The sequence below is a fragment of the Bacillus sp. MRMR6 genome, assembly GCF_001940785.1.
GTDB lineage: Bacteria > Bacillota > Bacilli > Bacillales > Cytobacillaceae > Neobacillus.
This window is the reverse complement of record NZ_MSLS01000040.1, coordinates 1-41119: the sequence shown is the minus strand read 5'-3', so window position 1 is coordinate 41119 and position 41119 is coordinate 1. Positions and strand designations below refer to the sequence as shown.

32 protein-coding genes are annotated in these 41119 nt (G+C 39.1%); 25 read left to right on the top strand and 7 right to left on the bottom strand.

What is annotated here, in order from left to right; genetic code table 11:
- Positions 1-296: 296 nt before the first annotated feature.
- Positions 297-611, bottom strand: a complete 315-nt coding sequence (gene ppnP / locus BTR25_RS23975) for a pyrimidine/purine nucleoside phosphorylase (RefSeq protein WP_075690507.1) — start codon at positions 609-611, stop codon at positions 297-299.
- Between the two features lie 269 nt (positions 612-880).
- Between ppnP and BTR25_RS23970 the strand changes: the two genes are divergently transcribed.
- Positions 881-2230 (top strand): aromatic ring-hydroxylating oxygenase subunit alpha, encoded by a 1350-nt coding sequence (locus tag BTR25_RS23970; RefSeq protein ID WP_075690511.1) that lies wholly within the window; start codon positions 881-883, stop codon positions 2228-2230.
- Positions 2227-2751, top strand: coding sequence for a 3-phenylpropionate/cinnamic acid dioxygenase subunit beta (locus tag BTR25_RS23965; RefSeq protein WP_075690506.1), 525 nt, complete (start codon positions 2227-2229; stop codon positions 2749-2751). The genes BTR25_RS23970 and BTR25_RS23965 overlap by 4 nt, the downstream gene beginning before the upstream one ends.
- Positions 2752-2836: 85 nt before the next feature.
- Here BTR25_RS23965 and BTR25_RS23960 read toward each other — a convergent pair whose 3' ends face one another.
- Both BTR25_RS23960 and BTR25_RS23955 read right to left on the bottom strand, forming a co-directional pair.
- Positions 2837-4300, bottom strand: a complete 1464-nt coding sequence (locus tag BTR25_RS23960) for an aldehyde dehydrogenase family protein (RefSeq protein WP_075690505.1) — start codon at positions 4298-4300, stop codon at positions 2837-2839.
- A gap of 173 nt (positions 4301-4473) precedes the next feature.
- The gene (locus tag BTR25_RS23955) at positions 4474-5400 is read right to left on the bottom strand and encodes a LysR family transcriptional regulator (protein ID WP_075690504.1); all 927 of its coding nucleotides are present in this window, start codon (positions 5398-5400) and stop codon (positions 4474-4476) included.
- A 292-nt stretch (positions 5401-5692) separates the two neighbouring features.
- Here BTR25_RS23955 and BTR25_RS23950 point away from each other — a divergent pair, with 292 nt between their 5' ends.
- From BTR25_RS23950 to purT, 8 genes are all read left to right on the top strand, one after another.
- Positions 5693-6808 carry a TRAP transporter substrate-binding protein gene (locus BTR25_RS23950; RefSeq protein WP_075690503.1) on the top strand — a complete coding sequence of 372 codons (1116 nt, stop codon included), beginning with the start codon at positions 5693-5695 and terminating at the stop codon, positions 6806-6808.
- A 69-nt stretch (positions 6809-6877) separates the two neighbouring features.
- Complete coding sequence (locus BTR25_RS23945) at positions 6878-7435, top strand: TRAP transporter small permease (protein WP_075690502.1); 558 nt, start codon at positions 6878-6880, stop codon at positions 7433-7435.
- 37 nt (positions 7436-7472) lie between these two features.
- On the top strand, positions 7473-8777 hold the full coding sequence (locus BTR25_RS23940; protein ID WP_075690501.1) for a TRAP transporter large permease: 1305 nt from the start codon (positions 7473-7475) through the stop codon (positions 8775-8777).
- 37 nt (positions 8778-8814) lie between these two features.
- Positions 8815-10533 carry a thiamine pyrophosphate-binding protein gene (locus BTR25_RS23935; RefSeq protein ID WP_075690500.1) on the top strand — a complete coding sequence of 573 codons (1719 nt, stop codon included), beginning with the start codon at positions 8815-8817 and terminating at the stop codon, positions 10531-10533.
- A gap of 84 nt (positions 10534-10617) precedes the next feature.
- Positions 10618-11295 (top strand): MBL fold metallo-hydrolase, encoded by a 678-nt coding sequence (locus tag BTR25_RS23930; protein WP_075690499.1) that lies wholly within the window; start codon positions 10618-10620, stop codon positions 11293-11295.
- Positions 11296-11590: 295 nt separating this feature from the next.
- A complete protein-coding gene (locus BTR25_RS23925) occupies positions 11591-15331 on the top strand; it encodes an alpha-L-arabinofuranosidase C-terminal domain-containing protein (protein ID WP_075690498.1) in 3741 nt (1246 codons plus the stop codon).
- A 238-nt stretch (positions 15332-15569) separates the two neighbouring features.
- Positions 15570-17171 carry a xylulokinase gene (locus BTR25_RS23920; protein ID WP_075690497.1) on the top strand — a complete coding sequence of 534 codons (1602 nt, stop codon included), beginning with the start codon at positions 15570-15572 and terminating at the stop codon, positions 17169-17171.
- Between the two features lie 372 nt (positions 17172-17543).
- The gene (gene purT, locus BTR25_RS23915) at positions 17544-18716 is read left to right on the top strand and encodes a phosphoribosylglycinamide formyltransferase 2 (protein ID WP_075690496.1); all 1173 of its coding nucleotides are present in this window, start codon (positions 17544-17546) and stop codon (positions 18714-18716) included.
- Positions 18717-18889: 173 nt separating this feature from the next.
- On the opposite strand, the gene BTR25_RS23910 is transcribed toward purT, so the two are convergent.
- Positions 18890-19399: a YhcN/YlaJ family sporulation lipoprotein gene (locus BTR25_RS23910; protein ID WP_075690495.1), complete on the bottom strand. Its 510-nt coding sequence runs from the start codon at positions 19397-19399 to the stop codon at positions 18890-18892.
- A gap of 201 nt (positions 19400-19600) precedes the next feature.
- Between BTR25_RS23910 and BTR25_RS23905 the strand changes: the two genes are divergently transcribed.
- From BTR25_RS23905 to BTR25_RS23875, 6 genes are all read left to right on the top strand, one after another.
- On the top strand, positions 19601-20299 hold the full coding sequence (locus tag BTR25_RS23905) for an LbetaH domain-containing protein (RefSeq protein WP_075690494.1): 699 nt from the start codon (positions 19601-19603) through the stop codon (positions 20297-20299).
- Positions 20299-21018 (top strand): DUF421 domain-containing protein, encoded by a 720-nt coding sequence (locus tag BTR25_RS23900; protein ID WP_075690493.1) that lies wholly within the window; start codon positions 20299-20301, stop codon positions 21016-21018. The genes BTR25_RS23905 and BTR25_RS23900 overlap by 1 nt, the downstream gene beginning before the upstream one ends.
- 499 nt (positions 21019-21517) lie before the next feature.
- Positions 21518-21706, top strand: a complete 189-nt coding sequence (locus BTR25_RS23890) for a hypothetical protein (protein ID WP_075690491.1) — start codon at positions 21518-21520, stop codon at positions 21704-21706.
- Between the two features lie 45 nt (positions 21707-21751).
- Positions 21752-22459 carry a gamma-glutamyl-gamma-aminobutyrate hydrolase family protein gene (locus tag BTR25_RS23885; protein WP_075690490.1) on the top strand — a complete coding sequence of 236 codons (708 nt, stop codon included), beginning with the start codon at positions 21752-21754 and terminating at the stop codon, positions 22457-22459.
- Positions 22460-22672: 213 nt separating this feature from the next.
- Positions 22673-23476: a hypothetical protein gene (locus BTR25_RS23880; protein WP_075690489.1), complete on the top strand. Its 804-nt coding sequence runs from the start codon at positions 22673-22675 to the stop codon at positions 23474-23476.
- A gap of 10 nt (positions 23477-23486) precedes the next feature.
- Entirely contained in the window at positions 23487-23948 is a 462-nt protein-coding gene (locus BTR25_RS23875; RefSeq protein WP_075690488.1) for a hypothetical protein, read from the top strand.
- A 71-nt stretch (positions 23949-24019) separates the two neighbouring features.
- On the opposite strand, the gene BTR25_RS23870 is transcribed toward BTR25_RS23875, so the two are convergent.
- Both BTR25_RS23870 and BTR25_RS23865 read right to left on the bottom strand, forming a co-directional pair.
- Positions 24020-24964, bottom strand: coding sequence for a DMT family transporter (locus BTR25_RS23870; protein ID WP_075690487.1), 945 nt, complete (start codon positions 24962-24964; stop codon positions 24020-24022).
- Between the two features lie 652 nt (positions 24965-25616).
- Positions 25617-26585 carry an NAD(P)-dependent alcohol dehydrogenase gene (locus tag BTR25_RS23865; protein ID WP_075690486.1) on the bottom strand — a complete coding sequence of 323 codons (969 nt, stop codon included), beginning with the start codon at positions 26583-26585 and terminating at the stop codon, positions 25617-25619.
- A gap of 162 nt (positions 26586-26747) precedes the next feature.
- Between BTR25_RS23865 and BTR25_RS23860 the strand changes: the two genes are divergently transcribed.
- The 3 genes from BTR25_RS23860 to BTR25_RS23850 all read left to right on the top strand — a co-directional run bounded on the left by BTR25_RS23860 (position 26748) and on the right by BTR25_RS23850 (position 28868).
- Positions 26748-27785: an FUSC family protein gene (locus tag BTR25_RS23860; RefSeq protein WP_254842788.1), complete on the top strand. Its 1038-nt coding sequence runs from the start codon at positions 26748-26750 to the stop codon at positions 27783-27785.
- A gap of 177 nt (positions 27786-27962) precedes the next feature.
- A complete protein-coding gene (spxA, locus tag BTR25_RS23855; RefSeq protein WP_075690485.1) occupies positions 27963-28364 on the top strand; it encodes a transcriptional regulator SpxA in 402 nt (133 codons plus the stop codon).
- 93 nt (positions 28365-28457) lie between these two features.
- On the top strand, positions 28458-28868 hold the full coding sequence (locus BTR25_RS23850) for an RrF2 family transcriptional regulator (RefSeq protein WP_075690484.1): 411 nt from the start codon (positions 28458-28460) through the stop codon (positions 28866-28868).
- 85 nt (positions 28869-28953) lie between these two features.
- Here BTR25_RS23850 and BTR25_RS23845 read toward each other — a convergent pair whose 3' ends face one another.
- Positions 28954-29943, bottom strand: coding sequence for a LacI family DNA-binding transcriptional regulator (locus BTR25_RS23845; RefSeq protein WP_075690483.1), 990 nt, complete (start codon positions 29941-29943; stop codon positions 28954-28956).
- Between the two features lie 326 nt (positions 29944-30269).
- Here BTR25_RS23845 and uxaC point away from each other — a divergent pair, with 326 nt between their 5' ends.
- The 6 genes from uxaC to BTR25_RS23795 all read left to right on the top strand — a co-directional run.
- Positions 30270-31718 (top strand): glucuronate isomerase, encoded by a 1449-nt coding sequence (gene uxaC / locus BTR25_RS23840; protein ID WP_075690482.1) that lies wholly within the window; start codon positions 30270-30272, stop codon positions 31716-31718.
- A 26-nt stretch (positions 31719-31744) separates the two neighbouring features.
- Positions 31745-33214 (top strand): tagaturonate reductase, encoded by a 1470-nt coding sequence (locus BTR25_RS23835; protein ID WP_217696986.1) that lies wholly within the window; start codon positions 31745-31747, stop codon positions 33212-33214.
- Positions 33215-33227: 13 nt separating this feature from the next.
- Positions 33228-34718: a UxaA family hydrolase gene (locus BTR25_RS23830; RefSeq protein ID WP_075690481.1), complete on the top strand. Its 1491-nt coding sequence runs from the start codon at positions 33228-33230 to the stop codon at positions 34716-34718.
- Between the two features lie 113 nt (positions 34719-34831).
- Positions 34832-35584 carry an NAD-dependent epimerase/dehydratase family protein gene (locus BTR25_RS23825; RefSeq protein WP_075690480.1) on the top strand — a complete coding sequence of 251 codons (753 nt, stop codon included), beginning with the start codon at positions 34832-34834 and terminating at the stop codon, positions 35582-35584.
- Between the two features lie 635 nt (positions 35585-36219).
- The gene (pelA, locus tag BTR25_RS26950) at positions 36220-40608 is read left to right on the top strand and encodes a pectate lyase (protein WP_083652540.1); all 4389 of its coding nucleotides are present in this window, start codon (positions 36220-36222) and stop codon (positions 40606-40608) included.
- A gap of 320 nt (positions 40609-40928) precedes the next feature.
- A partial coding sequence (locus tag BTR25_RS23795) for a transposase (RefSeq protein WP_483295285.1) occupies positions 40929-41119 on the top strand: 191 nt, incomplete at its 3' end.

The window sequence follows — 41119 nt, the reverse complement described above, 5'->3', positions numbered from 1 at the left end:
ATAATAGTTGCGAACACTTGTATAAAAATGTATGAAAAATAGGTATCGGATTGAATTCCCAATACGACGTAAATTGAAAAAATCCTTCAACGAATAAAAATTTATTTTTGGTGGGGTTACCATATTTTAGTTCATTAGCGAGGGCCGCGACTTCATTCTTCTCTGGCAATCAAAAATTTTGCGCTATGATCTTCTGCATAAAAATCATCAAAGGCACAACTAGCTCATTAACGCTAGTTGTGCCTTTTTACGCGCAAAACTTCCGATTGTCCGCTTTAAGAACCGTCCCCGTGTACTTATTCTGAAATATAAGAACAGCAGTAATCTACAACAGAGTGGATTTTTAATTGAAACTTTTCCTTGGCAGGAACATAGAAAATACCGGAACCGTCTATTGCTTTCCAATCTTCTCCCGCTAGTTTGTATTCTAAATGCCCTGCTAATATGTCCATTTCTTCTTTTACATCTGTAGAGAATTCATATTCACCTGGCAGCATAATTCCAAGTGTCTTCTTCGTTCCATCTTCAAATAAAACCGTCCGACTCGTTACTTTCCCGTTAAAATATGTATTAGCTTTCTTGATAATTGATACATGATTAAATTGTTCCATATGTCTACAAATCTTCCTCTCTTTTGATATGAAATCAATTTAACATAAAAATACTTTCTTATAAATAGAAAATAAAAAATAGTGAAAAAATTAAATGTAGTAAACGCAGGGACGGTTCTACTGCTTCCTTCGGTTAACGAAGGAAGCAGTAGAACCGTCCCTATGTATTTTTTGTGTTTGTTGCGTATAGAGAAACGTGGATGTGGAAGATGAAATGAATGTTTATTATGATGGAAGGTAAAGTAGGTTATAAAGAAAGTGGTGGTGGAATGATTAGGCGGACGATTGATGAAAAGGCTTTTGTTTTATTAAAGGAAAAAATGGATCAAGGGTTGTTTCCTCAGTGGGTTTTGACGGATCCGGATGTTTATGATTTGGAGATTGAAAATATTTTTGGCTATAATTGGCAATTCTTAGGTCATGAAACGGAATTGAAAGAAGCTGGTAGTTATGTAACTCGATGGATGGTGGATGATCCTGTTCTTTTAGTGAAAAATAGAAATGGAGAAATTAATGCTTTTCTAAATTCATGTACACACCGCGGTACAATGCTTTGTACAGCTGATCGCGGAAACAAGAAAACGTTTACATGCCCGTACCATGGCTGGAGTTTTAACACGGATGGTGAACTAGTAGGTATTGTGGCTGGGAATAAAGTATACGGTGAAGAGATGTGTAAAGCAGAATGGAATCTTCGTGAAATTCCTAGGGTTGAAAGCTACCAGGGAATGATTTTTGGAAACCTAGATCCAAACGCGGAACCGTTGGTAGACTATTTAGGCGACATGAAATGGTATTTTGATATTTTGCTAGGTAGAAGCGGGGGAATGGAAGTAATCGGGTTGCCACAACGATGGGTAGCGAAAGCCAACTGGAAGGCAACGGCTGAAAATTTTGCGGCAGATCCCTATCATGTACAGACCACTCATCGTTCTACAGTAGAATTGGGTATTAGTCCTTCTGACCCGCTTTATGCTGGCTATGGGCATCAGGTGGTTCTCGAAAATGGCCATGGGATCAATGTGATTACAAGCAAAACAGGTGAGGCAAGAGTACCTTTTCAAGGAATGCCCGAGTCGATGTGGCCTTTATTTAAAGAACATTTAACTCCAGAACAATTTGACATTCAATCCAAGGTAACAGTATTTGTTGGGGGAGTCTATCCAAATCTATCATTTGTTAGTCCAATTCATGGGACAGAAGGTCATCTGCATAACTATTTAAACTTCCGGCTTTGGAGACCTATCGGCCCAGAAAAGGTAGAGGTCTGGTGTTGGTTCATGATTGATAAAGCAGCCCCTAAAGATTATAAGGAAGCTGCATATAAAGGATACTTAGGATCATTCGGACCGACAGGAACGCTAGAACAAGATGATACTGAAAACTGGGCAAGAATAGTCGAAGTAAGCAAAGGTCTGATGATGAGGAATAAGGATCTAAACTATAATAACGTTAATAACTACTTAATGGGCCTTGATCGCGTATTGCCTGACGAGAATTTCCCTGGTCCAGGAACAGCTTATCCAACAACCTATCTTGATGCCATTGCCAGAAGCATGCATGAGCAATGGTTTAAACATATTGCGAAAGACATGTTTGTAAAGGAGGAAAAGCTATGACTTCCGAGTTAAAAAACAAATTAACTCCAGAAATCCTAATGGAAATTACCAATCTCCTAAACCTTGAAGCTTACTATTTGGACAATCGTAAATATAAGGAATGGCTGGAGTTACTAACCGAGGATCTAGTTTATAGAATGCCTTTGCGAGAAACGGTAGAAGGAGTCGGTGTGGACGATCTTGCGACGGATTCCTCTTTCTTCGATGAAACAAAAAAGTCATTAACGACAAGGGCAAATCGCTTATATACAAAATCGGCATGGGTTGAAAACCCAGCAACCCGCCAGCGTCATTTTATTTCCAATATAATGGTAGAAATGACATCGAATCCAGATGAATACAAAGTAAGAAGCTATTTTCTATTTCAACGGAGTAGAGGGTCGACACACGATATTGAACAATTGTTTGGTGAAAGAAATGATACGATTCGAAAGATAGGGGACGAGTATAGAATCTCAACCCGCACCATCTATCCGGATCAATCCGTCATTACGACGATGAATATGAGTATGTTCTTATAAGTGCGCAGGGACGGTTCTCATGCTTCCTTCGTTTAGCTAAACGAAGGAAGCAGTAGAACCGTCCCTATGAATTTCTATGAATTTTCTAAAACGGGTATTTTCGGTTGGTTGTTTGGACGGATACCCATTTGGTTGTGGTGAATTCTTCGACTACCCAGGGGTTGCCGAATCGGCCTAGGCCGCTTGCTTTGTTTCCTCCGAATGGGATGTTGGGTGCATCGTTTACGGTTTGGTCGTTTACATGGGTCATTCCAGCGTCAACCTGAAGTGCTAGTTCTTCGCCTCGGGCTAAGTCGCTGGTAAAGATGGATGAACTTAATCCGTAGGCGGTGTCATTGGCGATTTCTATCGCTCCATTATCAGTTTGCGCTTTTATAATCGAAGCAATTGGAGCAAATAATTCGGTTTGGGCGAGTTTACTAGAATTATCAACGTTTGTGAATACTACGGGCGTGAGAACATTCCCAACTCTTGTACCCTCTAATGCAACCGTTGCCCCTTCACACTTTGCATCCTCAATATATTGAAGGGCCTTTTCTAACTGACGTTCGTTAACGAGAGGACCGATCACGGTTTTAGGGTCACTCGGATCTCCGTATGGAAGTGCACTTGCCCGCGCAACAAATTTTTCAACAAATTCATCATATCGGTCTTGATGGACGATAATCCGATTTACGATCATACATATTTGACCTTGGTGGATAAACTTGCCAAAGATCGCTGCATTCACAGCCTGATCCACATCAGCATCCGAAAGAACAACCAATGGACTGTTCCCACCTAACTCAAGTGCAACTCGCTTAAGATTTTGTCCGGCAATTCCGCCAATATGTCTTCCCACAGCAGAAGAGCCTGTAAAACTGATCAAATCTAAGTTAGGATTCGTTAGCATCCCGTCGCCAATTTCTTCGATATCGGTCAAAACCACATTCAGAACACCCTTCGGCAGGCCGGCATATTCAAATGCTTTCGCAATGATGGAACCACCAGAAAGACCCACTTGAATATCTGGTTTATGAACGACACTATTACCTAACGCAATCGCGGGGGCTATCGTTCTCATTGATAAATTTAATGGAAAGTTAAATGGAGTGATAGATGAGATCACACCTAGTGGCAGTTTGTAAATATGATTAAACTTTTCAGCCGACCCAGGGACCTCTTTTACCTTATAGATTTCATCGGCATATTTAATAGATTCTTCTAAAAATTCCAGTGCAAGGTGATGTTCAACATTCGCCTTTAAAAGAGTTCCTCCAGTTTCGGACACAATGGTATTTACAATTTCTTCCTTGTGGACAGTTAAATATTCAGCAGCCTTATGGAGGACGGCTCGGCGTTCTTCAACTGTGGATTTGGCCCATTCCTTTTGCGCAGCCCTTGCGATATTAAAGGTCTCGTCCAGCTGCTCTTTTGTGGCCAACCGGACGGATGCGACAACAGAACGGTCATAGGGATTTAGAATATCATAGCTGCGGCTGCTTTTTCCTTCCTTCCATTCACCATTAATAAAGTTTTTGTTTAGTACCAGAATAGATTGCACACTCATTCCTCCTTCTATTGTTAACGCTTTCAATATTGTAAAAACAAAGCAGGTAACAGTTGAAATTATAGGAGGATGTTAAAATTATGCAAATAGTATTTTTGCTCTATATGCAACAATCTGAAAGAAGTTTACTATTTTTGTGAAAAATCAGAAGCTAAACAGCAAGAAATTTTTTCTCAAAGCTTCATGGTGAGTGGGGCGTTATTTCTAGTTGAATCCGCTACAAAATTCTCTATTTCCTTTAAAAAGAAAGAAATAGACGGATTGGGATTTGATTTTTTCCAGGCCGCCACCATATCAAACTGACTAACACTACCGTCTATCTCCAGAAAACGAAGTCCTGGGTTGGCAATGGTTTTCACGCTTTTGGGCATCACAGCAATTCCCATCCCGGCTTCCACTAATAGTAAAACGGTATCTAAAAAGGAAGTTTGATTCACGATGCTAGGGGAGAATCCACTATCATTACACATCTTAAGAAATCGATCATAGGCTTGAGGCGAAACCTGCCTCTTGAGTGTAATGAAAGATTCCTCCGTTAATTCTGTCATGTTAATTTTCGTACGTGTGGCAAGTGGATGGTCCTGATGCACAACCACGCAGGATCTATCACGATAAACCTTTAATAAATCTAAGTTAGGAATATTTTGAAGTCCGAAAGAACTAGTAAAAGCAATATCTAATTCCTCGTTTTTAAGAGATTCATTCAACCTTCCGTGGCTATATCGGTCAAGCTTTAAGGTAATGAATGGGTAATCCTCGCGGAAATTCTTAACCAATTTAGGCAGGAACTGATTAACAGAATGACCTAAAAAACCAATGTTTAAAGTACCGAGAATCCCAGAATCCGCTTGGCGTGTCCTCTCCGTCGCTTCAGCATATTTTTGCAGAATATCTGTTGCTTCTTGTAAGAATACAGTACCCGCTGAGGTTAACTGGACTGACCGTTTGTTTCGTTTAAATAGTTTTACTCCTAGTGATCTTTCTAATTCTGCAATCCGCTGGCTTAACGAGGATTGAGCGATAAATAATTGATTGGCAGCCTCTGTAAAGTTCAAATTCTCCGCTACGGCTATGAAATAGCGTAATTGGCGAATATCCATATTGGACCTCCTTTTTAAACAGTTCAAAAGTGAATTTTGAATTCAATAATAGATTAATAGGAAATTGCGATTACAGATATCGTATCTAAATATTTAGAAAATTGCAATTTATGGGGTATGATTTTAAATAAATTAAGCGCTTTCTAAATGAGACATAGTAGAAATTTCACAAAACGTAGCAAGCTGCTAATGAGTAATAGTGAACGAAAGGGAGAGGTGTTTTTAAATGATATAAGAGAAACCGGCCGCTAGTAAGTAAGACTTCCTAAAATATCAAAAAGGGGGATCATTCATGAAAAATGTAGTTAAATTGGCGTTTTTACTAGCTTGTATTCTTGGGTTAATAGCATGTTCGAATAATCAAACAAATTCAAATTCTAGCAGCTCTAATAATAATCAAAGTCCTTCAGGTGAAGAAGAAATAGAGAAAGAGCCTGTCATGGATCCAGTTGTATTAAAAGCTAGTACGCATTCACCTCCAGGAGCTTTGACAGATGCATTTGATAAATTTTTAGACGAAATTGAGAATAGAACAGAAGGATTAATAAAGTTTGAACGCTTCTACGGAGGAACATTAGCAGGTCCGCAAGATGTGGTGGATGCAATCTCAAGTGGAGTGGTTGATGTTGCGGTTATTAATCCATCACAGCAATCTGGAAGGTTGCCACTAAGTTCTGTAGCATCGAATCCTGCACTATTTTCAGACTCTTGGGTTGCTATTAAGACACTGAATGAATTACAAGAGACCATTCCTGAGTTTCAAGCGGAATGGGATAAAGTGGGAGTAGTAAGTATCGGAACGTATGCCACACCTCCGATGAACATTATGTCCACTAAATCAATTTCTAGCTTCGATGATTTAAAAGGGCTGCGAATTTTAACCTCATCTCGTCCAATTGCGTCAGTTATTGCTGATTTAGGAGCAACACCGGTTGGCATGTCTTTTAACGAAGCCTATGAGGCTGTTTCTAAAGGGACCGTTGATGGGGCAGTCATGAGTGTGCAGGCAGGATTAGCTTTTGGGGTTCATGAAGTGGTGGAATCAGTGTGGACTCTGCCGATCAGCGGCGGACCTGGATTTTATGGGATCAGTAAAAGCGTATGGGGTGAGTTGCCAAAGGAAATTCAAGAAATCATTCTCGAAGTAAAAAATGAATTCCAACCTGAATCTTTCTATGAAATCTATCAAGTGGAAGATGAAGCGAAAGCAATGAAAGCATTTTCGGATGAAAAAGTAACGATCAATGAACCAACTGAAGCCGACATTAAGTTCTTAATGGATGGTGCTGCTGCAAAAGTTTGGAAGGACTGGGTAAAAGAAATGGGCGAATTAGGCCTGCCTGGTCAAGATGTCTTGGATGCTTTTATCAAGGTGGCCGAAAAGTACGATAGTGAAAAACCTCATTAAACTGATCATGAATGACCAATCATCAAGGGTATGCCCCGACCTACCCTTGATGATAGATTGGAGGCTGAGATGAATCTTTTATTGAAAAAAATAGAAGAGAAATTTAGCAAACTAGAATTTTTTTTATTAATGGTATCAGGTGTGACGGTTATTTTTTCGATGCTTTTAATAACCGTAGACGTAATTATGAGGAATGTTTTTAACAAGCCAATTGCTGGAGTAATTGAAATCATGAATATCGCGTTAATCATCATTGTTGCATTAGGATTTTCATACGTCCAAGGAAAAAAAGAGAATATCATGATCGAGATTGCTACTAGTAAGCTCCCGGCATTATATAAAAATTTGTTAGATTTAACAGGATATCTAATCGGTTTTCTTGTGATGTTCGTTATTGCTTGGAAAAGCGGCGTCAATGCTGTCACATCTTTTTCAGCTCAAGAGCACACAATGGGGCTGATTAAAATTCCTTTATGGCCTTCCAAAGTATTGCTAACCATCGGAATAGGTGTTTTAAGTATTAGATTATTATTAGATTCAATATTAATGCTGACTAACATAAAGAAAGTAGAAAACAAACCTGAATTTATAGAAGAAAGTAAAATCGAAAATAAATCAATTTCATAAATCTTGTTCTAGGAATAAAGGGTAAAGGGGTGAGGAGATGGATGTAAGTCCACAGATGATTGGAACGATAGGAATTTTACTATTATTCTTTTTAATGTTTATGAGAATTCCGGTGGCATTTACCATGGTTTTTATTGGTTTTATTGGTTTCTGGTTTGTGAGTGGGTTAAAACCTAGTTTAAATATAATGGGATCTACATACTATCATGAACTTGGTAAATCCAGTTTTACGGCGGTTCCTTTATTTGTGTTTATGGGTTACTTAACCTATTATACAGGAATTGTAACGAAGCTGTTTGAGACTTCAAGTAAATGGATTGGCCATGTTCCTGGCGGTTTAGTTCAAGCGACCATACTAGGTGGAGCTGGCTTCGGAGCCATCTCAGGATCAGGAACGGCATCAACGGCTACCCTGGCTAGGATCGCTATTCCAGAAATGATCAAATCTGGTGTCGATAAAAGATTAGCTTATGGAACGGTAGCCTCTGTCGGCCCTTTAGCTTCGTTAATTCCTCCGAGCGTATTAATGATTGTAGTGGCGATTGCAACCGAACAGTCAATTGGAAAAATGTTAATCGGTGGTTTATTACCGGGAATCTTAGCTGCTGTCGTATATATGGGGCTGGTATTTATTTTAGTGAAACGAAACCCTGCTATATCAACACCTATTGCTAAATCAACATGGAAAGATAGAATTTCTTCCTTAAAACAGATCGGCGGTTTTGCTTTTTTAGTATTTTTTATTGTAGCAGGTTTATATACGGGAAAATTCACGCCAACTGAGTCTGGGGCCATCGGTGCATTTGTAGTATTTATCATGTTTTTAATCAAACACAAGTTAAATATAAAAATGCTCCAAGATGCATTAACCCAAACTATCAAAACAACAAGTGTTATTTTTCTAATCATTGCGAGTTCATTTATTTTCAGTTATTTCTTAACCGTTACAAGAATCCCAGCGATATTATCTGACTTCCTAGTTAATCTTCCAGTCGCACCTATTTTTATTTTAATCGCTATTGTTTTTATGTACTTAATCGTTGGTATGTTTATGGACATGATTGCAGCCATGTTTATCACCTTGCCGATCATTTTTCCAGCTATCGTCTCCTTAGGCTTTGATCCGATCTGGTTTGCGGTGATGGTGGTATTTCTTGCAGAGGTTGCACTTGTTACACCTCCTTTTGGATTAAGTTTGTTTATCATTAAAGGCACAGTGCCTGGCAGTGATTTAAGGGATGTTTATAAAGGCAGTTATCCTTTTATACTCGCTGACTTGGTCATTATTATACTATTAATCTTGTTTCCTCAGATTGTTACGTTGCTGCCATCCTTCATGTAATGGCAGGGTGATATTTAAATAGATAGGAGATTTTTTAATGAAAATGACTGGTGGAGAAATATTACTTCGGTGCTTAAAAATAGAAAAAGTCCCCTTCGTTTTTGGGATTGTTGGCGGAAGGTTTATGTCCTTTCTAAGACAAGTATCCCTAGAACCCACTATGGAGTATGTGGGGACACGCCATGAAGCATCAGCCGCACATATGGCTGCTGCTGTATTCCATTCAACTGGAAAAACGGGTGTTTGTCTCGGAGAAATGGGACCTGGTTCTGTTAATTTAGTTCCTGGGGTTCAAAGTGCTTACAATAATAATATTCCGATGATTGTTATGACTTCAAACAATCCAAATAGAAGTTCTTATCCTTTCCATGGAATGTTTATGGATTTTGATGCCGAAAATCTTTTTAAGCCGATTACAAAATGGAACGCTGTTGTAAGAGATGGGAAAAGAATACCAGAATTGGTTCAATGGGCATTTCGAGAAGCGCTCTCAGGGAAGCCTGGACCTGTTCATTTAGATTTTTCCGCAGATGCACTAGCACATACCGTAGAAATAGACGAAACCGTTTTTGATGTTGAGCCTCCACAATATCGTGTGATTGGCAGACCGCGTGCTAGCGCTAATGACATTAAAGTTGCTACTGAGATTTTAATGGCATCAGAAAGACCGTTATTATTAGCAGGCGGTGGTGTGATAGCCTCCGGTGCAACAGATGAATTTCGTCAGCTGGCGAAAACGTTAAAAGCACCGGCAACAGCAACGCAAATGGGAACAGGAGTTGTATCGAGCACTGACCCTGACTATATAGGACAGGGTGGAATTATGGGAGGTCATTCCATTCCTCGGGCACTGCAAGAGGCAGATGTGGTTCTCGCAGTAGGCTGCCGATTTTCTTCCTGGCTTTGGGGTAAAAATGGACCGCTTACACCAGGTGGACCAACACAAAAAATAATCCACATTGATATCGATCCGTCTGTAATCGGGAAATTGACCCGGGTAGAAGTTGGGTTACAGGGTGATGCTAAATCAGTAATGAAGGATATTATCGATATATTACGCCTGAAAAATTTTGATGCTGCTGAGCGTGAGTGGACCCGGTCATTAGTGGAAACCTACCGTGCTTACCGCGAGGAACTTACGGGAATAATGTTCGACGAAAAGCCTGTTTTGCATCCGGCCCTATTAGCGAATGAAATCGGGGAATTATTACCGGATGAATCACTAGTCGTTTTTGATGGGGGGCACACGACGTTTTGGAGCAATGACTTTACACCCATTCGTGAACCACGAACAAGATTTCATGAACCAGGAAATTCTCAGCTGGGTTATGGCACACCGTACGCGCATGCGATTAAATTACTTCATCCAGACCGACCAGTATTTAGTATTACAGGAGATGGCTCATTTGGCTTTACTTTGCAGGAACTAGACACCGCCCGACGGTACGGGATACAGGTTATTCATATTATTCATAATAATTCTGCTTGGGGAATTCAACAAAGCAGCCAACGAAATATGTATAATTATTCCTATGGAGTCGAGCTATCAGAAACCAATTATGCAGACATCGCAAGAGGATTTGGCTGTTATGGAGAGAGAATTTCGAGTATTGACGAAGTAAAACCAGCACTAAAAAGGGCATTGGCATCGGGATTACCCGCTGTTATTGATGTAGAAGTTCGGTTTGAGCCTCATCCAGCTAAGAAGTATATAGGGGCAATGAGTTCTGCAGGATTAAAAACAACGATTAAATAAATGATATGAAGGTGCAATAATAGTTATAATGATAGAAAAGTTGAAGTAAGTTACGTATTAAATTGAAATGAAAGGAGCTGGACGATGAAAAGTAATATTGCAGTCCTAAATTTAATCATGAATTCAAATGGAGAACCAAAGGTTATTAATCCAACCTTAATTTGGGATGAAGAAGAAGTTGTTTTGGTGGATGCGGGAGTTCCAGGGCAACTGGATGTCATACGTAATGAGATGAATAAGCTCGGTGTCTCTTTTAATAGACTGACGAAAGTAATTATCACACACCATGATCTTGACCATATTGGCAGTTTGCCAGAAATCATTGGCGCTGCTGAACAAAAAATAGACGTTTTAGCGCATCGTTTGGCTAAGCCTTATATCGAGGGTGAAAAAAGATTATTGAAACTAAAAGACCCAAAGGTGGTGCCTCCTAAGGCACATGTAGATCAAACAGTGGAGGATGATGACGTTTTACCTGAATGTGGCGGGATTAAGGTGATTTTCACTCCAGGGCATACACCAGATCATATTAGTTTGTATCATATTGAAAGTAAGACCTTAATAGCAGGAGATGCAACAATTGCAGTGAATGGTGAATTACGTGGACCTAATCCACAATACACCCTGAATATGAAAGAAGCCTATCAAAGCATTGGCAAACTGCTGTCCAATGAAACAAACCAAATAATCTGTTATCATGGTGGAATATGTCAAGGATCTGAAAAACAAAGACTAGAAGAACTTTATCACGCAAATGCATAGGGACGGTTCTCGTGCTTCCTTCGTTTAATGAAACGAAGGAAGCACAAGAACCGTCCCTATGCACCTTTTGTACATGTTCGTACAAGAGGGATTATCTTCGTTTCAATTTTGTGAAAATTGTGAGGAAGCAGGAGAACTGTCCCCATGAATTCCCCATGAATTCCAAGAATTTGTTGGTAATTTGGGTAGATTGGTATTATAATAGTTGTAAGTACATGTTGTGCGTTTCATATTCTTATTATACGTACAAGTGAAAATGTAAACACTTCCATTATTCTGGTAAAGGAGCACATCCATGATTTCATTTAAGGACCATATCATCACCCATTATAAATTTAATGAACCCGACCATGTCGGAAAAGATAGCTCAGAAAGTGGCCATCATGCAACACCTGAGGGAACAACAAAACCTATAGTGGAAACAATAGGTGGCACAACAGCGGTTACGCTTGCCGGTGGTAAAAACGGAACTTCCTATATAAAGCTTCCAACGGGTCTTTTCAAAGAAATCAACGATCATAGCGGGATTACCGTAAGTACATGGGTTTACTTGAAAAAAGGTACGAACGTATGGGAAAGAATTTTTGATTTTGGTAAAGGTCCAACAGGTCCATACCTATTCTTGACACGAAATATACGAGGCACTTGTTTTTCAGGAGCAGATCTTGTTGCTGATGCTGGAAGAACCTTCTCTTCAGGAGAGTGGTTCCATGTCGCCATGTCGGTTAGAGGAACAAAAGGCGGCACGTTAAGCAGTGCTGGGCCTGTTGTTTACGTTAACGGTGAAGCAGTAGCAGATGGTTCTATCAGTCAGACTTCTAGTGGTACATATGCAAAACTTCGTCAGTGGTTTGAAACGTTTGCAGAACCAGACAACTACAATAATAATTATATTGGTAGATCACAGCATGAGGCAGATGAGGATTTTAACGGTTCTCTGTCTGACTTTCGCGTATATAAAGCAGGCTTAACGCAGGATGAAGTCATCGAGGTAATGTGCGAATCGCTTACTGACCGTGAGATCGTTCAACTAGCCAAAGATAAATATTTATCCTTTCCTATTAAAATCGTAATAAAGGATCTCAACCTGCCTTCTTCTCTCATGGGCGGTAAAGTAGAAGTTTCCTGGAAATCGAGCGATACAGTCGTATTATCGAATGACGGAAAAGTAGGGGAAATCCACGCGCCAAAAGGAGTTACCTTAACTGCCTTCTTAACCAAAGGGAATGAAGCAACCGAAAAAGAATTTACCGTGACGGTCCTTCCTAAAGGGATTCCTTCCCATCATATAATGATTGACGGAAGCCAAGAAGTTTTAGACATCAGTAAGACATTGTACGGACTATTTTACGAAGACATTAACAATGCAGCGGACGGCGGCATTTATGCTGAGCTTGTACAAAACCGTTCCTTTGAATCGTTTGTTTTTGATACTTATTCACATGCTTCCGGCGAGTGCGGATGCTCTACAGGCAGAAACCATCAGCCGCTGTATGCGTGGTTTGGAGATACTAATAAAGTAACCGTACAAAATACGGGAGGATTAAACGACCATTTTGGAATTTCTGATCAAGACGTCAACTCTCATTATATTACCGTTCCAGCGGGCAGCACGATTATCAATAAAGGTTTTACCGATTCTAATCATCATTGTGCGATGTCGATTAAACAAGGTGAAGGCTATGACTTTACGATTTGGGCTAAAGCAGAATCCGCGGGAAGCATCACATTAGAGCTTCAAAATCCCGACGGTGCAACAATTAGTGACACCGTAACGATAGAGGTAGAAGGCGGAAACGTTTGGAAAAAGTACGGCATCGATTCAGAGATTGTCTTGACCGGCTCCAAAACTACGCTGGGACAGCTTGCTTTAACCTTTAACGGCGGTGACATTAGCATCGATATGGTTTCGTTGATGCCGCAGGATGTTTGGGGTGCCGGTGAGGAAAAGAGTTCACAAACAGCTCACTTCAACTATAAAGGCAATCCAAACTATCGTTTGCGAAAAGATTTGGTGAATGCACTGGTTGACTTAAAACCGACATTCTTCCGTTTTCCTGGTGGATGTATTTCGGAAGGCTCCTATATTTGGGAGAACGTATACGAATGGAAAGATTCTGTAGGTGCTATTGAGCTGCGGAAAGAAAACTTTAATGTATGGGGCTACATGATGACAATGGGATTAGGCTATATGGAATATTTCCAATTAGCCGAAGACTTGAATGCCACTCCACTTCCAGTAATGGCTTGCGGTGTGCTTTGCCAGGCACGCTCGAATTACGTCCATCCGGCAGGCGGGGACCTAAGAGATTATTATGTTAAGAGCTTTACCGATTTAATTGATTTTGCGATCAGCACTGATTTTGAAGAGAACGAGTGGTCTGCTTTACGTAAAAAGATGGGACACGCTGCACCGTTCGACCTGCACTACTTAGGGATTGGCAATGAAAACTGGGGTACAGAGTTTTTTGCGAACTTTGAATATTTTAAAGCAAAGATTGATGAATATATGGAAAAGCAGTATCCGGGTTATGAATTGAATATTATTTCGACTGTCGGAGCGCAAGCAGATGATGATGCATATCAGGAAGGCTGGAAGTTCCTAAGCGGGAATTTAAATGGATCAGCCACCGTCAACTTTACCGATGGCAGGAATGCTATCGAAGAAACGGTGACTTGGTATGAAAAACAACCGAACTATATGGATACCATTGCCGATGAGCATTACTACCGCTCCAACGAGTATTTGTTAAACAATGCAGACAGGTACAACTATTATTACAGAGCCTATCAGCCGGACGGCAGTTTGAATGAAACGGAGACCTCAAAGGTATTTGTTGGCGAGTTTGCTTCGACAGATAAAAATACCTTGGCCGGTGCGATTGCCGAAGCAGCCTTGATGACTGGTTTTGAAAAAAATTCCGATGTAGTAAGATTAGCTGCTTATGCACCGTTATTTAACAAGGTCTTGACCGACGGAACATACCGTTGGACGCCAGATTTAATTTGGTTTGACGACGAAACGATATGGTTTACGCCGAATTACTACGTACAGCAGCTGTTTGCGAAATACCTTGGCAATAAATTACTGGGGACATCGTTCTCCTCTTATCGAAATGGACAGTTGTCAGAGCTCACACCAAGAGGCGGCATTGAAATTGCGGCGGGCAATGCGGAAGTCTATGTGAAGAGCGTGAAAGTAACTGAAAATGTCAGTGGTAAGGTTCTGTTGGACCAAGACTTCACGAAAGAATTAAATCCTGCATGGGAGATGATTCCAGGTTCGGCCGGATACACACTTGATCTTGAAAAGGGTTTGATTTTACAGGCACAAAACGGCGGATTAAATGGGTTATATATCCTAAACGACAGCTGGACCAATTATCAAGTTGAGGTGGAAGCGACAAAGGTGTCAGGCACCGACGGTTTTTATGTTGGTGTGGGCGTGACCGATATTTCACCAGAGAAAAAGGATTGCTTAGAATACGCCGTAGGATATAACGGAAATGCGACTGGTGTGAAAGTATACAAACAGGGAGTTCAAGGGTATATGTTAGGTGACTATTCATCTAGTACAGCAGCCGGCAACCTGCGGGCCAGCTGCTACGAAGAGTTGGCAGATCATACACTGTACACCATTTCAGTAAATTATGGCGGAGGTACAGGAGATCGTCTGATCTGCTCTTACAATGACGGTATGTTTACCAGCAAAGTGTTGGACTATAAATTAGAAGCTTATAATGGAGATATTTTCAACTCTGTTACAAAAGACGATCAACATGTTTATGTTAAGCTAGTCAACGCTGATCCATTTGAAAAAACAACGAAAGTCATGTTAAAAGAGCTTAGCCTGACTGCTGCAGGTAAAATGATCACCGTAACAGGGGACGAATCTCTTGTTCATACACCGAACGTTAATAAAAAGAACGCCGAAATGGTCGTTCCTTCAGAAACAGAAATCCAGATGGACGACAACTGTACTGTCGTCACATTAGCTGCACATTCAGTGAATGTCATTGTATTAGATTTACAGTGACCATTTACGGTGACAGGTTTATGGAGGTGACAGTCACCATTTGTTACACAGGTTCCAGTGGCAGATAGAAGTATGATTTTGGAAGATAGGAAGTGGGTTTTGGCAGATAGACCTATCTAAAAGGCAGATACGAAGTGAAATCGCCCACTTTAAAGCATAAAACGGAATCATGAATCCTGAAGTAACTAGAATTCAATATAAATTCAATTAAATACTAATCTTGTTGGAGGAAAATGACATGAATCTTGATGTAAAAAACGCCATTCTTAGTGGAAAAACAGTCCTTGGTATCGAGCTTGGTTCTACCAGAATTAAAGCCGTTTTAATTGGAGAAGACAATACACCAATCGCATCTGGTGCTCATGATTGGGAAAACAGCTATGTGAATAATATCTGGACATATAGTGTAGAGGATATTTGGAAGGGTGTTCAAGACAGCTATCAAAAGATGGCGGCTGATGTGAAGCAGCAATACGGAGTTACACTGCAAACGGTTGGTGCGATTGGCTTTAGTGCGATGATGCACGGCTATATGGCTTTTGATAAAGATGGAGAGCTTCTGGTTCCATTCCGTACCTGGAGAAACAATATGCAGGAACAGGCTTCAACAGCCCTGACAGAATTATTTAACTATCCAATTCCGCAAAGATGGAGTATTGCTCATCTTTATCAAGCGATCTTGAATGGGGAAGAGCATATTACCAACATTAGCTTCCAAACAACGTTAGCTGGTTATATCCATTGGAAACTAACAGGAGAGAGGGTTTTGGGTGTTGGCGAAGCATCTGGTGTCTTTCCTATTGACTTAGGTACAAAGGGTTATAATCAAAAGATGCTCAATCAATTCAATGACTTGATTGCATCTAAAAACCTGCCATGGAAGCTTGAAGACATTATTCCTAGTGTTTTAGTAGCTGGTGAAAATGCGGGCTTGCTATCGGAAGAAGGAGCAAAGCTTCTAGATGTTAGCGGAGAACTTCAGGCAGGCATTCCACTATGTCCACCAGAAGGTGATGCGGGAACGGGTATGGTTGCAACAAACAGTGTTGCCAAGCGCACAGGAAACGTATCTGCTGGAACTTCTGTATTTGCGATGGTTGTCTTAGAAAAAGAATTATCTAAAGTTTATCCTGAACTTGATCTTGTGACGACACCAACGGGCAACTTGGTAGCAATGGCTCATTCGAACAACTGTTCTTCTGATTTGAATGCGTGGGTAGGATTGTTTGACGAGTTTGCTAAAGCAATGGGTATGGATGTTGACATGAATAAGTTATATGGAACATTATACAATTTAGCTCTTCAAGGTGATGCGGATGCTGGAGGCTTGCTTGCTTATGGCTATCTATCTGGTGAACATATTACCCACTTTGAAGAAGGTCGTCCATTGTTCGTTCGTTCATCAGACAGCAACTTCACTCTGGCTAACTTCATGCGTGTCCATTTATTTACAGCACTAGGTGCGATGAAGCTCGGAATGGATATTCTTCTTAAACAAGAAGGTGTGAAGCTTGACCAAATCTTAGGTCATGGCGGCCTATTTAAGACAAAAGGTGTAGGGCAGTCCATCATGGCTGGTGCTCTTAATGTTCCTGTTTCTGTTATGGAAACGGCAGGAGAAGGCGGGGCATGGGGGATCGCTCTGCTTGCCTCTTATATGGTAAACAAAGCAGATAACGAAACTTTGGATGAGTTTTTAAATGAGAAAGTATTTGCAGGTCAAACAGGTGAGACGATTGCTCCAGACCCTAAGGATGTTGAAGGCTATGAGCAATTTATGAAACGTTACACTAAGGGACTAGCAATCGAAAGAGCTGCGATCGAAAATCTTAATAACTAGTAAGAGGTAAATACGATAGGGGTTCAAATTCCTCTATCGTATTTTTATATTCCAAAAATCCAATAGCTTCTACATAATTCTTTAACTAACAATATTATGGGTCTTTCTTTAAGGTCCCATTTCCGATTTTGATTTGATTCCATTTCCCGATAATTACCCTTCGCATCGAGACCACCTGAAATAATAGAATAAGCGGAGTCAGCAACCACAAAAAAAGACTAGTGGTTACTAGCTCTTTTTTCGGCCTAACAATATACGAACATTATCGATAAAATAATTATTATAATTCGTATATTATACGAATATACAACTTGAACATAGTGGGGATATAAGATATTATATTCAAAAGACAAACAATGAGGGGGATATACAGTGTTTGGTAAGAAAACGAAAAAAGTTATGCTGCTTGGTTCAGGTGAATTAGGAAAAGAAACGATTATTGAGGCTCAGCGTTTAGGGCTTGAGACGATTGCGGTCGACCGGTATGAAAATGCGCCAGCGATGCAGGTGGCTCACCGTTCTTATGTGGTGGACATGCTGGATGGGAAAGAACTTCGGAGAGTGATAGAAGAAGAGAAACCAAATTTGATCGTTCCTGAAATCGAGGCGATTGCCACAGAAACATTAATTGAACTTGAAAACGAAGGCTTCCGTATTGTTCCGACTGCTAAAGCGGTGAACCTGACGATGGACAGAGAAGGAATCCGCCGTTTGGCTAGTGAAGAATTAGGACTCCCAACAGCAAAATATGCCTTTGCAGACACACTTGACAAGTTAAGAAATGCTGTACAGGAAATCGGACTACCCTGCGTCATTAAACCGATCATGAGTTCTTCTGGTAAAGGACAAACCGTATGCCGTTCGATCGAGGATGTGGTATCGTCTTGGGAGGAGGCGATTGCAGGTGGAAGAGGGAAAAAAGCCCGTGTGATTGTTGAGGAATTTATCCATTTTGAATCTGAAATTACACTATTAACCGTCCGATCCGTTTCCGGAACCACCTTTTGTGCACCGATTGGGCATGTGCAAAAAGATGGTGACTACATTGAATCCTGGCAGCCACATAACATGTCAGAGGAACAAATTCTTGAGGCGAAGGACATTGCCAAGAAAATAACCGATGCTCTAGGTGGTTATGGACTTTTCGGAGTGGAACTATTTCTTGCTGCACAGGGGGTCTATTTTAGTGAAGTATCTCCTCGGCCGCATGACACAGGAATGGTGACGATGGTAACCCAAGATCTATCCGAATTTTCCTTACATGTAAGGGCGATCATGGGCTATCCGATTCCAGAAGTTCAGTTACTCAAACCTGGTGCCAGCCATACGATTAAGGCAAGCAAAGAAAGCCATACCTATCAAATTAATGGAATAGCCGAAAGCCTATCTATTCCCCATACACAGGTTCGAGTATTCGGAAAGCCGGAAACAAAAGTAGGCCGTAGGATGGCGGTTGTTTTAAGCAGCGGAGAATCTGTCGAAGAGGCCAGACAATATGCAGAAACAGCGGCATCAATTTTGACGCTCACCTATGATGCTGATTAAGGCAGCATTAACGAGAAAATAAACGATGAAAGTAGCAAGGGAGCTTGCAAACGAAAAAATCGTTGGCTCATTGCTCTATCTGCAGTTGGACTTTTTAATCATTTTTTGTTCAGCAATAAGGGGAATCCTTTTTAAGGTTCCCCTTTTTTAACGTATTGATTGATAGAGAAAAATTATCTGGCATTTGGAAAAATTCTTTGGACCATTTCATTAAATTCTTCAAATAAACCACGAATTGGCTTCCCACTTTGTATTTTATCTCCATAATCCCCCATGCGATCCACAAAATCTGGATTGCTAGAAACAAATACATTTTGAATATTATTGTCGGTAGACTTCACCTGATCAGAAATTTTATTTTCAAGATCTTTTCTTACCTCACCTTTGGAATCATCATCTAAAACTACTGCCACATATGCATTTCGATTAGTAACAATAACATTCGCATGTCTTACTTCAGATAAATTTTCAATTTTATCCTGTGCCTTATCAGCAACCTGAACTCGTGTGTCATCGTTGTCATTGTTGTTCCGATTAGCTACATTTTGAATATTTCCATTCTGGGCATTATTTTTAGCAGTACGATCGTCTTCTCTTGCTCCATTATTCATAGCACAACCAGAAATGATTCCAATGATTATTAACACGATAGAGATACGTCTGATACGATTAAATAACTGCATGAAGTTTCCTCCTCATCGAATTTGATAATAGATTTTCCAATTCTCCATTTTTTATGTAATAAAAGAAATTTTAAATACTGTCCGACCAAATCTTAAGGTAAATCCGCTATAAAAGTGTATCGATTTACCATGATAAAAAAACAACCATAAAATAAATAATAAAGATACTAACATTAATGATAAAGAATGGCGGTTGTGAAAATGAAAACCAAAAACAAGTTGATGATTGGACTAATTGCGTCTTCGATTGCTGGTAGAGCTATAGAAGTTTTAAAAAAGAAAGATAACGTAAGTCCTAATACGGAAACATCCTTTAATCTTAATCAAGATACACCGGTTATTGATAAAACTTCATATATCCATCATTTTGCTTCGGTGATTGGCAGTGTGAGTATAAATAAGGAATGTTTTATAGGACCGTTTGCATCCATCAGAGGTGACGAGGGGTTAAAAATATATATCGGGGATTACTCCAATATTCAGGATGGAGTGGTGATCCATGGAATGAAAAATTTTGAATTTGGAAGTAATGTGGTGATGAACTCTGTTTTTAAAAATAATGCACCTTTTTCTGTTTATATTAGTGATCGTTGTACTTTAGCTCCACAATCTCAAATTAATGGACCAGCCCGCATTGATTCAAATGTATTTATTGGAACTCAATGTCTTATTTTAGATGCCTATGTTAAAGAAAATGTTGTAATAGAACCGGGAGCAAAAGTAATGGGAGTGACGATACCACAAAATAGGTATGTCCAAGCGGGAAGAGTGATTACGAAACAAGAGGATGCAGATCAACTTCCAAGCATTAGTGAAGGATACCGCTATTTTAATGTGAACAAAAGAATTGTTAGCGCAAACAGGGAACTAGCCCTAGGATACAAGGGGGATCATAAATAATGGAAACTCTTTTAGATATTTTAAAGGTTTATGGGAGGATTGTAACGATCCTTCCTTGGCTTTTAATTGTGACACTGTTTATGGGAAAACGGTCAATAGGTGAAGTGCCAGTATTTGATTTTTTGATCATAATTGTATTGGGTGCCGTGGCAGGGGCAGATATAGCTGACCCAGATATTCCCCATTTGTATACTTTTTTGGCTTTATCAGGTATTGGAGGCTTACAAATCTTAGTTTCGAAATTAAAATTAAAAAGTCGATTTTTGGGCCGACTTATCACATTTGAACCAACAATTGTTGTTCGGAACGGAACTTTTATTGTGGAGAACCTAAAAAAAATTCGATATTCATTAGACAATGTATTACAAATGTTAAGAGAAAAAGATATATTCGATATAAAAGATGTAGAGCTAGCACTAATTGAACCAAATGGAAGACTAACTGCATTTAAGAAACCACATAAATCACCTGTTACTGTGGAAGATTTGGGAATTAAAAAAATATCTAGTAATATTGCTTATCCTGTTATTGTGGAAGGCAAGATCGAAAGTAAGGTTCTGTCTCAATTAGATTTAACTGAAAGATGGCTTTTGCAGCAGTTAGAGAAAAAAGGCCTGAACCTAATCGATATTTTTTTTGCATCAGTTAATGCGAATCATGAATTACACGTATCATTAAAAGGCAGCGATAAAAAATCTAAGTTAGAGATAAAACACTAGTTGCATTTGCTTTTCCATTAAAAGTTGATTCTTTGAATGTATTTTCCTGAATCAGGCATTCCTTTGGTCTTTTATGTATGATTCCCGGAATAATAATTTTACTATTGGTGCAAATATCCTTGTAAATCAGTTGAAAGGAATGGGAGTATTCCGCGCTCATTAGTGTAGCTAGTTGAAGCCTTGACCACTTTTGTATTTCATATTTCCCTTTTGTTTGGGGATTTTTACCAGATGTAATGTTAACACCTTTAATGGTAGTAGTGATGATGTTAATTGGTTTTATTTGGGCAGCCATCGACGGTGTCTAGATTACAATGGTTAAGAGAAATTAGTAAGATCAGTACCCGCTTTTAATGGGTCTTTTTCTTTTTAATATAGAGGGATTCTTTTTTGTGAAATTGGGTAAGTTGAAAGTTTCCAAACACTTGATTAATGGTATAATTTCACTTATAAAAATAGCATCAAGAAAATCATAAAAATCATCATTAGAGGTTATTCCATGAAGTTATATACACTAAAGAAGCAGTTTAATGGATACAAAAAAGGAACAGAGTTTTACGTAATTGCGGAATCAGAATTTATCGGCGTGAAAGAGATTGTTTTGAGAACAATAGATTTAACAAATAGGATCTCTATCAATGAGAAGGAACTTCTTAGCAATTTCACTTTTATAAAAGAAATTTTTTAACGAGTGAAATGCACTAAAGCTGAAGTTCAAAAGGAGGAATCGGATATGGGGAAACCAATGATCGGTGTATTACCTTTGTATGATAATGAAAAGGAAAGCTACTGGATGCTGCCAGGATATATGAGAGGAATTGAGGATGCAGGTGGAATTCCAATCATGCTGCCGTTGACCACTGACGAGGATATGATCGCGAGAATCGCCAATACTTTTGATGGTTTTCTATTTACAGGCGGTCAGGATTTAAATCCAGAGTTATATGGTGAAAAAATAGAAGACTTATGCGGGGAAATATGCAAGGAACGAGATCTTATGGAGGCTGCTTTATTTAAGCATGTAACTGAATTGGACAAACCAGCCTTTGGGATTTGCCGCGGTCTGCAATTATTTAACGTTTTGTTAGGCGGTACTTTATATCAGGATATTCCAACGGAGCGGAGCGAAAGTAAGATCAATCATCAGCAAAATCCTCCATATACGGAGCCAGTTCACGATGTATACATAGCTAGAGATACCTTGCTTTATAATATTCTTCAAACAGATTCTATTAAAGTTAATAGCTACCATCATCAGGGGATTAAAAATCTATCGGAACAGCTAGTTCCTGCGGCAACGGCTGATGATAGTTTGATAGAAGCAGTAGTCATGCCAAATAAAAAGTTTACCCTAGCCGTTCAATGGCACCCCGAATTCAACTACATGTATGACGACCAAAACTTTAAATTGTTTTTAGAATTTGTGAGAGCATGTAGGTAATTCGAAGTGAATGTCAGTTTACGAAAAAAATCAACCAGTTAGCGTTAAGATTTATAAATGAATGGCAAAAAGTGCTCATCACGATGGGTGCTTTTTTTCAAGCTAAAGCAAATCCAAAGTGTTACATACAATACAATATTTAAATTAAATGTATAAAAATACCTATTTTATCAAAAAGTAGTCTTACCAAATAAAAAGTTGAGGGTACACTCCTTGAGAAATTATAACCCAACTAATCCACTAAATCCTACAAAAAAAGTAAGGAAGTATAAAGCTCACGTTAGTTCTCTCGGTACAACACAACTACATCTGCGTAATCCTTATATGATTGCTTGGTGGTCTGCGGCATTTCCAGGATTCGGCCATCTCCTTTTGTCTAAATACCTTAGAGGTTATGCATTATTTATCTGGGAGATTATTGTAAATAATCAAGCTCACATAAATCATGCTATGGTTTTCTCTTTTACAGGGAATATTGACATGGCTAAGGAAGTACTTGAACCAAGATGGATGCTTATGTATATTCCTGTCTATATTTTTGCCATTTGGGATAGCTATCGAACTACTGTTGATATGAATAGAGTATTTATATTAGCTGAACGGGAAAATGCTGATTTCAATTCATACGTCATTGCTGGTTTAGAAATTAACTATTTAGATAAAAGAAGACCGCTCAATGCGGTAGTGTGGTCTATTTTAACACCAGGGTTGGGACAACTATATATCCATAGAGTGGTAACAGCTATTTTTACGATGATTTTTATGATTGTATTTGTATACTTTTCAAAGATACTTATTGCAATTCATTACCTTTTCTTGGGAGATTTACGTCAAGCAACACAAGTCATTAATCCTCAATGGTTCCTATTTATGCCTTCTCATTACGGGTTTGCAATTTATGACGCATACGTTAATACGGTTGAAAATAATAAATTATTTGAAAGTGAACAACGAAAATTTCTGCAAGAAAATTATCAACAAAATCGAGTGAAATTTCCTGTATTAATAAATGAATGAGGTGAATTAAATGCAAGTATTCTCTACTTTTGAACACTCTTCATACCTTGAGTTAGCTATTACGGCTTTGGAAAAAGTGGGAGTGGAAAAAGGGAGTATTCTCGCTGTTCCCCTTATTAATAGAGTAGAGGAAAGAAGATTATTTGATACGCTTCATCGAGCAGATGGAATCAGCCTATTTGATAAAGGAGCCGCGATTGGAACCGCCTTTTCTGTTGTGGGTGCAAGTGTAGGTTTTGTTTTGGAATGGGGCCCCATATTTTGGGGGCTAATCGGTGCTGCAACTGGATTTATACTCGGCTTTATAATCGACTACGTCATTTTCAAAGTGGTACATAAAAGGGAAAGGGCATTAAAAGGAAAACACTCAGAAGTCGTCTTAGTCGTAGAATGTTCGGAGGATGTAGCTTCAAAAGTAGAAGAAGTACTTTGGGAGCACTTGGCAATAGGCGTTGCAAGACTAGAGGAATAAAACGTGGGGACGGTTCTCCTGCTTCTTTCGTTTAGTTAAACGAAGGAAGCAGGAGAACCGTCCCTGTGCTTTTAACTAACTCTGAGGGGCTCTTCCTTTTTAGGAGTTTGGCTAGTTGTTGAAGATGACGTTTTATTCAAAGCCAATAGTAATATCATTCCAATGATACATGCTGTACCAACCCATTGGAAATAGCCAAAGGGTTCTTTTAACCAATAGACTGTTGTTAAGACGGCAGCTAGTGGTTCTATGCTGCCTAGAAGACTTGATTCTTTAGGCAGGAGACTTTGTAAACTTTCGATATAGAACCAAAATGCAATCATCGTACCAAAAATGATCACGAAGATTAAGTAAACATAAGCTTCTACTGTTAAAGTTTGAAAGTCCATTTGCCAAGGGGGATGGAGAAAACTTAATGCTACACCACCGATTATCATAGCCCATCCGACAATGACAAGGGAATCGTATTGCGCAAGAAGAGGAACGGCATATAGAGTATAAAATGCTAAGGCAAGGCCAGATAATATCCCCCAAACGATTGCAAGGGTAGGTACAGATAATTGAGAGATTGAGCCGTTTGTTAATAACAAAAAACAACCAATTAAAGCCAGCGAAACAGTCAGCAAATCTCTTCGTGTTAGAACAGTTTGTTTGCGGAAAATTAAGTATACGATAATCATGACAGGTGCTAAATACTGTAATAATGTTGCAACAGCAGCATTACCGTGTTTGATGGAAGCCATATAGGTGTATTGAACCGCAAGCATGCCGAGTAACCCGAAGATAATCAATTGAATAGCCATTCTTTTATTTTTCCAAACACCAAGGATCTGGGAACGGTTTTTTCCAAAATATTGTACGGTTAAAAGTAAAAAACCAGCTATGAGCAATCGGATCGTAACAAGCCAATTTACATCGATTTCAAATTCTTGAAAAAGCTTTTTTGAAACCGTGCCGCCAATCCCCCAAAATATCGCTCCTGTTATAACAAGAAATATTCCCTTTCTTCTGTTCATGTGTGATTCTCCACCTTAAAATATAAAAATAGTAATACAATATTTCATATGATAAGTGAAAATCTCTTTAAATAATACTAAAATGAAATAAAAAAATTAGTAAAGTGCGGTATTTTAATAATCATTTTCGATAAAATCATTGTGAAAGAATAAACATAAAGTAGCAGGGCCGATGCTTAATGTGGCATTTTTATTTTCTTCATGACGTTACAAGTTGGGATAATTGAAGAAGGAAAAGGTAATGAGGTAGAATTAATAGGGAGGGGACAATGCTAACTAATATGTACATTAAAAATCTTAATGATAGAAGGAGTGAGAAAGAAATGATAGGAAAGTTAAGTCAGGTTATGTTGAAAATAAAAAAACGAGTCACCAATACCTATTTTTACAGTTAGGTGACTTTTTTTTCACGTAAATATTCCTATCAAGTCAAGGAAAAACAAAAAACGCTAAATTCTTCGCCTCAGGCAGAAAATGTCGTATCATCTTATTTCAATGGAAATAATGGTCATTGATAGTCGAAGGTGACAGCTACACCTTTATCCATTACTTTCTTTCCATGACAGCAAAATAATGATTTTCATCACGGCAAAATTGAAGACTTTTCCTGACGGTAACTCAACGATATCTCTAAATGACTTAAAAGAACTAGTTACATCGTAATGACAACCTTACCTTGAGCATGACCTTGTTCAAAATATTTGAATGCTTCCGGGACCTCACTTAACGTATAGCTACGATCAATAATTGGCTTTACTTTGCCAGCTTCGATTAATTCCTTCAAATAGTGTAAATCATTGTGGTTAGCTTTCTGTAACAGGCTGCTCATTTTCTTATTTCCTATCATTGATTTAAAAGGTCCTAAGAGTAGAGTTTGATACAATTGACTTTCTGAACCGCCTACGTGGACAAAGATTCCATTCGTTTTTAACACATGTTGGTACGCTGCAATAGGATGAGACCCATTAACACCGAGAATCAAATCATAACGGTTTGGTTTTTGAGTAAAATTAACCTTCGTATAGTCGATGACATGGTCTGCACCTATAGACTGCAAGATCTCTACATTTCTAGTACTGCATACACCTGTTACTTCAGCATCGTACGCTTTGGCAATCTGGACTGCAAAAGTGCCAACACCACCAGATGCTCCGTTAATTAATACCTTTTTACCTGCCTGTATTTTACCTTTATCCCGCAAACCTTGTAAGGCTGTCATGCCAGCCATAGGTACAGCAGCTGCTTCTTCGAAGGTAATATTCTTTGGTTTTAATGCTAAAGCATTATCTGGAACGGCAACATATTCAGCAAAACCACCCCAGCCGCAGCTAGAAAGATCACCGAACACTTCATCACCTGGTTTAAATACTTTCACATCTTCCCCAACAGCCTCGATCCGGCCGGCGATGTCACCTCCTGGTATGGAGTATTTTGGCCTTCGCAGACCGAATGCAAAGCGGGCAAAGAACGGTTCACCCCTTAATAGAACAAGGTTACCAAAGTTTAACGATGCTGCATGGATCTTTACCAAGACTTGATTTTTTAAAGGTTCCGGCTTTTCTACTACTTTTAATTCAAGTACATCAGGTGAACCGTATTTGCTGCTAACGATCGCCTTCATAATTCCCCTCCGTATTTTCCGCTCGTTAGTTAAATATACAAAAGACAAATGATAAAAGACCCACTAAGATAAAAATTATATCTTGAAGGTTTTAAGCAGTGAAAAAGCAAGGTCGGTTATCACAAATAGTGTAGTTGTCCATTTACTTTGTGATATTATAATATGGGGTCAAAAACGAATGGGGGAGATAGTATTACTTTCGGTCCTCGTATTTTTAAAACTGGTTTAGCTGTTTCGCTTTCTATATACATATGCTCTTTATTTAACCTAGAACTTTCCATCTTTGCTGGAGTTGCTGCGATTTTAGCCATCCAGCCCTCTATTTACCGTTCATGGAAACAAATATCTGATCAATTTTTTGCCAATATAATAGGGGCTGCTATTTCACTGTTCTTTGTTTATTTTATCGGGGAAAACCCCCTTACAATTGGCATCGTGATTATGCTGGTTATTGCTATTAGTATTAAGTTGAAAATGGAAGGGACCATTCCTTTAACGCTTGTAACGGTTCTGGCTGTAATGAGTGCTGCTTGGCATGAAGACTGGTTCTTTGCTTTAGATCGGCTTATCGTCATTTTGATTGGAACCATCGTGGCTACACTGATCAACGTTTTGATTTTCCCGCCTAAATACAAAGAAAGCTTTATTGAACTGGTTGGAAAAATCTTTCAAAACATGTCGTTGTTAGTCAGAACTTCCATCTCGGATGAATTGACGGAAGTTTCCTATCAGGAACTTAGTAAGAAGTTTAAAAAGGATATGCGAAAGATAGAAGAGCAATATCAGCTGTTTGATGAAGAAAGAATGAAATTAGGAAAATCAAATCAATTAGCTGCAAGAGAACTTATCCTTTTAAAGCAACTACTAAAGACTCTGCAAGAAGGAGAGCAATTATTAGATACCATTGACGATCATTTTTTCCAAAGTAAATTACCTGAAGAAGAAAACAAAATCTTTGATGAGCAGCTCGAGCATTTAATAAAATATCATGAGTACTTACTATTAAGCTACAAAGGAATCGTAAAAGAAAATGTTGATAACGAAAATTTTAAACTTAGCAAAGAAATGTATCAAATACAAGGAAGATTATATGACGATAACGAAGATTCAAATGTCCGATTACTCATCATCATATCCTCCATCATGGATTACTCCTTCCATCTACAGCGTTTAAACAAGCTAATCAAACACATGAAGTAATGCGCGGGGACGGTTCTCCTGTTTCTTTCGTTATACGAAAGAAACAGGAGAACCGTCCCTATGACTTTTTAATTTAAGTATTGACTGGTGGAACTGTAATTGTTATCATTACAGTATGATTGAACTGTAAAAAAATTTGTTACACTTTAAAAATTATCCGTTAGGAGAGTGTAAAGGATGGTCACGATCTATACGACAGCGAGCTGTACTTCATGCAGAAAAGCAAAAGCCTGGCTTGAGGAACATCAAATTGATTATATTGAAAGAAACATTATAATGGATCCTCTTTCGGTGGAGGAAATCAAATCAATTCTACGGCTAACAGAAGATGGAACCAGCGAGATTATTTCGACTAATTCAAAGACTTTTCAGGATTTAAATATCAATATTGAATCTCTGCCGCTTAACGAATTTTATAAGTTATTAATGGAGCACCCCAAAATACTGCGCCGGCCGATTATTCAAGACGAAAAGCGACTACAAGTTGGATATCACGAAGAAGAGATTCGTAGGTTTCTTCCACGCAGGCTTCGTACAATTGTAACGATCGATTCCGATTCGCAAAGATGGGCTAATTAAGAGTAAAGCTTAATATTTATATTTTTGACAATTCTATCTGTAACATCTACTATTCCAGTACAGATTTAGTTTTATTTGTTTAGGAGGCATGCCGTGAATAGTGATTTTACACTTGCCATTCATAGTTTAACTTTTCTTGCGCTGCAGCCAGATCGGATGTCAACAAGTGAAGCTATTTCAGGGAGTTCCGGTGTCCACCCGGTACGAATTCGTAAAGTGTTAAGCTTATTGAAAAAAAATGGCTTTATCAAAACGAAAGAAGGCACGGGCGGTGGATTTATCTTCGCAAAGGATTTAAGTGAAGTAAATCTCTGGGATCTATATAAAGTGACCTCAGAAGGTGCACTGCAGCCTAAATGTTTAGAATCAAACAAACAGTGTGTGGTAGGCGCGAATATGCAAAATGTTCTTCTAACCATATTCTTAGGTGCAGAAGAACATTTGGGCATGTATTTAAAGGACTATACCATGAGAGAAATTGTTGACCTAATTAACCAACAATAATGCACGGGTAATGCACGGGGACGGTTCTCCTGCTTCTTTCGTTTTACGAAAGAAGCAGGAGAACCGTCCCCGTGATTACCTATGATTACATTGCAACTGTTTGAGCACATGAGCTTCTTTCGGTTAAAGTTGGTGGTACCTTTTGGATAAGAGGTACTGAATTTTTATCTTGAATATAGTGCAGCAGAGTATTGACCATTTTGTCTGCTAACACATCTATTGGTACACCAACACTCGTTAATGGTGTTTCAAGAGTCGCCATTTGTGGAATATTATCGTATCCCATCACCGATATGTCTTTTGGAATGATTAGCTTGGCTTCTCGAACAGCCCGAATGATTCCGGAGCTAATATCATAGCTTGCTCCGATGATAGCGGTAGGTCTAGATCCTGATAAAAGCCTCGTTGTTGATGTATATCCATCAAACCAACTTAGTCCGCCGGTGTTAATTAAACTCTGATCATCAATCTCGAGCCCAAAGTGATCCATCGCCTTTTGAAAGCCTTTATATTTCTCAATTTGTCTTCGATCAACTGGAGAAAAGTCACCGACGAAAGAAAATTTTCTATGTCCTAGATGATATAAGTATTCAACCGCTGTAAACATCGCCTCTTGATAGCCCACATCGATAACAGGATAGTTATTTTCTCCTCCGACGCCGTAAGAAACAATGGGAATGGTTGAGGAATAGGAATTAATCTTCTCGACACTAGTTTCCTCAAAAGCAATAATCCCATCGACCTGAAACCTTTTAAACATTTCTACCGAGTTTTTAATCGAATCAATAGACAAAATCATACTGTATGAGTTTTGGCTTATGACTTCATTTAGCTTTGTCACTAATGTGGAAGGAGTCATTCTTTCTAGTGTTGGCCAAATCAACCCAATTGTCTTCGACTGTTTAGAAACAAGTCTCTGAGCCGCAAAATTAGGTTCATATCCCATTTCCTTCGCGATTTGGAGGATTTTACTTTTCGTATTTGCTTTTACTAGCGGACTGTCATTTAATGCTTTTGAAACAGTTGAAAAACTCACCCCAGCAGCCACAGCAATATCCTTTATGGTAATACTCATAATTATTCACCTATATATTCAGTATGTTAACAACGTTATTATTTTAAAATAAAACATGTCATCGTACTACGATGAAACAAATGATTGTTCAATATAATTTTGAAGAGTTTATGATGAATTGTCAATAAATATTGAAATCTTTAAAGAAAAAATTAAAATAGTTGAAATTATCAAACATTTCATTTACGATTATAAATAACAACGTTGTTATTTTAGTGATGCTCCCTGGAACGCCGTTAAAAGCAGGCATTCTGTAGCGGAAATATGCAACCAAGATGAAAACAATGCCCTTTATAAAAATATTTTAACTCGAGGTGGTTGTAAGTATGAAAAAATTTATGGATGAAACCTTTCTATTGTCAAATGAGACAGCAATTCATTTGTACAACAATTTCGCTAAACACATGCCGATTATTGATTACCACTGTCATCTTAGCCCAAAGGAAATCTACGAAAACAAGATGTTTAAAAATATAACTGAAGCCTGGTTATATGGGGATCACTACAAATGGAGACTGATGAGAAGCAACGGAATTGAAGAGGAATATATTACAGGAAATGCCAGTGATTACGAAAAGTTTATGGCCTGGGCAAAAACTGTTCCAATGACGATCGGAAACCCGATTTATAACTGGACACACCTTGAGCTTAAACGATTTTTTGGAATTGATGAAATCTTAAATGAGAAGAGCGCGCCAGTTATCTGGGAAAAAGTTAACACATTGCTAAGTAAAAAGAGCTATTCGGTAAGGGAGTTAATCAAACGATCTAATGTTGAAGTGGTCTGTACAACAGATGATCCGACTGATTCATTGGAATACCATCTAAAATTAAGGGAAGACCGGGATTTTGGAGTTAAGGTGCTCCCAAGCTTTAGGCCGGATAAAGGATTAGAAATAAATCGTGATGGATTTTTACAATGGATTGAAAAACTGGCTGAAGTGAATGGAGATGCTATCACCAATTATGAACAGTATTTAACGGCATTAGTTTCAAGAATTGAAGTTTTCCATTCACTTGGCGGCAGGGTTTCTGACCACGCACTAGATGTCATGATGTATACGGAAGCTTCAAAAGAGGAAGCGGAACAAATATTTGCGAAAGCACTTGACGGCAACCGCGTCTCTCTAGAGGAAGAGAGGAAATACAAATCCTACACACTCACATTCCTTGGGAAGCAGTACGCGAAATTAGGATGGGTGATGCAATATCATATGCATGCACTTCGTAATACGAACACGAGAATGTTTAAACAGCTTGGTCCTGATACCGGCTTTGACAGTATGTATGACGGACAAATTGCAGAATCTTTATGCCGGTTGCTTGATTCTCTTGATCGTGAGGATGCTCTGCCGAAAACGATTATATATTCACTGAATCCAAAAGATAATTACGTGATTGCTAGTATTATAGGCAGTTTTCAGGGTGGCGGCATCCCAGGGAAGATTCAGTTTGGTACAGCCTGGTGGTTTAACGATCAAAAAGACGGAATGCTGGATCAAATGAAAGCGTTAGCAAACGTGGGGTTGCTGAGCCGGTTTGTCGGTATGCTGACAGATTCAAGAAGCTTTTTATCCTATACAAGGCATGAATATTTTAGACGATTAGTGTGCGACTTAGTCGGTGGATGGGTTGAAAACGGAGAAGTACCTAATGATATGGAGCTATTAGGGCAAATCATTAAAGGGATTTCCTACGAAAATGCAAATGAATACTTCAGTTTCCATACGGTTCAAATGAGCCCATATTCGAAACAAAATGTAGCTGTCGAATAAATTAGACCGAAACGGAGGCTTCCTTAGTGGAAACAATATCAAGGGAAACGTGGAAAGAACCTAAAACATATCCCGAAAAAGTATTGCAATTCGGAACAGGAAATTTCTTAAGAGCGTTCACTGACTGGATGATTAACGAAATGAATCAAAAGACAAATTTTAACGGAAGTGTTGTCATTGTACAGTCAACAGAGCGTGGAAAGGTTGACAAACTGAATGAGCAGGGTGGACTGTATACGGTTTACTTACAAGGGTTAAAGGGTGGTAAGCCGGTGGCCCAGCATGAAGTAATAAGTTCCGTAAGCAGGGGATTAAACCTTTATCGCCAATACAATGAGTATTTGGAACTTGCTTATAATTCAGACTTACGATTTATCGTTTCTAATACAACTGAAGCCGGAATTGCCTTTGACGAAGGTGATGACTTAGAGGATCGCCCTCAAAAAAGCTTTCCAGGAAAACTAACGGCCTTTTTGTATCATCGATATAAAGCATTTAAAGGGGATCTAAGTAAGGGTATGATTATTCTTCCTTGTGAGTTGATTGACCGAAATGGGGAAGAGCTTAAGAAGTTCGTTTTAAATTATGCAAATCTATGGAAACTCGATGATAATTTTGTACAGTGGATTCATCAAGCAAATACGTTTTGCAACAGTCTTGTTGATCGAATTGTTCCCGGGTTTCCAAAGGATACGATTCAAGAAATGACTGAAGAAATTGGTTACAAGGATGACTTGCTAGTTGTGAGTGAACAGTATCACCTTTGGGTGATCGAAGGGCCAAAATGGATCCAAGAAGAGTTTCCAGCAAAGGCTGCGGGTCTGAACGTGAAGTTTGTGGACGATATTACCCCATATCGAACAAGCAAGGTACGGATCTTGAATGGTGCACATACAGCGATGACACCGGTTGCCTATTTGTATGGAATCGATACGGTTGGGGAAGCCACTCAGCAACCTGAGATAAAAGAGTTCATTGAAGGTTTAATCTACGAGGAAATTATTCCGAGTCTGGATTTACCAAGGGATGAATTAACTGCATTTGCAAAGGATGTTTTAGATCGTTTTGCTAATCCCTATATTCATCACTATTTAACAAGCATTGCCCTGAATTCGATGGCTAAGTTCAAAACAAGAAACCTGCCTTCATTACTAGAGTTTTACAATAAACGAAAAGAACTTCCTAAAAGGCTTGTATTCTCTCTCAGTGCGTTACTCGATTTTTATAAAGGAAAACGAGGCTCAGAAGAAATTAAGCTGACAGATGATGAGTATATCATTGAGCTATTCGAGAATTTGTGGGGGAAATATGACGGTACGACCGAACGGTTAAAAGAAATCGTCACTTCCGTTTTACAGTATGAAAAGCACTGGGGAATGAATTTGAATGATATTCCTGGACTAACCGAAGCTGTTACAAATAATCTAATTAAAATTGAAAGACAAGGATTGAAAGTAGCACTCAAAGATATTTTATGCAAAAACCCGAATATATAAGGGGGAGCAGGACATGTTAGAAATAGTAAAGATTAAGTCCGAGGATAACGTCGCAGTCGCGTTAAGAGATTATCAGAATCTTGAGAAGGTTGTTGTGGACGGTAAAGAAATTCAATTAAAAGAACCGATTAAAAGAGGTCATAAAATTGCCTTGGAACCCATTAAGGCGGGGGAAAATGTCTTAAAGTATGGGTTTCCGATTGGTCATGCCCTCAAGGACATTGCCCCGGGTGAATTTGTTCACACACACAATACAAAAACAAATCTAGATAGTATTCAAGAGTATGAATACCAACAAAAGTTAGGATCAAATCCTTTTCACAACAAACAGTTAACGTTTAAAGGATATAGACGTGAGGATGGAAGTGTCGGCATCCGTAATGAGCTCTGGATTGTTCCTACTGTCGGTTGTGTAAATGGGATTGCAGACTTAATTATTCAACGTTTTAAAGAAGAAGTAGGTGATATCGCTCCGTTTGAAAATGTATTAGTCCTCAAACATAACTATGGCTGCTCCCAGCTTGGAGATGACCATATTAATACAAGAACCATATTAGCAAATGCTGTAAAACATTCGAATGCCGGAGGAGTACTAGTTCTCGGGCTTGGATGTGAAAATAACAATATAGTTGAATTTCAAGAGTCTTTAGGTGAATATAACGAAAAACGTGTGAAGTTTTTATTATCTCAGGAGGTTTCTGACGAGGTTGAAGAAGGAGTCAGCCGTTTGAAAGAAATCTATGAGTATGCAAAACAGGATCGCCGCCAAGAGGTTCCACTATCAGAGTTAAAAATTGGGTTGAAATGCGGAGGTTCAGATGGTCTCTCCGGAATAACGGCCAATCCTCTGCTTGGACGACTTTCCGATTTTCTGGCTGCTCAAGGCGGTACAACTGTGTTAACGGAAGTTCCTGAAATGTTTGGCGCGGAGACAATTTTAATGGAAAGAGCGATCAACCAAGAGGTATTCGCGAAAATAGTCGACTTAATTAACGATTTTAAACAATATTTTATCGAGCATAAGCAACCAATCTATGAAAATCCTTCTCCTGGAAACAAGGCAGGGGGAATCACAACCCTAGAGGATAAATCACTTGGTTGTACGCAAAAAGCAGGAAATTCTCCAGTTGTGGATGTTCTAAAATACGGCGAAACACTAAAGGATAAGGGATTAAATCTTCTTAGTGCACCAGGGAACGATCTCGTTGCATCATCGGCATTAGCAGCTTCAGGGTGTCAAATGGTTCTATTTACGACCGGTAGAGGAACTCCTTTTGGTACTTTTGTTCCAACTGTAAAGATTTCTACGAATACAGCATTGTATGAATCCAAAAAACACTGGATTGATTATAATGCAGGCAAACTTGTTGAGGATGTATCTCAAGATGAGGTTCTCGAAGAATTTATCACCTATATTATTAATGTGGCAAGCGGCGTGCTTGTAAATAATGAGAAAAATAATTTCCGAGAAATCGCCATTTTTAAATCAGGCGTAACCTTATAGTCCGCTTTTGTATGGTTTTACCTGAGTACAATATTCGCTGTATATGCTGTATATTATGAAGAAACACGTAGAAGCCTATAATTGATTATTGTTTTTTCAAATGGAGGAAAATAATGAAAAAAGTAACGATTATAGGCGGAGCAGGAACGATTGGCAGCATCTTAACTGAAGGGTTAAAAGACCGATACGAAATTTTCATCCTTGATCAAAAAAAACCAAAGCTTCCTGTATTATTCCACCAGGTCGATGCAACTAATTACGAGCAATTACTTGATTCGATTCCAAAGGATACGGATGCGCTGATTAACTTACTAACGATAAAAACAGATAATGATCTAAAGGATATTGACCACTTTCAAAAAATGACTGACATCCACTTTATGACATCCTTTTATATATTTAGAGCAGCTATTCAGCTTGGAATTCCTAAGGTTGTATATGCCAGCAGTAATCATACTACTGACTACTATGAAAAAGAGGGAATTTCATTATTGGGAAGGGAAATTACTACAAAAGACTATCCGTTTTCCAGAAGTTTATACGGTGTATTAAAGCTTGCATCTGAAAATATTGGACATATTCTCGCCGGGGAAGAGGACAATAATCTTTCTGTTATCAACTTGCGCATTGCGAGTGTTCCTGAAGATGAATATGAAGCGTTGAAGGAGAAAGGACGACTGCACCATACCTTATTATCACGTGAAGATACAGTGCAGCTTTTTGATCTAGCCATTCAATCAACGGTGAAATATGGGACGTATTACGGAGTCTCCAATAATCCGAGTAAACCTTGGTCCACTGAAAATGCCTGGCAGGAACTAGGGTTTGTTTCCAAGGTGAATTCGGTTGATGTGTTAAACAATTAATTATTTCGAATTGATTATTCTGAATAAACGGAGGAAGGATCTCATTTTGTGGGATCCTTTTTATTATAAAGGCTGTGTTAATGTACAGTGTTGATTTTTGCGAAATCCGCTCCCTTTCCGCGGGCGTTCCGGGGAGCCTCCTCGGCGCTAAAGCGCCTGCGGGGTCTCCCCAGACCCGTAATCCCGCAGGACATTGAATAGGCTTCCTCGAATCTGCCCACGCACGAAGAAAATGCGATAGCATTTTCGAGGAGTCTCGCAGATTTCGCAAAAATCGTTCAATATCAACATTCATCTTTAACACAGCCATTATAAGAATAACCCTTTAAACAGAAAGGAGTCCAACAAAGTTAGAATTATTTCCTGGGTGCCATCCTTATAACACAAAAAGATACTCATCCCTACAAATAGATTAATAGTACAGGATACATTTAAGCACCTATGAAAGGATTATTTTGGCTTGAAGTAGGTAAAAAGTAACAATCAGATTCTTTGTTATGCTCTTTATCTATTGATATATAAAAATATATGAGTCATTGTGCCTATCTCTAATGAATTGATTATTGTGTTTTCCACTCCTTCCTATTTAAAATCAGAATTGTAAGAAAATTTTAAAAAAAGAAGGGAAGGAAGCTATGAAAAGGAAAAGGCTCCAATTTAGAAAGGGATTATTACTAGTTACTGCATTTTTGTTAGCGTTCACACCTGGTTTTGGCTTTTTACAAAATGAAAGGGCTTTCGCGGCCGAGGCAGCACCCATTATTCAAGATGATTTTAATGCGTTAGAAACAGGAAGTGTCCCAGATGGTTATACAGTATCAGGTGAAAATGGCAGTATAACCGTTTCGGAAGTTCCAAGTACTGAGGATAAGAGCCTTTACTTTGAGGATAACGGTGCTGACACGATTAAAGCTGTGAAATCTTTTGCTCCTCAGACGGACACTGTTACAGCTGTAGTAAACTTCATGCAAACAGTATTAGGAAGCACGACAAAGGTACTTCGGCTGCTTGATGAATCAGGCAGCAATGCGGCAGTACATATTGAAACAAGATCCGGAGTGATATCCTATAAAAATAGTGATAACACTTTCACCGCTCTTGTAGACTATGTACCGAATACGTGGTATAGCATAAAGGTTGTGGCCGATCAATCTACGGGTACTGCAGATGTTTACGTGAATAATGAACTTAAGCTAGAGGATGCTCCGTTTCATCGTGGGGTAACAAATATTGGCTCGATAGATTCTTATACTACTGGCTCAAGCGCTAAAAGTCATTATTTAGATGATGTCCAAGTTTTTTCTGGTTTCTATCAAGAGGATCTTCCAATTAAAGTAACACCTGAACCTGAGCCGGAACCAGAGGAACCACCAGGAGATGGAGAACAGCCTCCCGTTAATGTTGGTGAAAATGGTGTATATGAGGCAGAAAATGCAGAATTATTTAGTGCAATGGTCGATAATAAACACCCTGGTTTTACAGGAACCGGATTTGTTGACTTTAAACCTACTGCAGATGGTTCCTCCATTACATGGAAAGTGAACATAGAAAACGCCGGTGAATACACTTTAAATTTCCGCTATGCTAATGGATCAACTGATACGCGTTCACTTGAAATTATCGTCAACGGTGAAACGGTAAAGGAAAAGGAAGGATTTGATCCAACTGGTGAGTGGACAGCCTGGAAATCAAATCAAATAAATGCTTCATTAGTAGCGGGTGAAAATGTCATTGTCATTAAAACACTGGGTCAAAATGATGGGCCTAACATGGATCATGTTCAAATTTATCAGGAGTTTGATTCTATCTTTGAGGCAGAAGATGCTCAAATTACAGCTGCGATTATAGATAACCAGCATCCAGGCTTTACAGGAACAGGTTTTGTTGATTATAACCCGAACGCACCTGGTGGAACCATTACGTGGAATGTGACGAATATTCCAGCAAATGGTGAGTATACACTGGAGTTTCGTTATGCAAACGGGGCTGCAGATAACAGACCTGCTGAAATAAAAGTAAATGCTCAAGTGGAAAATAGTGAATTGGCATTTCCTTCCACAGGTGAGTGGACCGGCTGGAAAACCGTTACTACAAAAGCGGTTTTAAAGGCTGGAGATAATGTAATCGTTGCAACAGGTGTCGGTCTAAGCGGTGGAGCAAATATTGACCACTTACGGATCCATAACACCACTTCTAGTGATACCGATATGGGCGGGCGAAAGCCTGTTGAAGTGGAAGAAGTCAGCATGGAAGATTTAGTTGACGGCATCATGCTTAAAAAGCTGGAAACAGAAGGAATCGTAACACAAGAAGAAACAAAGCTAGAGGATGAGGTTTCTAGAATTGAATTCTTTGCCGGCATCAATCGAGTGTTTGGTTACCATTCCGAAGAGGTATATAAAAACCTTGATTCCGAAACCTCGGTTTGGGAAGTGTCAAAGGATAAGTGGTGGAGCTACGTGCTTGAGGCAGCTAAACAAGCAGGATATGTACAAGCAGATCAAAATGGAGCAATCCGTCCTGATGACATGATTACCCGTAGAGAAGCTGCCGTTATCATTGCTGATGTTCTAGACCTGGTACCCGGCAAGAGCAAGAACAATAAATCGGAAGACAGCGAACATGCAGTAGGTGCCGTTGTCTCAAATGGCTATATGAAAAAAGGAAAAGGATTTGGTCAGAAGCATACCTTAACCCATGAAGAAGCAGCATTCATTCTCGAAAAAATGGCTAAAGCAGCAAACCATAAAGAAAGCGAAGTTCATATTGTTGCCGCAGAAGCGGTAAGTGCTAACTTAGTGGCAGTAATGGTAAATGGCAGATTCGAGAATTTTGATGTAAATGCATTAACTTTACATGGTGCAACGGGCAGGTTTAAAGGATTAAACCCATCTTTTACAAATATGTACCCAATAAGGGCAGCTGTTGGAACAAATAAATTTGGTGATACAGTTGTCATGTATGAATTACAAGATTCCCTACAAGACGGAAAATTGGTAAAAGAGGCTAGTAATCTATTTACAGGAAATCTAGATGAGCTGAAGGAACAGGCAAATAACCTCGTATCTTGGCAAATGGACCATGGCGGCTGGACGAAGGGAATGGAAAGTCAATATAGCAGACCTTGGGACGGCAAAGAAAAGCGTACGACACAATTTGGTCCGAATGGCGAGGAACTAGGATCGATTGATAATAATGCAACCATTAATCAAATACGTTTCATTTCTGAAGTGTATCAGCAAACAAAAGATGAAAAGCTAAAGCAAAGTGTGTTAAAAGGAATTGACTTCCTCTTACTCATGCAAACAGAAACAGGTGGATTTCCGCAAGTTTATCCAAAACGAGGGACAACACCTGAAGACTCTGTCTATTATTCGAACTATGTGACTTTCAACGATAACTCGATGATTAATGTGTTAGAGCTATTTGATGAGTTAATAAACGAGAGCTATCCGTTTAGTGAGAATGTGATAGATGACACTTACAAACAAAAACTAGAACAGGCCATGCATAAAGGAATTGACTATATTTTAAAAGCTCAAATCAAGGTGGAAGGCAAATTAACGGCCTGGTGTGCACAGCATGATCCCGTAACCTATGCACCTCAACATGCACGAGCATATGAGCATCCATCAATTTCGGGTAGTGAATCAGTCGGTATTGTAAGATTTTTAATGTCCCGTCCAGAACAAACTTCTGAAATCAGGCAAGCGGTCCATGCTGCTTTACAGTGGTTTGATGAAGTGAAACTTGAGGGAATTCGTTATGTAAGTGCAGATCCGAATGGGGTCTACTTCGTAGAGGAAGAAGGGGCATTAACATGGTATCGTTTCTATGAAATTGGTACAAACAAACCGATTTTCTCAGGTAGAGATGGTGTCATCAAGCATACGATCCAGGAAATTGAAAAGGAACGTCGTGATGGCTATTCTTGGGGTGGCAGCTACGCTAAACAGCTATTAGAGATAGCGAAAACAACGGGTTATTTTGAAAATCATATTTATGTAGAAGCATTAGAAAGTGACACGGTTGATCAATATGGTAGAAAGATAGCTAAAGGAGAGCTGACTAGAGTGGAAGATACTACAGAAGAGTTGAGGGCAAGCTCTGTAAAGCTTGTCGTTTCTAAAGATGGCAGTGGGGATTACGATACTGTCCAAAAAGCAATTGATGCCGTTCCGGACAATAACACAGAACCAGTAGAAATTTTCATCAAAAATGGGACGTATAAAGAAGTCGTAAGAGTACCAGCCAACAAACCATTTATTTCTTTAATTGGTGAAAGTGCGGAGAACACGATTTTAACGTACGATAATTATGCAAAGAAGGCAAGACCTGAAGGAGGTACTTATGGTACGAGTGGCAGTGCAAGCGTTTACCTGTACGCCAGTGATTTTACAGCCAAAAATGTAACGATGGAAAATTCGTTTGATGAAAGTACCGTAGAGGGTGGTTCACAGGCTGTTGCCGTCTATACCCGCGGCGACCGGATGAAGTTTGATCATGTGCGTTTTCTTGGTAATCAGGATACCTTATATGCAAATGGCGGAACCCAATATTTTAGTAATTGTTATATTGAAGGGGATGTAGACTTTATTTTCGGAGCAGCAAGAGCTGTATTTGATAACTGTGATATTGTATCGTTAGACCGTGGGTCATCAACAAATAACGGATACATCACAGCGGCCAGTACAAATATAAATGATCCTTACGGTTTCTTATTTATCAATAGTAGATTAATAAGTGAAGCTGCCGAAGGAACAGTCTACCTAGGTAGACCTTGGCACCCTGGAGGTGACCCAAATGCGATTGCAAGCGTGGTTTTTATGAATTGTGAATTAGGGGCACACATTCAGCAAGAGGGCTGGACGGATATGTCCGGGTTCAGTGCAAAGGACGCAAGGTTCTATGAATATAAAAATGAGGGACCAGGCGTTAATTTAGACCGACCTCAATTAACAGATGAAGAAGCAGCTAACTATACAGTTGAAAATGTGCTAAAAGGCTGGAATCCACTTCAATAAGATAAAAACGAGCAATCCATTAGGATTGCTCGTCAGGCTGTCGAGAAACTTTCGACAGCCTCTTATTTTTATGCAAATATTATAACGATTCACCGCGTTAATTTGTTATAATATTATTATAAAAGGCTTTGAAATATGTCTGTTGAATTGCGCTCCAGGCACTTCGCTTTCCGCGGGCGGTCGGTGAGCCTCCTCGTCGCTTGCACGGAGGGCACTGAAAAAGTCCTTTGTTTTGAGGCAGTTGAAGGTTGATTTTATCAAMCCTTCAACTGCTTTTTATTTTATAATTAAGGTAACAAGACTTTAAAGGTGGTACCGAAATGATTTCCTTTCAAGATTCATTTAATCTTAGCCCATATATAGGAATTTATGATCTCATTGTTCCAAAAGATAATATGCTTCGCCAAATTAAAAAACTAGTCGACTTTTCATTCATAATTGAAGAATTAAAAGATAAATATTGTCTGGATAACGGTCGCAATGCCGTGCCACCAATTCGAATAATTCGAAT

Coding starts and splice junctions, on each gene's coding strand:
- ppnP (WP_075690507.1), bottom strand. CDS start 611: ATGGAACAATTTAATCATGTATCAATTATCAAGAAAGCTAATACATAT.
- BTR25_RS23970 (WP_075690511.1), top strand. CDS start 881: ATGATTAGGCGGACGATTGATGAAAAGGCTTTTGTTTTATTAAAGGAA.
- BTR25_RS23965 (WP_075690506.1), top strand. CDS start 2,227: ATGACTTCCGAGTTAAAAAACAAATTAACTCCAGAAATCCTAATGGAA.
- BTR25_RS23960 (WP_075690505.1), bottom strand. CDS start 4,300: ATGAGTGTGCAATCTATTCTGGTACTAAACAAAAACTTTATTAATGGT.
- BTR25_RS23955 (WP_075690504.1), bottom strand. CDS start 5,400: ATGGATATTCGCCAATTACGCTATTTCATAGCCGTAGCGGAGAATTTG.
- BTR25_RS23950 (WP_075690503.1), top strand. CDS start 5,693: ATGAAAAATGTAGTTAAATTGGCGTTTTTACTAGCTTGTATTCTTGGG.
- BTR25_RS23945 (WP_075690502.1), top strand. CDS start 6,878: ATGAATCTTTTATTGAAAAAAATAGAAGAGAAATTTAGCAAACTAGAA.
- BTR25_RS23940 (WP_075690501.1), top strand. CDS start 7,473: ATGGATGTAAGTCCACAGATGATTGGAACGATAGGAATTTTACTATTA.
- BTR25_RS23935 (WP_075690500.1), top strand. CDS start 8,815: ATGAAAATGACTGGTGGAGAAATATTACTTCGGTGCTTAAAAATAGAA.
- BTR25_RS23930 (WP_075690499.1), top strand. CDS start 10,618: ATGAAAAGTAATATTGCAGTCCTAAATTTAATCATGAATTCAAATGGA.
- BTR25_RS23925 (WP_075690498.1), top strand. CDS start 11,591: ATGATTTCATTTAAGGACCATATCATCACCCATTATAAATTTAATGAA.
- BTR25_RS23920 (WP_075690497.1), top strand. CDS start 15,570: ATGAATCTTGATGTAAAAAACGCCATTCTTAGTGGAAAAACAGTCCTT.
- BTR25_RS23910 (WP_075690495.1), bottom strand. CDS start 19,399: ATGCAGTTATTTAATCGTATCAGACGTATCTCTATCGTGTTAATAATC.
- BTR25_RS23905 (WP_075690494.1), top strand. CDS start 19,601: ATGAAAACCAAAAACAAGTTGATGATTGGACTAATTGCGTCTTCGATT.
- BTR25_RS23900 (WP_075690493.1), top strand. CDS start 20,299: ATGGAAACTCTTTTAGATATTTTAAAGGTTTATGGGAGGATTGTAACG.
- BTR25_RS23890 (WP_075690491.1), top strand. CDS start 21,518: ATGAAGTTATATACACTAAAGAAGCAGTTTAATGGATACAAAAAAGGA.
- BTR25_RS23885 (WP_075690490.1), top strand. CDS start 21,752: ATGGGGAAACCAATGATCGGTGTATTACCTTTGTATGATAATGAAAAG.
- BTR25_RS23875 (WP_075690488.1), top strand. CDS start 23,487: ATGCAAGTATTCTCTACTTTTGAACACTCTTCATACCTTGAGTTAGCT.
- BTR25_RS23870 (WP_075690487.1), bottom strand. CDS start 24,964: ATGAACAGAAGAAAGGGAATATTTCTTGTTATAACAGGAGCGATATTT.
- BTR25_RS23865 (WP_075690486.1), bottom strand. CDS start 26,585: ATGAAGGCGATCGTTAGCAGCAAATACGGTTCACCTGATGTACTTGAA.
- BTR25_RS23860 (WP_254842788.1), top strand. CDS start 26,748: ATGGGGTCAAAAACGAATGGGGGAGATAGTATTACTTTCGGTCCTCGT.
- spxA (WP_075690485.1), top strand. CDS start 27,963: ATGGTCACGATCTATACGACAGCGAGCTGTACTTCATGCAGAAAAGCA.
- BTR25_RS23845 (WP_075690483.1), bottom strand. CDS start 29,943: ATGAGTATTACCATAAAGGATATTGCTGTGGCTGCTGGGGTGAGTTTT.
- uxaC (WP_075690482.1), top strand. CDS start 30,270: ATGAAAAAATTTATGGATGAAACCTTTCTATTGTCAAATGAGACAGCA.
- BTR25_RS23830 (WP_075690481.1), top strand. CDS start 33,228: ATGTTAGAAATAGTAAAGATTAAGTCCGAGGATAACGTCGCAGTCGCG.
- BTR25_RS23825 (WP_075690480.1), top strand. CDS start 34,832: ATGAAAAAAGTAACGATTATAGGCGGAGCAGGAACGATTGGCAGCATC.
- pelA (WP_083652540.1), top strand. CDS start 36,220: ATGAAAAGGAAAAGGCTCCAATTTAGAAAGGGATTATTACTAGTTACT.